Below are 54,966 nucleotides of genomic sequence, written 5' to 3' on the forward strand. Positions count from 1 at the left end.
GGCCTGCTGCGGCTCCTGCTGCTGGGCCTGCTGCGGCTCCGGCTGCTCGGCCGGGGCCGCCTGGGCCTGCGGCTCGGGCGCCTCCTGCTGATCCTGCGCGGCCGGGGCGCCGCCGCCGGACGGCGCCTCGCCCTCGTCCCCGATGACGGCGAGTTCGGCACCGACCTCGACGGTCTCGTCCTCGGCGACGGTGATGCTGGTCAGAACGCCCGAGGCGGGCGAGGGGATCTCGGTGTCGACCTTGTCGGTCGACACCTCCAGGAGCGGCTCGTCGGTCTCGACGCGCTCGCCCTCCTTCTTGAGCCAGCGGGTGACGGTGCCCTCGGTGACGCTCTCGCCGAGCTGGGGCATGGTGACGGAGACCGGCATGTCTCAGCGACTCCTTCGGAATACTCGCACGGCGTTCAGCCGTGCACGTGCAGTGGTTTGCCGGCGAGGGCGAGGTGTGCCTCGCCGACCGCCTCGGACTGGGTCGGGTGGGGGTGGATCAGCTGGGCGACCTCGCCGGGCAGGGCCTCCCAGTTGTAGATGAGCTGGCCCTCCGCGATGAGTTCGCCGACGCGCGGGCCGACCATGTGGATGCCGAGGACGGGACCGTCCACGGCCGCGATCACCTTGACCTCGCCCTGCGCCCCCAGGATCTTGCTCTTGGGGTTGCCCGCGAGGTCGTAGGCGACCTCCTTGATCTCGTACCCGCGTTCACGGGCCACGGCGGACGTGATGCCGACCGAGGCCACCTCGGGTTCGGAGTAGGTGATGCGGGGGACGCCGTCGTAGTCGATCGGGGCCGGGGCCAGGCCGCCGAGCCGCTCGGCGACGAGGATGCCCTCGGCGAAGCCGGCATGGGCGAGCTGCGGTGTCTGGATCAGGTCGCCGACCGCCGAGATCGTGGGGACGTTCGTCCGGCAGTACTCGTCGACCTTGACGAAGCCGCCCTCGGTCTCGACGCCGGCCTCGGCCAGGCCGATGCCCTCGGAGACGGGGGCGCGCCCCACCGCGACCAGCAGCAGCTCCGCGTCGACGTTCTTGCCGCCCTCCAGGGTGACGGAGACGCCGCCTTGCGTCGGCTTGACGCTCTCGAAGCGGGTGCCGACCTCGAACTTGATGCCGCGCTTGCGGAACGCCCGCTCCAGCCGCTTCGAGCCGGACTCCTCCTCCAGCGGCAGCAGGTGCGGGAGGGCCTCGATGATGGTGACCTCCGCGCCGAACGAGCGCCACACGCTGGCGAACTCGACGCCGATCACGCCGCCGCCGAGGACGACGACCGACCCCGGGACGCGGTCGAGCCGCAGCGCGTGGTCGCTGGAGATGATCCGCTCGCCGTCGATCTCCAGGCCGGGCAGCGACTTGGGCACCGCTCCCGTGCCGAGCACGATGTGGCGTCCCTCGATCGTCCGGGCCTCACCGCCGTTGGTGGTCACCTCCACCGTGGTCGGGCCGCTCAACCGCCCGGCGCCGTGCACGACCTCGATGCCCCGCGTCTTGATCAGACCGGTGAGGCCCTTGACGGTCGTCGAGACGACCTTGTCCTTGTAGGCGTTCACGCCGACGATGTCGATGCCCTCGAACGTGGCCTTCACGCCGAACTTGGCGGCTTCGCGGGACTGGTCCGCCACCTCGGCCGCGTGCAGCAGCGCCTTGGTGGGAATGCATCCGCGGTTGAGGCACGTCCCGCCGAGGGACTCGTCCCGCTCGATGAGCGCGACGGACTTGCCGAGCTCGGCGGCGCGCAGCGCACACGCGTATCCGCCGCTGCCGGCACCTAGGACGACGATGTCGAAGGGGCCGCTGTCAGCCACTGGTCCGCTCCCTTTCCCCGGTTGTGGCACCGCGTGGATCGAGGCGCCCTGGGCGGGACGGGGCGCACCGGTACCCGGGCCCCCACCGCCACGAGAAATCTATTCTGTTCTCCACCCGATGACAGCGGGCGGGCCCCCTACAGAATTCCGGCCGCGACGTCCTCCGCGATCTGGATGAGCGTCCGGGCCGCGGCGCCGGTGCCGCCCTTCGGGGTGTAGCCGTAGGGCTCGCCCTTGTTGAACGCCGGCCCCGCGATGTCGAGGTGCGCCCACCTGACGCCGTCCGGCACGAACTCCTTGAGGAACGTCCCGGCGACGAGCATTCCGCCCCACCGCTCGCCGCTGATGTTGGCGATGTCGGCGACCGCCGAGTCGAGGCCCTTGCGCAGCTCCGCCGGGAGCGGCATGCCCCACGACGGCTCCCCGGCGCGATCGGCCGCCGCGACCACCTTCTCACGGACGTCGTCGTCGTTGGCCATGACCCCGGTGGTCCGGGTTCCGAGCGCGACGAGCTGCGCGCCGGTCAGCGTGGCCACGTCGACGATCAGGTCGGGGGAGTCCTCGCCCGAGCGGACGAGGGCGTCGGCCAGGACCAGGCGCCCCTCGGCGTCGGTGTTGAGGACCTCGACGGTCTTGCCGCCGTAGATGCGCAGCACGTCGGACGGGCGCTGGGCGGTGCCGCTCGGCATGTTCTCGGCGATGGCCAGGTAGCCGACCACGTTGACCTTGGGGGCGAGCCCGGCGATGCCGGCCAGCGCGCCGAGCACCGCCGCCGCGCCGCCCATGTCGGACTTCATCCAGTCCATGGCCTCCGCGGGCTTGAGGGACAGGCCGCCGGAGTCGAACGTGATGCCCTTGCCGACGAGGGCGAGGGTCTTGGACGCCTCGGGGTGGGTGTAGGAGAGGCGGACGAGCCGCGGCGGGTTGACCGAGCCCTGCCCGACGCCCGCGATGCCGCCGTAGCCGCCTTCCACCAGGCCCTTCTCGTCGAGCACCTCGATGGACAGGCCGGTCTCCCCGGCGACCCGCTCGGCCTCGTCGGCGAGGTCCTCGGGGGACAGGTGCGACGGCGGCGTGTTGACCAGGTCGCGGACGAGCCGGACCGAGGCGGCGAGGGTCCGCGCGCGTTCGACGGCGGCCTCTCCGGAGGCGGAGGTGACCAGCCGGATCTCCTCGACCGGGCTCTTGTGCTCGTCGCCGGTGCGGTAGGAGTCGAAGGAGTAGGCGCCGAGCAGCGCGCCCAGCGCGACGGCCTCGATGCCCTCGGCGGAGCCGTCGCCCGACGCGGCGGGCAGCGCGACGGCGACCCTGGCGGTGCCGGCGAGGGAGCGGATCGCGGCGCCGGCGGCGCGGCGCACGTCCTCGGCGGCGGGGCTGTCGCCGAGCCCCACGGCGACGACGACCTTGGCGGTGACGGCGCCGAGCGCGGGCAGCTTGGTGATCTCCCCGGCCTTGCCGGTGGCGCCCAGCGCGCCCAGCGCCTCCGCGAGCCTCCCGTCCAGCGCGCGGTCGAGGTCCTCGGAGCCGGCGGCCGGGGCGGGGCCCGCCTCGGCTGGGGCGACGCCGATCACGATCGCGTCGACGTCGATGCCGGCCAGGTTTCCGCTGTCAAGGCTGATGGTCGTCACGTAGCACGATGTTAGTCCTCCCGGTGACCGGTTTCGTCCTTTTGGATCAAGCATTGCGCGTCCCGGGGGCTCAGCGGCCCGGCGGGACGGCGGCGAGAACGATCAGTGCGGCCGTGGTCGCGACCTCCACCAGAGCGCCCAGGACGTCGCCGGTCACGCCGCCGAGGCGGCGGACCGCGTGGCGGAGCAGCAGGAGCGCGGCGGCCGTGGCGGCGGCCACCGCGGCCACGGCGTGCACGGCGCCGCCGAGACCTCCGGCCGCCGCCCCGGCCGCCGTGGCGGCGACCACGACCGCCGCGGTGACGGCGGCCGCGGCGCGGGCGGGAACGGTGCCGGCCACCGTGGCGCCGAGGCCGCCGGGACGCGCGGACGGGACTCCGGTGCGGCAGGCCCAGGGGAGCGCGAGGCGTCCGGCGGCCGCCGCGATCAGCACCGCCACGGCGGGATCGGGGGCCGCGGCCAGGGCGGCGACCTGGATCAGCAGCGTCAGCAGGAGGGTGACGACGCCGAACGGGCCGATGTCGGACCGCTTCATGATCGTCAACGCCTCGCCGGCGGGCCGCCCGCTGCCCAGGCCGTCGGCGAGGTCGGCCAGGCCGTCCAGGTGCAGGGCGCGCGTGACCGCCGCCATCACGGCCACGGCGAGTGCGGCCGCCGGCAGACCCGGCATGCCGAGCAGGCCGCCCGCGAGCAGGACCAGGGCGGCCGCGCCGCCGGCGATCAGGCCGACCGCCGGGGCGAGCAGCATGGCCGCGCGTGCGGTGCCCCGGTCGATCCGCTCCGTCCCGGCCGGGACGACGGTGAGCAGCGTGACCGCCAGCCGCAGACCGGCGATCATCCGAGCTCCATGACGCGCCCCGCCATGACCAGCGCCGCGTCCTCGGACTCGGCCGCGAGCATCCGGTTGATCCCGCCGAGCATGTCGCGGAACGCGCGTCCGGACGGTGTCGCGGGCACCAGCGACAGGCCGACCTCGTCGCTCACGGCGACCACGCGCGCCCGCGTCCCGCGCCATGCCGCGACCAGATCGTCCAGAAGCGGCTGGACGAGCCGCGGGTCGTCCCATGCGGCGGCCTCGTCCATCGCGGCGGCGAGCCATGTGCCGATGCCGTCCACCAGTACCGCCCCCGTCGCGGACTCCAGGACACCCGTCAGGTCGGTCGTCTCGGCGGTGCGCCACCATGCCGGACGGCGGAGCCGATGGGCGGCGACACGTTCGTTCCATTCCGCGTCGTCGTCGCTGACCGGGCCGGTCGCGACGTAGAGGACCTCGGGGCAGGCGGCCAGACGGAGTTCCGCCTCGGCGGACTTGCCTGACCGCGTCCCGCCCAGGAGGAGGGTCCGGTGCGGGCCCTCCTGGGGGGCGTTCCAGAAGGCCATGCGGCGTGTCAGTTCGGCGGAAGACGGGACGCGGTGGTTCACGTGAATGGCCACCACGTCCGTCTTGGACGTGGCCGCTCCCATGTGCCGCAAATAGCCCAGGTGTTCTGGGGAACCCGCGAGGTCCAGCAGGACGGCGTCGTACCGGACATCCGCCGCAGGCTCCGGTCTGGCGCCTGGGGAGCCCGCCACCAGAACCCGTTCGCCGTGCGGGCCGCGGAACTCGTATCCGCCGGGTACGTCCGTGCGGTGGCAGTCTTCGAGCGGCACACCGTCGATGACGGCTCCGAACGGCTCATGCCGGACGCCGGCGGCGCGCAGGCGGTTGCACGACGCGCAGCGGCACCCCTGCTCGGGCCAGCCTTCCGGAGCGGCGACGCCGCGAAGTTCGATGTTCATCTTGTCCCGAACCCTACGATTACGCTCACCTGGAAGGATCACGACGTCCCCGTCAGGAGGACTCCGGTGGGCAACCCCCCGAACGCACCATGGCCGGGCGCGCAGCCGCCCTACGGCCCACCGCCCGGCGCCCCGGGCGGCCCACCCGGAGGTCCCCCGCCGGGCGGGCCCGGCTGGCAGCCCGGCCCTCCCGGGCCACAGCCCCCGCCACGGGGCAAGGGCGGCGGCGCCGGCCTGGCGATCGCGCTGGGCGCCGGCGGCCTGGTCCTGGTGCTGGCCGCGGCCACGGTCCTCTTCTTCGCCTTCCAGGGCGACAGCGGCGACGGGGGAGGCGGAGGCGATCTCCAGCTGAAGGCGGGGAAGATCGCTGGGGGCGCCGAGGCCACGCCGCTGCCCGACGGGAGCCTGGCGATGGCCCGCCCAGGCGTCACGTCCCCCGTCGTGGACGTCTACGAGGACTTCGCCTGCCCGCACTGCGGCGACTTCGACCGCAAGCACGACCCCATGCTCAAGGAGCTGGCGGTCTCCGGGGACGCCAAGGTGGTCTTCCGCCCGATGCTGGTCTTCAACGAGAGCAACCAGCCGGCGCACGACAACTCGCTCCGCGCGGCGGCCGCGCTGCGCTGCGTCGGAGACGGCGCGCGATGGCTCTCCTACCAGGACGCCCTCTACGCCAACCAGCCGTCCTCCCTCACCTCGGCCGGCTACCCGAAGGAGGACCTGATCTCCTTCGCCGCCGAACTCGGGATCACCGGTGACGACTTCACATCATGCGTCGAGTCCCAGCGCTACGCCGAGAGCGTGAAGAAGGTCAGCCAGGGCTACATATCCTCCGGCGTCCAGGGAACCCCCAGCGTGCAGGTGAACGGCCGCACCCTGAGCTCATCCGAGATCGACACCCCGGACGCGATGCGCCGGGCCATCCAGGCCGCGTCCTAGGAAAGCGCTAGTCTCACCGCTACTAGGGAGGTGGGCGCGATGGCGTGGAGCTGGCGTTTGGAGAGGGCCGACGGACGCACGGTCGGCGTGTCGGAGGAGACCTTCTCCACTCAGGCCGACGCGGAGAGCTGGCTGGGAGAGAACTGGCGGGGGCTGCGCGCCGAGGAGGTCGACAAGGTGACCTTGCTGGACGGCGAGTCGCTCGTCTACGAGATGAGCCTGCACGACCCGGAGTGACCGGACGCGGAGGGCCGCGGGGCGATCGGCTCCGCGGCCCTCGCGGGGGGCCGTCAGGGGCGGCGGTCCGGGCTGACGGTCTTGCCGGGGTCGCGGATGACGACCGGGTCGAGGATGGCGTCGATCCGCTTCAGCACGTCGGCGTCGAGCTTGACGCCGGCCGCCTTCACGTTGTCGGCGACCTGTTCCGGACGGGTCGCGCCCACGATCGCCGACGACACGTTCGGGTTCTGGAGCGTCCAGGCGATGGCGAGCTGAGCCATCGACAGCCCGAGGTCGTCCGCGATCGGCCGCAGTTCCTGCACGCGTGCCAGCAGGTCGTCGTTCAGGTAGCGCTTGATCATGTCGGCGCCGCCCTTGTCGTCGGTGGCGCGCGACCCCTCGGGCAGCGGCCGCCCCGGCTCGTACTTGCCGGTCAGGACGCCCTGCGCGATCGGAGACCAGACGATCTGGCCGATGCCCTCCCGCTCGCACAGCGGGACGACCTCGCCCTCGATGACCCGCCACAGCATCGAGTACTGCGGCTGGCTCGAGACGATCCGGTCGAACCCCATCTCGTCGGCGATCCTGAGGGCGCGTTCGATCTCCTCGGCCCGCCACTCCGAGACGCCGACGTAGAGGACCTTGCCCTGCCGGACGAGGTCGTCGAACGCCCGCAGCGTCTCTTCCAGGGGCGTCTCGTAGTCGAACCGGTGGGCCTGGTAGAGGTCCACGTAGTCGGTCCCGAGGCGGCGCAGGGAGCCGTGGGCGGACTCCATGATGTGCTTGCGCGACAGGCCCCGGTCGTTCACGCCGGGACCGGTGGGCCAGTAGACCTTGGTGAAGATCTCCAGCCCCTCGCGGCGCTGCCCCTTGAGCGCGCGCCCGAGGACGTCCTCGGCGCGCGTGCCGGCGTAGGCGTCGGCGGTGTCGAAGGTGGTGATCCCCTCGTCGAGGGCCGCCCGCACGCACGCGCGTGCCGCGTCCTCCTCGACCTGGGAGCCGTGGGTGAGCCAGTTGCCGTACGCGATCTCGCTGATCTTCAGACCGCTCCGGCCCAGTTTTCGGAACTCCATGGCCCGACCCTAGCCCGCCGGTGATCCGATGGATCCGGCCGCGGGCCGCCCGGTCAGACCTTGTCCTTCTCCCCGATCTTCACTTGCGGGTTGGGGATCCGCAGCCGCCGGATCTGCATGGCGCGCATCGCGGCGTACATGCCGACGCCCTTGGCGCTCTCCTCGGGATAGCGCTCGGCGGCCAGCCTCTTGATGCCGCGGCTCAGCAGGATGCCCTCGGCGAACACGACGAAGAGCAGCAGCGGCGGCGCGAACAGCACGAGCAGCCGGGCGACCGGGATCGGCATCACGCTCAGCAGCACGATCGCGAACATGGCGTACATGAGGTAGGAGCCGACGGTCCGCCGCGAGTCGACGTAGTCGCGGGCGAGCCTGCGCACCGGGCCCTTGTCCCGCTTGAGCAGGTGCGCCTCGTCGCCCTTGGCCATGCCGGCGCGGACCTTGGTGCGGTCGGCCGCCTGCTTCTCCCGCATCTTCTTGTAGGCCTCTTTGCGGGTGGCCGGTGCGGTGATCGGCTGCCTGCGGAGTTTCTCGGCATCCCTGCGCTTGGGCGTGGGGCGGCCCTTGCCTCCCGGCTTTACTACCTGAGGAGGATTCGCCGGGGCCTCAGGGGTACGACGCTTGAACACGGGATCAGCCTACCGGGCTGCGAACATCGTGGCTGCCTCGCGCGTTAACGCGTAGGGTGATAAGAACCCCAGCAGTGGTCATTGAGCCCAGTTCACGACTGAGGCGACAGCACGAAGGGACCGGCGCCGCGCGATGAGCGTGATGAAAAGAATGTCGATGATCTTCAAGGCCAAGGCCAACAAGGCGTTGGACCGGGCGGAGGATCCTCGTGAGACCCTCGATTACTCCTACCAGCGACAGCTGGAGATGCTGCAGAAGGTCCGTCGCGGGGTCGCCGACGTCGCCACCTCGCGCAAGCGTCTCGAGCTGCAGATCAACCAACTTGAACAGCAGCAGGAGAAACTGACCGACCAGGGTAAGAAGGCGCTGCAGGTCGGTCGTGAGGACCTCGCCCGCGAGGCGCTCACCCGCCGGTCCGGCCTGGAGAGCCAGCTGAACGACCTGCGCGTCCAGTATCAGCAGCTGCAGGGCGAGGAGGAGAAGCTCACGCTCGCCTCCCAGCGGCTCCAGGCCAAGGTCGACTCCTTCCGGACCCGCAAGGAGACGATCAAGGCGACCTACACGGCCGCCGAGGCGCAGACCAAGGTCAACGAGGCGTTCTCCGGCATCTCCGAGGAGATGGGCGACGTCGGCCTGGCGATCCAGCGCGCCGAGGAGAAGACCGACACCATGAAGGCCCGCGCCGGCGCGATCGACGAGCTGCTGGCCTCGGGCGCCCTTGAGGACTTCTCCGGTCCGAAGGACGACATCCAGGCCGAGCTGGACCAGATGGCCTCCGGCCCCGGCGTCGACATGGAGCTGGAGCGGCTCAAGGCCGAACTCGGCCAGGGCCCGGCGCCCAAGGAGCTGAACGAGGGCACGCCGACCGCGCAGCCGCAGCAGCAGGACACCCCGCAGCAGGCCCAGTGGCCGCAGAAGCCGGGGGGTGCCCAGTGATCGTCCGCCTGATGGGTGAGGGCCAGCTGGACGTGGCCGATGAGGACCTCTCCGCCCTCAACACGCTCGACGACGAGCTCGAGTCGGCGATCGAGTCGGGCGACGAGACGACCTTCCGCGCCGCGCTGCACGCGCTGCTGGAGAACGTCCGCAAGGTGGGCAAGCCGCTTCCGGCGGACAGCCTGGCGCCGTCCGAGCTGATCCTTCCGCCGTCGGACGCGCACATCGACGAGGTGCGCTCGATGCTGGGGGACGAGGGCCTGATTCCCGACTGACACGCACCGGACCCGGCGGTCCCCCCCGGTCGAACTGGACAGTCAGGCACAAAACCCGGGTCTCGTGCGTTGTGACAACTGAATAACGAAATCGGGGAACCATCAGGGGGTGGCCGCATGGCCAGTACGCGCTACGCCTCCGACAGGGGGCTGACGTCGCGCATGCTCGTGACGATGTTCCTGCTGGGGCTGGTCTACGTCGTCTTCGTGGGGGCGTTCTTCGTCTTCGTGCCCGAGTGGGCGTTCGTCGCGCTGGCCGTGGCGGGGCTTTTCCTGCTCGCTCAGTACTTCTTCTCGGACAAGATGACGCTGTTCGCCATGCACGGCAAGATCGTCTCCCCGGAGGAGGCGCCAGAGCTGCACGGCGTCATCGACCGGATCTGTGCGATGTCGGACGCTCCGAAGCCCGGGGTCGCGATCGCCGACACCGACGTGCCGAACGCGTTCGCCACCGGGCGCAACCAGAAGAAGGCCGTCGTCTGCGTCACCACCGGGCTGCTGCGCCGCCTCGACCCGGTCGAGCTGGAGGGCGTCCTCGCGCACGAGATGGCGCACGTCGCCCACAAGGACGTCGCGGTCATGACGATCGCCTCGTTCCTCGGCATCTGCGCGGGCCTGATCACCCGCTTCGGCCTGTACGCCGGCCTTTGGGGCGGCTTCGGACGCCGGAGCAATGACCAGAACACCGGCCTGATCCTGCTGGTGGTGGTCGCGGCCAGCGCCCTGGCCTACGCGATCAGCTTCATGCTCACCCGGGCACTGTCGCGCTACCGGGAGCTGTCGGCCGACCGGGCGGCCGCGCTGCTGACCGGCCGCCCCTCCGCGCTGGCCAGCGCGCTGACGAAGGTCAACGGGGAGATCGCGCGGATCCCGACCAAGGACCTGCGCTCTTCGCAGGCGTTCAACGCGTTCTTCTTCACCCCGGCGCTCGGCAAGGGTGTCAGCGTCTCGGCGCTGTTCTCCACCCACCCGCCGCTGGACAAGCGGCTCGCCCAGCTCTCGAAGATCTCCGACCAGCTCAGCAGGGGAGTCTGACCCGTGGGTTTCCTGGACACGCTGCTCGGCCGCTCCAAGCCGGTCAAGCCCGACCTCGACCGGATCTTCGGGCTGTCGACGGCCGCCATCACGCTGGAGGCCGCGACGGGCTTCACCCCGACCGGGCTGGGCTCGGTGTGCTTCCGCGCCGCGGAGGGCGGGGCGTTCGCGCGGCTGCAGCGCGACGTCCAGGAGCTGCTGGACGCCGACGAGGGCCCCAAGGTCGAGATCAGCACCGACTCCTACGGCTACACCTGGCTGCTCGCCAAGCACCGGACCGACGAGCTGCCCGACCTCGTCACCGACCTGCACGCGGTGAACGCGACGCTGGAGTCCGGCGGGTTCGGCCCGCACCTGCTGTGCTCCCTGGCCGGCTTCCGCGGCCCCGACGGCCAGCGTCTCGCCCTCGTCTACCTCTACAAGCGGGGCACGTTCTACCCCTTCGCCCCGCTGCCCGGAGACAAGCGGGACAACGCGCTGGAGCTGCAGGTGCGCGGTGCCGTCGGCGCCGACCTGCCGTTCGAGGACGACCTCGGCCGCTGGTTCCCCCTTTGGGGCGCCCCCGGCCTGTGATCCCGGCTCCCGGGGTCGTAACCCCGTAACCATCTTGTATCCGGGATTTGTGTCATAAGACGCTGAACGCCGTGCCCGGCCGTTCTAGCGTCAGGCCATGGCGCCCTCCCGTGACGCACCCGACTCCGGGCTGGCCTGGCGGATGCTCGCCACGACGGTCCTGGTCGCGCTCGTGTACGCGGCCGCCGTGCTGCCCGCGTTCCTCGCCGGTCCGGTGTGGGGCGCGGCCGCGGCGGCCGCGGCGGTGGCCCTCGCGGTCGTCTCGACCCGGGCGGCGGACCGGCTGGCGCTGTACGCGATGGACGCGCGCCCGGTCGGCAGCGATGAGGAGCCGGAGCTGCACGCCGTCCTTGACCGGCTGTGCATGTCGTCCGGCCTCCCCAAGCCCCGCCTCGCCGTCTCCCCGCTGAAGATGCCCAACGCGTTCGCCGCCGGGTCGGGCACCGGCTCGGCGGTGGTGTGCGTCACCGACGGGCTGCGCTCGCGCCTCGAACCGGCCGAGCTCGCCGCCGTCCTCGCCCATGAGACGGCGCACGTCGCCAACCGGGACGTGCTCGTCGGGGCGATCGCCGCGTTCCCCGGCCTGTGCGCCGGACTGGTCCTCGGCTGGTGGACGGGCCTCGTCACCGGCCGGGACAGGCACGGCGCCGGACGCGCCGCGGCGGTGGCGGGCGGGGTCCTGCTGCTGCCGCTCGGGGTGGCGGCGGCGGTGCTGCACGGCGTCGGGACGCTGGTCGGGCTCGCTCTGTCGCGGTACCGGGAGCTGTGCGCCGACTCCACGGGCGCGCTGCTGACCGGGCGTCCCGCGGACCTCGCGTCCGCCCTCGGCAAGGTCGACGAGGGTCTGCGGGACGCGTCCCGGAACGACCTGCGGGCGCTGCGCCCGGTGAGCGCCCTGTGCGTGGTCGGGGTGCGCGGCGGGAGCGTGGACGGCCTGCTGTCCAGCCACCCGACGCTGCGGGCGCGCACGGAACGGCTGTCGGCCCTCTCCTGGCGGCTCGCGAGCGGCGGCTGACGTGCGGATCCTGGACGGGCTGCTCGGGCGCCGCGAGCCCGGCTTGCCCGACCTCGACCGGCTGTTCGAGCTGCCCGCCGCCGCGCCGGCGCTGGAGGCCGCGACGGGCTTCGCCCCGGACGGCACGGGCGCCGTCTGCCATCGCCTCGTGGAGGGCGGGCCGTTCGGCGCGTTCGACCGCGCCCAGCGGGACGTGGTCCGGCTGCTGCACGGCGACGGGACCCGCGAGACGGGCCTGAGCGCGGGCCCCCACGGCTGGGGATGGGCGCACGTCACCCGCCCCCCGGACGCGTTCGAGCGGCTGATCTCCGACCTGCAAATGGTCAACGCCACGCTGACCGCAGCCGGATACGGGCCGTACCTGCTGTGCACGGTCGCCGGCTTCCGCAGGAGGGACGAGCCGCAGCGGCTCCTCCTGGTCCATTCACCGGGCCGCGGGACGTTCTACCCGTTCGCCCCCGGCGTCCCCGGCGAGGCAGGCGAGCCGGGGACGCGCCGCCGCAACAACCTGGTCGAGACGCACGCCCGCGACGCCCTCGCCCACGACCTGACCATGGAGCCGGACACCGCCCGCTGGTTCCCAGTATGGGACGCCCCCGGCGTGTCCTGAGATGCGTTCCTGCAAACTAAAGCGCGAGCATTTGGTTCAGGGCCGTGCGGGCGTGGTAGGTGGTCTCCTCGTCCACCTCGATGACGTTCTGCACGTCGCCGCGGGCCAGCGACTCCAGCGACAGCACCAGGTGCGGCAGGTCGATCCGGTTCATCGTCGAGCAGTAGCAGACGGTCTTGTCGAGGAACGTGACGTGCTTGTCCGGGTGCGCGTTCGCCAGCCGCCGGACGAGGTTCAGCTCGGTCCCGATGGCCCAGGACGATCCCGGCTCGGCCCCCTCGATCGCCTTGATGATGTACTCGGTCGAGCCGACCTGGTCCGCGGCGGTGACGACCTCGTGGCGGCACTCGGGGTGCACCAGGACGTTCACGCCGGGGACGCGCTCCCTGACCTCGTTCACGGACTCCGTGGTGAACCGGCCGTGCACCGAGCAGTGGCCGCGCCAGAGGATCATCTTGGCGTCCTGCAGCTGCCGTGGTGTCAGGCCGCCCTCGCGGCGGTGCGGGCTGTAGACCACGCAGTCGTCCAGGGAGAAGCCCATCTGCAGGACCGCGGTGTTGCGTCCGAGGTGCTGGTCGGGCAGGAACAGGACCTTCTTGCCCTTCCCGTAGGCCCAGTCCAGGGCGCGCTTGGCGTTGGACGAGGTGCACACCACGCCGCCGTGCCGTCCGACGAACGCCTTGATGTCGGCCGAGGAGTTCATGTACGTGACCGGGACCACGTCGTCGGCGACGCCCGCGTCCTCCAGGACGTCCCAGCAGTCCTCGACCTGGTCGAAAGTGGCCATGTCGGCCATCGAGCAGCCCGCGCCGAGGTCGGGCAGGATCACCCGCTGGTGCGGCGCGGTCAGGATGTCGGCCGACTCGGCCATGAAGTGGACGCCGCAGAACACGATGTAGGGCGCCTCGGGCCGGGCCGCCGCCTTCTGGGCCAGCTTGAACGAGTCGCCGGTGACGTCCGCGAACTGGATCACCTCGTCCCGCTGGTAGTGGTGGCCGAGCACGAACACCTTCTCGCCGAGGGCGGCCTTGGCGGCGCGGGCCCGCTCGACCAGCGCGGGGTCGGAGGCCGGGGGCAGTTCGCCGGGGCAGTCCACGCCTCGTTCGCTGGCGGGATCGGCGCCGCCGCCGAGCAGCAGCAGTTGGGTGGTCACGGCGGTCTCCCTTCACGACGGGGCTTATCGTCGTTTTGACGACTAATGATGGCACATCCCCGGCCCGCCCGGGGTGTGACGTAGACCGCACCATCGCCTAGCGTTAGAGGAGGCAGATAAGCGGAATGGCCATGTAGCGAGGTACGTTGTCCTACGGGAAGGGGCGTACGCGTCCTCGGACAAGCGACAGCCTGCCGCCCCGCGCGGCGTAGCGAGACCCGGGAGCTGAACACATGACGGTTTCAGGTGAGACCACGCAGGAGACCACGCAGGGCGTCGTCCTCACCGACGTCGCCGCCGAGAAGGCCAGGGGCCTGCTCGAGCAGGAGGGCCGCGACGACCTCGCGCTGCGCGTCGCGGTGCAGCCGGGCGGCTGCTCCGGCCTGGTCTACCAGCTCTTCTTCGATGAGCGGCAGCAGGACGGCGACCAGATCCAGGACTTCAACGGCCTGGCCGTGCGCGTCGACCGGATGAGCGCGCCCTACCTCACCGGCGCCACCATCGACTTCGTCGACTCGATCGAGAAGCAGGGCTTCACGATCGACAACCCGAACGCCGGCGGTTCCTGCGCCTGCGGCGACTCCTTCAACTGAGCGGGGAACCGGAAAGAGGCGGCCGGAAACCTTTCCCGGCCGCCTCTTTCCGGTTGCCGGAGGTACTCCGGTCGTGAACCCCGGTGTGGTGGGGGGTTACGCTTTCCGAGTTCGAAACAGCCGGTGAACAGCCGGACGACCACGACGAGGAGAGCGACTCAGTGCGCATCGCCGTGACAGGCTCCATTGCGACCGACCATCTGATGACCTTCCCCGGAAGGTTCACCGACCAGCTACTGCCCGACCAGCTCGACCGGGTGTCGCTGTCCTTTCTGGTGGACGAGCTGGAGATACGCCGCGGCGGCATCGCCGCCAACATCTGCTTCGGAATGGGAAGCCTCGGCAAGGAGTCGATCCTTGTCGGTTCCGTCGGCGCCGACTTCGACGACTACCGCTCCTGGCTCGAACGGCACGCCGTCGACACGGCGTCCGTGCACGTGTCCGAGATCCACCACACTGCCCGGTTCCTGTGCACCACGGACCAGGAGCAGAACCAGATCGCGACGTTCTACGCCGGCGCGATGAGCGAGGCCCGCTCCATCGAGCTCAAGCCGGTCGCCGACCGGGTCGGGGGCCTCGACCTCGTCGTCGTCAGCCCCAACGACCCCGACGCGATGCTCCGGCACACCGAGGAGTGCCGCACCCGCGGCATCCCGTTCGCCGCCGACCCCTCCCAGCAGCTTGCCCGGATGGACGGCGCCGACGTCCGCCGCCTCATCGACGGCGCCGCCTACCTGTTCACCAACGACTACGAGCGGGCCCTCGCCGAGGAGAAGACCGGATGGAGCGGCGAGGAGATCCTCGACCGCGTCGGCGTCCGCGTCACCACCCTCGGCGCCAAGGGCGTCGCCATCGACCGCAAGGGCGAGGAGGGCGTGCACGTTCCCTGCCTCACCGTCGAGAACATCGTCGACCCGACCGGCGTCGGCGACGCCTTCCGCGCCGGCTTCCTGACGGCCACCGCCTGGGGCGTCCCGCTCGAACGCGCCGCCCAGGTCGGCAACGCCGTCGCGGCGCACGCCCTCGAATCCGCCGGCCCGCAGGAGTACGGCCTGGCCCGCCAGGCGTTCCTCGACCGCTTCGCCGCCGCCTATGGCTCCGGCGCCGCCGACGAGGTCGCCCCCCACCTCGCCAGCCCCACCCCGTAAGCCGCACGCACCTCGAAGGGCCGCGCCCCCCCGGCGCGGCCCTTGTTGCGTCTGGTACGCGAAGTGCTAGTAGGTCCTGCGGATGTGGAAGCCCCAGCCGCCCTGCTGGAGCGTCTCCTCCCGGACGAAGTCCTGGGACTTCATGCGGCACCAGGCCGGGACGTCGGTGCGGGCGGCGGCGTCGTCGGCGAGGACGGCGACGATCTGCCCGACCGGGACCTCGCGGATCCGCTCGGCCAGCATGATGATCGGGATGGGGCACTTGCGTCCGAGCGCGTCGATGACGAGGACGGGCGGCGGGCCGGCGGGCGGCTCGGCGGGGGACGGCGCGGCGTCGCCGGTGGACGTCCCGCCCTTGGCGCGGCCTCGGAACCTCATGGGCGCGACCGCCTCCCCGTCTCGAAGGTGCTCATGGCCGGCTCCCGGTGTTCATCGTCGCCTCGCGGAGGCGGGCGACGGCGCCGGGAAGCTCGGCGAGGAACCGGTCGACGTCCGCCGAGCCGACGCCACGCGGCAGCGATACCCGTACGTTCCCATGGGTAATCACTCCCATCGCCTCCAGCACGTGACTGGGACGCAGCGTATCCGCCGTGCACGAGCTACCGGAGGAAACCGCGAAACCCAGCCGGTCGAGTTCGGTCAGCAGCGCCTCGCCCTCCACGTAGAGGCACGAGAACGTCACCAGGTGCGGCAGGCGCCGGACCGGGTCGCCGGCCACCTCGACGTCGGGGACGCTGTCGGCGACCCGCGTGCGGATCCGGTCCACGAGCGCGGAGACGCGCGGCGCGTCGGCCGCCATGTCCGCCCGGTACGCCTCCAGCGCCGCGGCCGCCGCCACGATCGCCGGGACGTTCTCGAACCCGGGGACGCGGCCCCGCTCCCGCTCGTCGTCCGGCAGCGGGGAGCGCCACCGGGTGCCCTTGCGGACGGCGAGCACGCCGACGCCGGCGGGGCCGCCCCACTTGTGCGCGCTGCCGGCGAGGAACGACCAGCCGCCCGGGACGTCCGCGCGGCCGAGGGACTGCGCGGCGTCGACGAACAGCGGCACCCGGGCGGCGCGGCAGGCCTCGGCGGCCTCGGCGACGGGCTGGACGGTGCCGACCTCGTGGTTGGCCGACTGCAGGCACGCGAGCGCGGTGCCGGGCCGCAGCGCCGCGGCGAACTCCTCCGGGTCCACGCGGCCCGCCCGGTCGACGCCGACGGCCGTCACCTCGCCGCCGTCGCGCTCGTGCGCCTCCGCGGCGTGCAGCACGCTGGAGTGCTCGACGGCGCTGACCACCAGATGCCGGCCGACCCGGCGGCGCGCCTGGAGCCCCCCGAGGACCGCCAGGTGCACCGCCTGCGTACCCGAGGACGTGAACGAAACTTCGTCGGGACGGGCCCCCAGGACGGCGGCCACACGCGCGCGGGCCCGGTCGAGCGTCATGCGGGTGGCGCGGGCCGTCCCGTACAGCCGGGCGGGGTCCGCCCAGCCCGCGTCCAGGGCTTCCAGCAGCGCCGACCGGGCCGCGGGGTGCGGCGGCTCGGTGGACGCGGCGTCGAAGTAGGCGTGCGGCGTGCTGGGATCGGCCACGCGGAAACACTAACCGGGCACCCGATCGGGGGTTCGCGCGACCCTAGCGCTAGTGTGTCCACCACACGTGTAACAACTGTTCTCTCCGCCCGGCCGACCGGGCTTCATCCGTGGGGAAGGCATTCCGTGAGTCCGACCCGCTCTAGGGAGCGGCGTACGCCTGTGCGCAGTCGCCGTGCATTGAAAAGCGCCGGTGCGCTAGGGGTGCTGGCGCTTTCCGCCACCGCGTGCAGTGGCAGCCGCCTTGGCCTGCCCGAGCCGATCAGCATCCAGGGCGAACGCATGCTGCACCTGTGGCAGGGCTCCTGGATCGCGGCGTTCGCGGTCGGGGTCCTCGTCTGGGGCCTGATCCTCTGGGCGGTGGTGTTCCACCGCAAGCGCTCTGACGATCTGCCGCCGCAGGTCCGCTACAACCTGCCGATCGAGATCCTCTATACGGCGGTCCCGTTCGTCATCATCGCGGTCCTGTTCTACTTCACCGCCCGCGACGAGAACTTCGTCGAGAAGACCACCGCCGATCCCGCGGTGGTCGTCGACGTGACCGGGTTCCAGTGGAGCTGGCAGTTCGACTACAAGGAGGAGGACGCCTCCGGGAAGGAGCAGACCGTCGCCTCCGTCGTCGGTGTGCCCGTCGCGCCGAACGGTCCCGCCCCGGGCAAGCCGGTGATGACGATCCCCTCGGGCGAGACGGTCCGCGTGCGGCTGCACTCCAATGACGTCATCCACTCGTTCTGGGTTCCGGCGCTGATCTACAAGAAGGACGTCATGCCGGGCTTCACCAATGAGTTCGAGTTCACGGCGACCAAGACCGGTACCTATGAGGGCCGCTGCGCCGAGCTCTGCGGTGTCGACCACAGCCGGATGCTGTTCCAGCTGAAGGTCGTGACGCCCGAGCAGTACGACAAGTTCATCGCCGATTCGAAGGCCGCACTGGCCGCGGGAGGTGCCCAGTGACCACGACCAGTCAGGCACCGACCGCGCCGATCGCCGCGCCGCGGACGAGCAAGGGGCGCATCCTCGCCTCGTGGATGTCGTCCACCGACCACAAGGTGATCGGCTACCTCTACCTGATCACCTCGTTCTTCATGTTCCTGTTCGGGGGCGTGCTCGCGCTGGTCATGCGCGCGGAGCTGTTCGAGCCGGGAATGCAGGTCGTCAGCAACGAGCAGTTCAACCAGATGTTCACCATGCACGGCACGATCATGCTGCTGATGTTCGCGACGCCGCTGTTCGCCGGCTTCGCCAACGTCGTCATGCCGCTGCAGATCGGCGCGCCGGACGTGGCGTTCCCCCGGATGAACATGCTGGCGTACTGGCTGTTCCTGTTCGGCAGCCTCATCGTCATCGCGGGCTTCCTGACGCCGGGCGGCGCGGCCAGCTTCGGCTGGTTCGCCTACGCCCCGCTGTCGGACGAGGTGCGCTCGCCGGGCGTCGGCGGCGACATGTGGGTGATGGGCCTGGCGATGTCGGGCTTCGGCACGATCATGGGCGCGGTCAACTTCATCACCACGATCCTGTGCATGCGCGCGCCGGGCATGACGATGTTCCGGATGCCGATCTTCACCTGGAACATCCTGCTGACCTCGATCCTGGTCCTGCTGGCGTTCCCGGTCCTGGCCGCGGCGCTGCTGGCGCTGGAGGCCGACCGCAAGCTCGGCGCGCACATCTTCGACGCGGCGCACGGAGGCGCGTTGCTCTGGCAACACCTCTTCTGGTTCTTCGGGCATCCGGAGGTCTATATCATCGCCTTGCCCTTCTTCGGCATCGTGACCGAGATCCTCCCGGTGTTCAGCCGCAAGCCGGTCTTCGGGTACATCGGCCTGGTCTTCGCGACCATCAGCATCACCGGCCTGTCCATCACCGTGTGGGCGCACCACATGTTCGTGACCGGCCAGGTGCTGCTGCCGTTCTTCTCCTTCATGTCGTTCCTCATCGCCGTACCCACGGGGGTGAAGTTCTTCAACTGGGTGGGAACCATCTGGCGAGGACAACTGACGTTCGAGTCGCCGATGCTGTGGTCGCTGGGCTTCTTGGTGACGTTCCTGTTCGGCGGTCTCACCGGCGTGATCCTGGCGTCGCCGCCGATGGACTTCCAGCTGTCGGACTCCTACTTCGTGGTGGCGCACTTCCACTACGTCGTCTTCGGAACCGTGGTGTTCGCGATGTTCGCGGGCTTCTACTTCTGGTGGCCGAAGTGGACCGGCAAGATGCTGAACGACCGGCTCGGCCACGTGCATTTCTGGATGCTGTTCATCGGCTTCCACGGCACGTTCCTCGTCCAGCACTGGCTGGGTGCCGCGGGCATGCCGCGGCGCTACGCCGACTACGCCGCCGAGTTCCACGCGCTGAACGAGGTCTCCACCATCTTCTCGTTCGTCCTGGGCGCCTCGATGCTGCCGTTCTTCTACAACGTCTACATCACGTGGAAGCGGGGCAAGAAGGTCGAGGTGGACGACCCCTGGGGTTACGCCGGCTCGCTGGAGTGGGCGACGTCGTGCCCGCCGCCGCGGCACAACTTCAACTCGATTCCGAAGATCCGCTCCGAGCGGCCGGCGTTCGACCTGCACCACCCGCACGTGGGTGCCAAGGGCGAACTGGCCGGGACGAAGGGGGAGTAGCCGATGCGCGTCCAGGCGTTCATGTTCTACGGAAGCGCCCTCTTCTTCCTCGTCACCACCGTCGTGTACTGGCTCTGGTCCAATGACTGGACGGGGACGACGGCGCTGGGGCTGTCCGTCGGCCTCGCCGGGCTCATCGGGTTCTACGTCCACTTCACGATCCGCCGCCTCGAGCGGGCCAACAGCGGGCCGCTGTACGAGGACGACCCGCAGGGCGAGATCGCGGACGCGGCGGGCGAGCTGGGCTTCTTCAGCCCGCACAGCTGGTGGCCGCTGTACCTCGGGCTGTCGGCCGCGACCGTGGCGCTCGGCATCGTGTTCGGCTGGTGGCTGTTCATGCTCGGCGTCGCGGCGGCGCTGCTGTCGACGATCGGGCTGGTCTTCGAGTACTACCGGGGTCATTTCGCCCATTGATCGGTAAAAGAACCCCATAAAGGGCCGGTGTCCGCTTTTTCGCGGGTACCGGCCCTTTCACATACTGGGCGCCGTTCCAGCGAACGGGCTGGGCAGGCGGACCGATCGCCCAGTGGGACGACCGGGGGGACCACATGCGGGTGGGTGGCTCAGGACCGGGAGGCCGGGGCCGGCGCGCGGCCGCCGTGCTCGTCGGCGCGAGCATGGTGGCGGGCGCCGCGGCATGCTCGGGGAGCGAGGAGCAGGACGGCGACGGCGTGCGGCTCTCGGTGTCGCCCGGAGGCGGCGGAGCCGCGCTCAGGCCGGACAGCCCGATCGCCGTCCAGGCGCAGGGCGGCACCATCGAGAACGTGACGGTGTCGGCGGAGGACGACCGGGTCGAGGGGGAACTGAACGAGGACAGGACCGGATGGCGCTCACGGTGGACGCTGAAGCCGGGGGAGACCTACACGGTCGACGCGACGGCTCTCGGTGCGGACGGCAGGACCCGGACGGTCAAGAGCCGCTTCACCACGGCCGAGGTCGAGAAGACCAACGAGGTGACGTTCGAGGGGCCCCGCGACAAGGAGACCGTCGGCGTCGGCATGCCCATCGTCATGCAGTTCGAGCGTCCGGTGAAGGACAGGGCGGCGGTCGAGCGGGCGCTGGAGGTGCGCGCGGACAAGAGCGTCCAGGGCGCCTGGCACTGGTTCGGCGACCAGGAGGTCGCCTTCCGGCCGAAGAAGTACTGGCCCGCCCACACCAACGTGGCGTTCAAGGCCCACCTCAGCGGAGTGCGCACCGGCGGCGACGTGTACGGCGGGAAGGACTACGCCCTCGCCTTCAAGGTCGGCGACTCGCAGATCTCCACGGCGGACGAGGACTCCCACAAGATGGTCGTGAAGGTCAACGGCGAGAAGGTCCGCACCGTCCCGCTCAGCATGGGCAAGGGCGGGGTCCGTAAGTACACCACCACCAGCGGTGTCCACGTGGCGATGTCGAAGGAGGACCCGACGGTCATGACGTCCTCCTGGATGGGGATCGCCCCCGGCAGCCCCGGGGGCTACAGCCTGACCGTGTACAAGTCCGTGCGGATCTCCGACAGCGGCGAGTACATCCACAGCGCGCCCTGGTCGGTCGGCAGCCAGGGCAGCTCGAACGTCAGCCACGGATGCATCAACCTCAGCCCGTCCGACGCGAAGTGGTTCTTCGACCGCACCCAGCGGGGCGACCCGGTCGTGGTGACCGGGACGGACCGCGAGCTGGAGGTCGACAACGGCTGGAGCTACTGGCAGGCCGGCTGGAAGGACTGGGTGAAGGGCAGCGCCCTGAAGCGGCCCGTCACGACCGCCCCGCTCGCGGACTCGGCGACGGTGACCGCGCAGGGCGGCGGCGCCGGGGCCGGCCAGGGCGGGCAGCACGCGGAGGGCGACTGACGCCGGCTAGCGCAGCGGCGGCGGCTCCTGGACGTTATTGACGCGCGCCCACTCCCGGGCCATGGCGATCCTGCCGGGGCCCGGCGGGTGGGTCATCCACAGCAGGGACTCAAGGACGTCCGGGTCCAGGTCGGAGATGTTGCGCACCGAGAGCTCGTGCTGCATCGACACGAACGTCGACGGATCGCGGGTGATGTCCAGCGCGTGCACGTCGGCGCGGGCCTCGATCTTCCGGCTGACGAGGTTCTGGACGGGTGCGCTGATCTGCGTCCCGGCCGCCACGAGCGCGAGGACGAGCGCGATGGACCGCGGATCGGCGGCGCCGCGGGCGCCGTCGCGGTCCCCTTCCGCGGCGCCGCCGCCGGAATCGACGCCCGCGCGGCGCAGGAGGCGCGGCGAGGTCATCAGGAGGTACAGCAGGCACATCGCTCCGGCGACGCCCAGCGCGCCCACCAGCGTGCCCCACAGGACGTCGTTGCGCTTGGCGTGGCCGAGTTCGTGCCCGACGATCGACTCGACCCGCTCGGGCGGCGACTCCAGCAGCGTGTCGTACAGGACGATGCGGCGCGTCGAGCCGAAGCCGGACACGTAGGCGTTCAGCGACGTCGTCCTGCGGGAGGCGTCCGCGACGAGAACGTCCCCGACGGGCACGCCGTCCCGTTCGGCCATCGCCAGGAGGTCGCTGCGCAGCTGGCCCTGCCGGAGCGAGTGGAACTTGTTGAACACCGGCTCGACGGCGATGGGATAGATGAACGACACCAGGACGACGAGCAGGAACCCGCCGGTGGCGGCGCCCGTCCACCAGTAGCGCGGGAAGCGGCGCACGACCGCGTACAGGAGCAGCAGGGCGACCGTGTAGATGACCCAGGTGAGGCCGAGGGACTTGAGCTGGTCCGTGAGCCAGGCGGGCCAGCTCTGCGTCGACAGCCCGTACCTGCGCAGCACCGATTCGCCCCAGACGTCGAACGGGAGGCCGGCGAGGCGGAGCAGCGCCGTCAGCGCCGCGGTTCCGGCGATGACGCGCATGGGCCGGCGCCGGGTGCGGGCGGTGACCCAGCCGATGAACCGGGCGCCCAGTGGGGTGAGGCCCAGCACGAGGACCAGCGCGAGGCCGGCGACGAGGCCCGTGTAGGCGGGCGGGTTGATGGCCGAGTCGAACGCCTCGGAACGCGCGATCTCGGCGGGGGAGAAGTCCAGCGCCGGGTCGGGCTCCACGTGCCCGCCCGGAACCGGACCGGGCATCGGGTTCCACGGAGTGGTGAGGGCGATGACGGTCCCGAGCGCGGCGAACAGCACGGCGGCCGCGACGGCGGCGGCGATCCGGGGCCGCCGCATCCGGTCGGCGCCGTCACGGGGAGCGGCGTCCTCGTCCTGCCGGCCGGAGCCGGCGGTTTCGGCGCGCCCCTCGTCCGCCTCCGCCTCGCTCATGTGAGCTCCCTCGTCAGGTAGTCGCGCCAAAGGGCGGTGAAGCGGCCCCGGGTGAGCCCCAGCACGTCGCGCAGCGCGGTGGCCTCCGGGACGCGCCCGGCGGTCCGGTAGAGCCGCACGAGCGTCGCCTCACCGTACCGGTCGGCGACCATCCGGCAGGCGAGCCAGGCCTCCTGGTAGGCCTGGGAGAGGCGCTCGGAGCCGCCGGAGAACGCGGCCGCGGCGGGCAGCGCCGGAGGGATCCGTCCCGCGGCGACCTCGCGCCGCAGCTCACCGGCCGCCGACCCGGAGTCGACGCCGGTCCCGAGGTAGCCGACGTAGTCGGCGAAGCCCTCGATCAGCCACATCGGCGTCTTGCGGTCGCGGGCGCCGCCGGTCGCGACATGGGTCAGCTCGTGGGTCAGCACGACGTCGCGCCCGAGTTCGTTGAGGTGGCCGAAGGTGCCCGGGGAGACGATGACGCGGTCTTCGCCGCGGCGACCGCCGGCGGACGGTGTCACGGTGGCCAGGGCGGCGATGTCGCCGAGGCTCTGGCCCGGACCGGCGAGGGCGGAGGCGAGGCCCGCGTCGGCGGGGACGAGCGCGACGACCCGCCGTGCCCACTCCCGGCCGACGACGGCGGTGACCGCGGGGACGGCCGCGTCCAGGCGTCCGGCGATCTCGTCGAGTCCGGTGGCGTCGCCGATGACGAGGCTCGCCTTGCCCTTGACCACGGTCAGGGGGCCGCCGTCCCAGATGGCGGCGTCGTCCTCGAACCCGTGGGACGCCCCGTCGCCGACGATCGTCCACGTGCCTGAGCGAGGGGCCAGCGTCAGGTAGCGGGTGCGGGCCACACCGCCTCGGTCGAAACCTCGCAGCCTGTAGCGCACTTCCACGCGGACGACTGCGACGCCCTTCTTCTCGTCCGCGGACTGGGTGGAGACGAAGCGTTCCTCCCAGCCGTCCAGTGGAAGCTCGCGGAGATTGCCGTACACGCGGGACTGGGCGTCCTGGAACGCGGGAGGCGCCGAGCTCACCGTCGCGAGGAAGGCCGTCCGGTCTCCGCTCCGCACTGCCCGCGCGCGGTTGGCGAGGACGGTCACGGCGTCACGGGGGGCGAAACTCCCCGCGGCCTGGGAGGCGGGGGCATGGGGCGCCGCGTCGCCGCCGGAACGCGCGCCGAGCAGGGCCGCGCCGCCGCCCAGGAGCACGGCGGCCCCGCCGGCGCCCAGGGCGAGTGCCCTGCGGCGCGTGACGGGGCCGCCGCGGCCGGGACCCTCCTCCATGTGCGCGATCCTATGCAGCGCACGGGTGAGGCGGGGCCGTCAGGACTTGTACTCGGGATAGCCGTAGCCGACGATGTCGCCGGCCGAACGCTCCCTGATCTTGACGGCGCTGTCGGTGTTGCCCTCGACGGCCTTGATCGTGTCGTCGTCGACCTTCTCGGTCACCATGCCGACGTGGACGATGTCGCTGATGTCCTTGCCGCCGTCCCAGGCGTAGAAGACGATGGCGCCGGGCTTGGGCTCGGTGCCCCACCGGCCCTGGTCCCGGAACCATTCGGCGTGGGCGACGGTCCAGGCGTCGCTGCCGAACTGGTCGGCGACCCCGAGCCGGTCGCCCAGCCACGAGATGAACATCGAGCACCACGCGGCGTCGTCGTAGGCCTGGGTGGAGCCGCCGTCGCGCGCGACGGTCTCCTTGGCACGGGGGCTTTCCACGTACCACCGGTTGAACTTGGTCTCGCCGCTGCCGTCCTCGGTGATGCCGACCTGCGCCTTGGCGAGCTCGATGGCGTCGTCGGCGGTCGGCCGCGAATCCTCGGACGGCTCCTTCGGGGCGCCCGGCTCCGGTTCCTCCTTCCCGGTTCGTCCGCCGTCCTCGCCGTCGCCCTTGCCGCCGTCGTTCTTGCCGCCGGCCTCGGACCCGCCGCCGTTCCCGTCTTTCGACCGGGAGCCGGACCCGTCCTCGCCCTCGGGGGAGGACTTGCCCGCGGCCTTGCCTTCGGACAGGTCGGCGGCCGTGATGTGGGTGGTGGGCAGGGAGTCGAACGGCAGGACCGACGCCTGCGCGGTGGCCGCGGCGGTGCCGAGGACGGCCGCGCCGACGATCACGCCGCCGGTCGTCCGCCAGGTGAGGGCGAGAGGGCTCGGCTTGCGGTGCCTGCCCGTTGGCTTTCTGCGATGTGCGCCTGGCACAGGGGGATCTCCTGACTTCCATGCCGCCTACCGGGTTAGCTGACGGGTTCGGGCGTGGAAGCCGCCCTACGGCCCGCTGGGCAGGCCGATTCACCCCGAGACGCAGTGGGTCCCCGGCTCCGCGTCCATCGCGCCTCTGGGCACGGCGGACCGCGGACTCGGCGGTGGCGGCCCGGGGTCGGGCGCGCCGGTTCGGAATGGGGGCTCCGCCGGGCGGGGGCGCCCGTGCGGAGAGAAGTGAAAGGAAAGGGCGGGCGTGGCCGCGCGGGGCGGCCACGCCCAGGTAACGCTGCGGGTCTCTCCTTCTCTCTTCCAGACGCCTACCGGGTTAGCTGACGGGTTCGGGCGTGGAAGTGGCCCTACGGCGGCTCTCACCGGTCTTTCGGAGAGAGACGCGCCGATTCACCCCGGGTGCCGGAATGCCCGTCCAGGGACGGTCCCTGGACTCCGGCGGATATGGGTCCCCGGTTCCGCTCGTCGGCGGATTCGGCGCTGCCGCTGCGATCCTGGGGGCGCGATGGGGCCCGGGCGCGGGACCTGTCTCCCGCGTGCGAAAGAGCGGCGCCTGATGTTGTGCGGACGGCGGCCCGTCACGGGGCCGTCCGGGGGGCCTGACCGCGGATCCCGCCGTGGCAGCGCTCAGCGCCATGCACGCTGGGGCGTGCGCACGGGTGGGGCCGAAGCCCGGCCGGTGGTCTGCTTGGAGACCGCCTGCGGCACCTTCGGGCGCCGCGGGAAGGCGACGCGTGGAGCGTGCCGCCAGGGGGGAGCGGCACGTGGCTCGCGCCGCCGTCACGCGGCGGCTGGATGCGCCGCGTGGGATCGTGGCGCCTGGTGGGCGCCGCGGGGTCACGGCGCTGGAGTGCGCCGTGAGTGGTGACAAGGTACCAAAGCCCCAAGAGAAGGCAAACCCCCCCAAAATCAACAACGGACCAGGTCAACCCTGGTCCGTTGTCGGGAGAGCTCCGTCGCGCCCTTCACGGGCGCCCCGGGGGGCGGGGACGTCAGGGACGTCCGGCGCCGTAGTAGTTGTTCAGGTAGTAGCCGGAGGTGTAGCTCACGACCTCGACGTTCTTCCCGGTGCGCGGGGCGTGGATCATCTTGCCGCCGCCCACCACCATGCCGACGTGGCCGAGGCCGCTGAAGAAGATCAGGTCGCCGGGCTGCAGGTTGCTCTTGTCCACCCGCTTGGTGGCCGCGTACTGGGAGTTGGTGGTGCGGGTGATGCCGACGCCCGCCGCCGCCCACGCCTTCATGGTCAGGCCGGAGCAGTCGTAGGACCCCGGGCCTTCGGCGCCGTAGGAGTACGGCTTGCCGAGCTGGGCGTAGGCGAAGTCGAGCGCCTTGCGGGCCGGGCCGCTGGCCGGGCCGTTGTAGGAGCCGCCGGTGCTGCCCGAGCCGCCGCCGGACGACGGCGAGGTCCCGCCGCCGAGCCGCCGCAGCAGGGCCTTCTGCTTGGCGACCTCCTTGTCCAGCTTGGTCTTCTGGTCCCGCAGCTCCTTGGTCTTGCCCTTCACGTCCTCGTAGGCGGCCTTGGCCTGCGCCTCTTCGCGGCGGAGCCGCTGCGCGGTCGCGAGGAACTGGGTGAGCTGGGAGCTGCGCGCCTCCGACAGGTGCGACATGACGGCCGACTGGTCCAGGATCGCCTGCGGGTCCCCGGTGCCGACGAAGCCCGCGACGCCGCCCGTGTCACCGTTCTTGTACGCGGCCGCCGCCATCTGGGCGATCTTGGTCCGCTGCTCCTCGAAGGCCGCCTGCTCCTGCTTGCTCGACTTGCTCGCCGTCTGGTACTTCTTCTTGGCGATCTTGAGCTTCTCGTTGAGCTGGTTGAACTTCTCAACCTTGTGGCTCATCTGCTCGCCGAGCTTGTCCAGCTTCTTCTGGACCTGCGCCCTGGTCGGCTGAGGGTCGGCGTGCGCCGCCACCGGAGACGCGAGCGAGACCGTCAAGGTCACACACGCGACGGCCGCCAGGCGACGGGAGACGCCTCTGCTCGCCGAGCCGCCTCCCCGGCCGCGCTCGTGCGCCGCTTCCCCGATGAGATCATTGGCCACGGTCGGTTTCGCCCCTCTCGTCCACGACGGTCAGCGGATGACATTAGCGATACGCAACAACCGTCACAACCGGTTCATCACTCTTGGGCCGTCTTCAAGGAAAATAATCCGCTTTCCGTGTCGAAATGATCACGGAGTGCAATAATGGAAATTGCAGCCCTTTATGACCTGCCGAGGCGGCGCAGCAGGAGCGTCGACGGGCAGGGGCGGGCATTGGCGCGACGCGCCGCGTCGGCCACCTCCCGGTCCGAGGACACCACGACCACCGCGCGGCCCTGCGGCTCGGCCCGCACGAGGTCGCCGATCAGCTCGTCGGCGGTCTGCCCGGGACGGCTGAACAGCACCCGGACGCCGCGCGGCGCCGCGATGGCCACCGGCACGTCCAGCTCCGCGCCGTCGAACACGCACGTCACCTCGGCGCGCGTCTGCGCGGCCAGCCCGCCGAGCCCCGACAGCAGCCGGCTGCGCTGGTCGGCGAGCGGCAGCTCCCCGTACCCGGTCTTGGTGACGTTGTAGCCGTCCACGACGAGGTGCACGCGCGGCAGCGTCAGCAGCCGGTCGAGCAGCTGCGGGTCGCTGTCGGACAGGGCGCGGCCCGGAAGCGCGCGGTGCGCCTCCCGGCCGGGCTCCAGGCCGCCGACCGTGTCCGCGGGCCGCCCGATGGTGGACGGGAGCGCCAGCTCCCGGCGGACGCCCTGCGCGGCGTCCAGGAGCGCGTCGAGCAGCATCCGCAGCCGGACGTCGTCGACGTTGCGTCCTTCGCGCGCGGCCCGCTTGGCGGCCTCCGCGGCGGCCTCGGCCTGGGCCGCGCGGGCGCGCAGCCTGCGCAGCTCCTTCTCGGACGCGGCGGTCGACTCGCGCGCGGCCGCCAGTTCCCGCTCGGCCTCCCGCGCGACCGCGCCGGCCCGCTCCTCCGCCGACCGGTACCTGGTGCGCGCCTCGTGCAGCTTGCGGCGCAGCTCCGCCACCTCGCCCTTGGTGTCGCGCAGGTCCGCGCGCAGCCGGTCCACCTCGGCGCCGCGGGCGGTGCGGGCGGCGGCCAGCTCCTCTTTCAGCGCGGCCACCCGGCGCTCGGCGGCCTCCTCCTCCGAGGCGGTCGCGGAGCGTTCCAGCTCCTCCCGGGCGGCCTCGACGAGAGCCGTCCACCCCTCGGGACGCAGCAGGTAGGCCAGCACCGCGACCCGCACCGGGTCGGCGGCGGGCGGCACGTCCCGGGCCTCGACCGCCTCCACCAGGTCGGCCTGCGACTCGCGGAGCGCCTCGGTGACGCGGCCCCGGAAGCCGGAGTCCTTCTCCAGGACCGCCGCGATGTGCTGCCCGGCCAGCTTGGCGCGCTTGCGCCGCTCGAACCGCGCGAACCGGCGCAGCGGTGCGGGGACCTCGTCGGGGGGCAGCGCCCCGATCAGCTCGGCGGCGACCTCGACGACGCTCTGGCGCACGGCCTCGGGTAACGGCCGCCCCAGACGCTCTTCCCGGGCATCCTGAGGGGTCGCGCCCTCAGAATGACGCGGCCTCTCCGCGGATTCCTCGCCACCGGGGGTCGCTTCGGGGCCGCTGTCGATGATCCCGCTCCTTCCGGGCTTCGCCGCCGGTGGGCTGTGTCTTCCCGAGCCGCCAGCCCCCTAACCAGGGCGGACGCGTTGCCCGGACGGATCGCGCGCCGGGTCACCCCGAGCCACCCGTGCCCCCGCCCGGCGGGACGTGCCGACGCCCCCCAACCCTAGCGGGCCGGGCTTCTGTCGGTGGCGTCCTCTACGGTCGCGCACATGACGGCTGCGCACGGTGTCCAGGGGGCCGGTGTCCAGGAGACTCTGGACGACCTCGGCACGCCATTGTCCGAGGTCACCTTCGTGGTGGTCGACCTGGAGACCACGGGCGGCTCGGCCGCCGACTCGGCCATCACCGAGATCGGCGCCGTGAAGGTCCGCGGTGGAGAGGACCTCGGCGAGCTCGGCACGCTGGTCGACCCGGGCGGGCCCGTCCCCCCGTTCATCACCGCGCTGACCGGCATCACCACGGCGATGGTGACGGCCGCGCCGCGCATCGAGTCGGTGCTGCCCGCGTTCCTGGAGTTCGCGCGCGGCTGCGTCCTCGTCGCGCACAACGCCTCGTTCGACATCGGCTTCCTCAAGGCCGCCTGCGCCGAGCACGGCCACGCCTGGCCCGCGTTCCCCGTCGTCGACACCGTCGACCTCGCCCGCCGCGTCCTGACCAGGGACGAGGTGCCCAACTGCAAGCTCGGCACGCTCGCCCGCTTCTTCCGCACCTCCACCGAGCCGACGCACCGCGCGCTGGCCGACGCCCGCGCCACCGTGGAGGTCCTGCACGGCCTGATCGAGCGGCTCGGCTCCTTCAACGTCACCTCGCTCGAGGAGATGCGCGGGTTCGCCAAGGCGCCCACGCCCGAGCAGCGCCGCAAACGGCACCTCGCCGACGACGTCCCGAGCGCGCCCGGCGTCTACCTGTTCGAGGACGCCTCCGGCGAGGTGCTCTACGTCGGCAAGAGCGGCGACCTGCGCTCGCGGGTGCGCAGCTACTTCACCGGCTCGGAGACGCGGTGGCGCGTCCGCGAGATGGTCGGGCTCGCCGAGAACGTCCGGACGATCGAGTGCGCCACCGGGCTGGAGGCCGAGGTCCGCGAGCTGCGGCTGATCGCCGGGCACAAACCGCGCTACAACCGCCGCTCCAAGTTCCCCGAGCGGGCGATCTGGCTGAAGCTGACCGTGGAGCCGTTCCCGCGCCTGTCCATCGTCCGCGAGTGCCGCACCGACGGCGCCCGCTACCTCGGGCCGATCTCCTCGCGCAGGCAGGCCGAGGAGGCCCGGTCGGCGCTCAACGAGGCCGTCCCGCTGCGCCAGTGCACCCAGCGGCTGACGCTCCGGCTGATCGAGCGCGGCCGGGGCCGCGCGTGCGCGCTCGCCGACATCGGCCGGTGCGGGGCGCCCTGCGACGGCCGGGAGTCCGCCGACGCCTACGCCGTCCACGTTGGGACGGCCCGCTCGGTCATGGAGGGCGACGTGCGGCCCGTCGTCGCCGCCGCGCAGGTGCGCATCGACCGGCTCGCCTCCGAGCTGCGCTACGAGGAGGCCGCCGCCCAGCGCGACCGGCTGGCCGCGTTCGTCCGCGCCGCCGCGCGCGGGCAGCGGCTCGCGGCGCTGTCCCGCCTTCCCGAGCTGGTGGCCGCCCGTCCCGGCTTCGACGGCGGGTGGGAGCTGTCGGTCGTGCGCTACGGGCGGCTCGCCGCCGCCGGGACGGTTCCGCCCCACGCGCACCCCCGCCCCTACGTCGACGCGCTCATCGCCACCGCCGAGACGGTCTTCCCGCCCTCGGGCGAGGCGCCCGGCGGCGTGGCGCTCGGCGAGCCGCCCTCGGCGGGCGCGACGGCCGAGGAGATGGAGTGCGTGCTGCGCTGGCTCGACCTTCCAGGGGTCCGCCTGGTCGAGGTCGGCGGCCCCTGGACGTGCCCGGTGCACGGCGCCGAGGGCCTGCGCGAGTGGATCGACCGCGCCTACGAGGGGACGGCCTTCGACAGGACGCGCGAGCGGCGTGAGGCGTCCCATCCGAGGGGCGGCCGCCGCTAGGGTGACCGGGTAGACCCGCCGCCCGGAGAGGACGACCCCCGCATGGCAATGCCTCTCTACGACAGCCAGCCGGCGAGGCGCGTCCCCTGGGTGACGTACCTGCTGGTCGCGGCCAACGTGGTGGTGTTCCTGCTCACGCCGATGTCGAACTTCGCCGCCTGGTACGGCGAGGACAACGTCCGCGAGTGCAACGCGGCGCATTTCCTCTACGAGTACGCCGCGGTCCCAAAGGAGCTGACAACGGGGGACCAGCAGCCGATGCCGTCGGAGGTCGTGCGGCAGTGCGGGACCGCCGACTTCGACAAGGCTCCCTGGACGTCGGCGTTCACCTCGATGTTCCTGCACGGGGACGCGCTGCACCTGCTGGCCAACGTGGTCTTCCTTTTCGCCATCGGCATGGGCGTCGAGGACCGGTTCGGGCGATTGCGCTACCTGCTCAGCTACCTGCTGTTCGGGCTCGTGGCCGTCTACGGGTACGCCTGGATGTCGCCCGACTCCAGCGGCACGCTCGTCGGCGCGTCGGGCGCCATCGGCGGGGTGCTGGGGGCGTACATCGTGCTCAACCCGAAAGGCCGCATCACCACCCTGGTCGTGCCCATCGTGGTCCGGCTGCCGGCGTGGGCCGTGCTCGGGTACTGGTTCGTCGTGCAGTGGCTGGCGCTGGGCGACGAGCAGAGCAACGTCGCCCGCTCGGCGCACATCTTCGGCTTCCTGGCCGGGCTGGTGTTCGCGGTCCTCGCCCGCAGGGCCGGCCCGGCCGGCCGCATCGCCGCGCTGAGCCGCGGCTGACCGGCTCCCGGTAGGGTCGGACCGTCGGTTTCTCAGGGGCCGTCGGATTCTCAGGGGAGGGTGAAATGGTCACTGCGATCGTGTTCGTCAAGGCCGACGTCGCGCGCATCCACGAGGTGGCCGAGACGATCGCCGCCCTGGACGGCGTCAGCGAGGTCTACTCCATCACCGGGGAGCACGACCTCATGGCCATGGTCCGGGTCGGCGCGCATGAGGAGCTGAACGACATCATCCCCGGCCGCCTGAACAAGGTCCCGGGCATCGTCGGCACCGAGACGCACATCGCGTTCCGCACCTACTCCCAGCACGACCTGGAGCAGGCGTTCGCCCTCGGCCTTCCGGACGCCGACTAGCGCAGGCTCTGGGAGACCTCTACCCAGCGGTCCAGGAGCGTGCTCGCGGCGCCGGAGTCGACGGCGACCGCGGCGCGCTCGTTGGCGTCCCGCAGCGCCCCGGTGAGGCCGTCCGCGGCCGGCGCGCCGTCGTAGGCCGTGATGAGCGCGGCGGCGTTCAGCAGCACCATGTCGCGGACGGGCCCCGGCCGCCCGGCGAACGTCTCGCGGGCCACCCGGCCGTTGAACTCCGCGTCGGCGCCGCGCAGGTCCTCCGGCTTGGCCGGCGGGATGCCGAGGTCGGACGGGTCGAACGTCGTCTCCGCCGTCGTCCCGTCGCGGACCACCCACACCGTGGAGGTGCCGGTGGTCGTCAGCTCGTCCAGGCCGTCGTCGCCGCGGAACACCAGCGACGAGCAGCCGCGCGCGGCGAACACGCCGGCGACGACGCCCGCCATCCGCGGATGGAACACCCCGACCGCCTGGGAGCCGGGCCGCGCCGGATTCGTGAGCGGGCCGAGGAAGTTGAACACCGTCGGCGTGCCGAGCTCGCTGCGCGTCCGTGCCGCGTGCCGCAGCGCCGGGTGGTAGAGCGGCGCGAAGCAGAAGGTGATGCCGAGCTCCGCGGCGACCCGCGCCGTCGCCTCGGGGGAAAGGTCGATGGCGACGCCGAGGTGCTCCAGCAGGTCGGCGGCGCCGCACGACGACGACGCCGCCCGGTTGCCGTGCTTGACGACCCGGACGCCCGACGCGGCGGCGACCACGGCCGCCATCGTGGAGACGTTGACCGTGTGGGCGCGGTCGCCGCCCGTCCCGACGAGGTCGGCGATGGGGCCGGGGACGTCCACGGGCGTGGCGTTGTCCATCATGCCGTCGGCGAGGCCGGTGACCTCCTCGACCGTCTCGCCCTTGGCGCGCAGCGCGACCGCGAAGCCCGCGATCTGCACGTCGGTGGCCTCCCCGGCCATGATGCTGTTCATGGCCCACGCGGTCTCGCCGCTGGACAGCGACTCGCCCGAGAGCAGGGCGTTGAGGAGCGTCGCCCAGGTGGGGCGCGCGTCCCGCTGCCCCGAGGTCACAGGACCGGCAGGCGGGTCTCGATGCGCTTGCGCATCAGTCCGGCGAGCGCCTTGGCGACGGCCATGGGGTCGAGCGGCAGGCTCACCACGGCGTCGGCGCGCGACCAGGTCGCCAGCCAGCCGTCGTCGCGGCGGGCGATGACGGCGAGGACGGGCGGGCAGTCGTACACCTCGTCCTTGGCCTGGCGGCACACGCCGAGGCCGCCCGCGGGCTGCGCCTCGCCGTCCACGACCAGGACGTCGATGCCGCCCTCGTCGAGTCGCTCGACGACGGCGGGCTGCGTCGCCCGCTCGATGAACTCGACCTTCGGGAGGCCGGCGGCGGGGCGGCGCCCGATCGCCATCCGGATCTGTGCGCGCGTGTTCGCGTCGTCGCTGTAGACGAGAACCTTCATCGGGCTCTCCGGGGCGGTGCTCATGGACGTGAAGGCTACCGGGTCGCGGGCCTCGCGGACACGCTCGGGAACCCTAGGAGGGGGGTCATGCGTCACTCACGGGGTAGGGGCGCAATAATGTCGCCCGTGACAGCTTCCGCCATAGAGACAACACCTCACACACGGGCGAACCGTCCCAATGTGGTCAGCGTGGGGACGATCGTTTGGCTGTCGTCCGAGCTGATGTTCTTCGCGGCGCTGTTCGCGATGTTCTTCACGATCCGCTCCGTGACGATCGGCCAGTCCGGGACAGACGCATGGCCGGGCGCCCACCTGAACCTGCCGCTTTCGGCGTTCAACACCACGATCCTGGTGCTGTCCTCGGTGACGTGCCAGATCGGGGTGTTCAAGGCCGAGGCCGGGAAGGTGGGACGGGACGGCGGGCTCCTGAACGTCCGGCGCTGGGGCCTGCGCGAGTGGTACGTGCTCACCTTCCTCATGGGCGCCTACTTCGTGGCCGGCCAGGCGTACGAGTACTACGCCCTCGTCGCGCACGAGGGGCTGACCTTCTCCTCGTCGGCCTACGGCTCGATCTTCTACCTGTCGACCGGCTTCCACGGCTTGCACGTCGTCGGCGGCCTCGTCGCCTTCCTGTTCATCCTCGGGCGGACCTACGCCGCCAAGAGATGGACGCACGAGCAGGCGACGGGCGCGATCGTCGTGTCCTACTACTGGCATTTCGTCGACGTGGTGTGGATCGGCCTGTTCTCGGTCGTCTACCTGCTCGACCTTTGACCGCCCGACCCTGACCACCACCAGACATGACCCGAACGGGGATTTCCGTGAAAAGGATCACCGCATGGCGACGGCGCCCGTGGGCGGGCTACGCCGTCGTGCTGGCGGCCCTGGCGGCGATCGGCGTCGTCTACGCCGGCTTCTCGCCGAAGACCGACCGCGCCGAAGCGCAGAGCAGTGCCCAGGCCGCGCAGGACCTGAAGAACGGCCAGGAACTGTTCAACAAGAACTGCGCCAGCTGCCACGGTCCGAACGCCGAGGGCACCAAGGACGCCAAGGGCAACCCGATCGCTCCGAGCCTGATCGGCGTGGGCGCCGCGTCCGTCGACTTCCAGGTCACCACGGGCCGGATGCCCGCGATGAACCCCGGCGCGCAGGTGCCGCGCAAGGACCCGATCCCCGCCTTCGACACCTCGATCAAGACCGACTACGAGGACCCGGAGAGGCGGCGGGCCGCCGAGGAGCAGCTGGCCCAGGCGCGGAAGAACGTCGCCGACCTGAACGCCTTCATCCAGTCGCTGGGCGGCGGCCCGGAGGTCCCGTCGGCCGAGGCGGTCGACCCCGAGAAGGGTGACGCCGCCCTCGGCGGCAAGCTGTTCCGCACCAACTGCGCCCAGTGCCACAACTTCACCGGGCAGGGCGGCGCGCTCACCGGCGGCAAGTACGCCCCGCCGGTCGACCTCCACAGCGTCACGCCCACCCAGATGTACGAGGCGATGCTGACCGGCCCGCAGGCGATGCCGGTGTTCAACGACACCACCCTCACGCCGGAGGACAAGCGGGCGATCATCGCCTACCTGGTCCAGGTGCGCGAGGAGCCGAACCCGGGCGGTCACGGCCTCGGCCGCATCGGCCCGGTGAGCGAGGGCCTGGTCGGCTGGCTGGTCGGGCTGGGCCTGCTGGTGGTGGCCGCCATGTGGATCACCGCGAAGAAGCCGAAGAAGCTGAAGAAGTCATGAGTGAAGAGAACAAGGAGCCCGCGGGCTCGCAGGACCCGCGCGAGGACGACGGCCGTCGCGAACGCGTGATCGGCACGCCGTCCCCTGCGACGGAGAAGGCACTGCTCGCCGAAGACGACATCTCGGCCCCTGCGGGGGTCGGGGAGCAGCTCGACGAGGCGTCGGCCAAGCGGGCCGAGCGGATCGTCGCGGCGTTCTTCCTGCTCGCGTTCGCCGCCAGCGTGACGTTCATCGCCTACTTCATCGGCTGGAGCGGCCGCGACGGCGGGATGCACGGCGTCCTGGACGCCCGCGAGAGCAACTTCTGGCTCGGCGGGTCGATGGCGGTGGCGTTCCTCGCCATGGCGATCGGCGTGACGATCTGGGTGCGCCGGCTGATGACCAGCAAGCCGATCGTCCAGGAGCGGCACGAGCTGGCCAGCGACGAGGAGAGCCGGTCCGCCTTCGCCCAGGACTTCATGGAGGGCGCCGAGGACAGCGGCATCACCAAGCGGCCGCTGCTGCGCCGCACGCTGCTGCTGGCGGCCGCGCCGCTCGGGCTGGCCCCGCTGGTGCTGCTGCGCGACCTCGGCCCGCTGCCGGAGAAGAAGCTCCGCAGCACCTACTGGGCCGACGCCGTCGAGCGGGCGAAGTCGCAGGGCAAGAGGGGCGTCCGCCTGGTGGTGGACGGCACCGACAAGCCGCTGCGGGCCAGCGACTTCGCCACGCCCGGCGCCATGATCACCGTGCTGCCCGAGGGGATGCACGAGCACGTCTCCCACGAGCAGCTCCTGACGGAGGCCGCCAAGGCGGTCACGATCCTCATCAATGTGCCCGAGACCGAGTTCAAGCCGGCCCCGGGCCGCGGCAACTGGCACGTCAACGGGACCGTGGCCTACTCGAAGGTGTGCACGCACGTGGGCTGCCCCGCGGCCCTGTACGAGCAGACCACGCACCACATCCTGTGCCCCTGCCACCAGTCCACCTTCGACGCCACCGACGCGGCGAAGGTCATCTTCGGCCCGGCCGCCCGGGCTCTGCCGCAGCTGCCGCTGTCGGTGGAGGACGGCTACCTCATCGCCACGAGCGACTTCCCTGAGCCCGTCGGACCGAGCTTCTGGGAGCGCGGATGAGCGACACCACTACTCCGAAGGCCGTCGAGGGCACACTCGGCTTCATCGACGAACGCCTCGGATCCACCACCTTCTTCAGGCGCAACGTCAAGAAGGTGTTTCCCGACCACTGGTCGTTCATGCTGGGCGAGATCGCCCTGTACTCCTTCATCATCCTGCTGCTGACCGGGACGTTCCTGACGCTCTGGTTCAAGCCGAGCATGGTCGAGGTCGTGTACGACGGCTCGTACCCGCAGCTGCAGGGCGTGGCGATGTCCGAGGCGTACGCCTCGACGCTGCACATCAGCTTCGACGTCCGCGGCGGCCTGCTGATGCGGCAGATCCACCACTGGTCGGCGATCCTGTTCATGGCGTCCCTCATGGCGCACATGCTGCGGGTGTTCTTCACCGGCGCCTACCGCAAGCCGCGCGAGCTGAACTGGCTCATCGGTCTCGGGATGTTCACGCTGGGCATCCTGGAGGGCCTGTTCGGATACTCGCTGCCGGACGACCTGCTGTCCGGTACCGGGCTGCGGATCACCCAGGGCGTCGCGGAGTCGATCCCGATCGTCGGCAGCTACATCTACATGTTCCTGTTCGGCGGCGAGTTCCCCGGCACGGACATCGTGTCGCGCCTGTACATGCTGCACATCCTGCTGATCCCCGCGCTGCTGCTCGGGCTGATCACCGCGCACATGATGATCATGTGGCATCAGAAGCACACCGCGATGCCGGTCAAGCACCAGACCGAGAAGCAGGTGTACGGCTACCCGTTCTACCCGGTGTTCATGGCCAAGACGGGCGCCTACTTCCTGTTCACCTTCGGCGTCACGGCGCTGCTGGGCGCGTTCGCGCAGATCAACCCGGTCTGGCTGTACGGCCCGTACGATCCCGGCGCCATCTCGTCCGGCTCCCAGCCGGACTTCTACATGGGCTTCCTCGAAGGCTCGCTGCGGATCATGCCGGCCTGGGAGATCAACGCCTGGGGCCACACGCTCAGCCTGAGCGTGCTGATCCCCGCGCTGCTGCCCCTCGGGATCATCATGACGGGCGCGGCCCTGTGGCCGTTCCTCGAGGCGTGGGTGACCGGCGACAAGCGGCAGCACCACGTCAACGACCGCCCGCGCAACGCCCCGGTCCGCACCGCGACCGGCATGGCCGCGGTGACGTTCTACGGGGTGCTGTGGGTGGGCGGCGCGAACGACGTCATCGCCGAGCGGTTCGACGTGTCGCTGTTCGCCACGACGTGGTTCTTCCGTGTGACGTTCTTCCTCGGCCCGATCCTGGCGTTCATCATCACCAAGCGGATCTGCCTGGGGCTGCAGCGCAAGGACGCCGACAGCATCGGGCACGGCGTGGAGAGCGGCGTGATCCTGATGTCGCCGGACGGCAAGTTCTCCGAGCGGCACGAGCCGGCGCGCGACGAGGAGAAGATCGTCCTGCTGTCCAAGGAGAAGGCCCCGCCCGCGCTGCCCGACAAGGACTCCCAGGGCATCCCCGCCGCCAAGGGGCCGATCGGGCACCTGCGCTCGCGGCTGAACCGCGCGTGGAACTTCGACGACATCCCCGTCGAGGAGCACGAGCCCGGACACGGTGAGCACGGGCACGGCGAGCAGGAGGCGATCGAAGGCGGCAAGGGGTCGGAGCAGGTCAAGCGCTGACCCGTGACCCCGGCATCAAGGGGGCCCGGCACCGCACGCGGCGGTGCCGGGCCCTTGCCGTGTCCGCCCGGCCGGGGCCCGCGCCCGGTCCGTATGCTGGCCGGCGATGACCAAGACCCTGTTCGTCACCAATGACTTCCCGCCCCGTCCGGGCGGCATCCAGGCGTTCGTGCACGGCCTCGCCGCCCGGCGCCCGCCCGGCTCGGTGGTCGTCTACGCCCCGGCCTGGAAGGGCGCCGCGGAGTTCGACGCGGCGCAGCCGTTCCCCGTCGTCCGGCATCCGGGTCCGCTGATGCTGCCCGAACCCCGCGTGCTGCGCCGCGCGGCGGACGTGCTGCGCGCGGAGGGCTGCGACTCGGTGGTGTTCGGCGCGGCGGCGCCGCTGGGCCTGTTGGCCCCGGCGCTGCGGCGGCGCGGCGCCGGGCGGCTCGTCGGGATCACCCACGGGCACGAGGCGGGCTGGGCGTCGCTCCCGGTGGCGCGGGGCCTGCTCGGGCGCATCGGGGACGGCGTGGACGTGCTGACCTATCTGGGCGAGTACACGCGGTCCCGGATGGCGCGCGCGGTGTCGCCGGACGCGGCGTCCCGGATGACCCGGCTGGCGCCCGGCGTCGACGACGAGGTCTTCCGGGCGGGCGCCGGCGGCGCGGAGATCCGGGCCCGCCACGGCCTCACGGACCGTCCCGTGGCCGTATGCGTCTCCCGGCTGGTGCCGCGCAAGGGACAGGACGCCCTCATCCACGCCTGGCCGCGCGTCCTGCGGTCGGTGCCGGACGCCGCGCTGCTGCTCGTCGGCGGCGGGCCGTACCGGGCCGACCTGGAACGCCTCGCCGCGTCGCTCGGGGTCGGCGGGTCGGTCGTGTTCACCGGCGGCGTCCCGTGGGAAGAGCTGCCCGCCTGCTACGACGCGGGTGACGTCTTCGCGATGCCGTGCCGCACCCGCCGCCGCGGCCTGGACGTGGAGGGGCTCGGGATCGTCTACCTGGAGGCGTCGGCGACCGGGCTGCCGGTCGTGGCGGGCGACTCCGGCGGCGCGCCCGACGCCGTCCTGCAGGACGAGACGGGGGTCGTCGTTCCGGGCAGGTCGGTCGCCCGTGTCGCCGAGGCGCTCACCGGCCTGCTCGCGGACCCCCGCCGCGCCCGGGCGATGGGGGAGAAGGGGCGCGCCTGGGTGGAGCGTGAATGGCGCTGGGAGGTTCAGGCCGCCCGCCTCGACGGCCTGCTCGCGGCCTGAGATGGCAGGATGCCGCTATGGACATCGAGGACGCATGGGCCCGCGTTCCCGGGGAGGCCGCCCGGTGGCTGCACGATCTGGATCCCGACCACTGCTACTCGGGGTTCGAGCCTCCGCGCCGCCCCGACGCCGTCTGGCTCCTGCACGCGATGTACGCGTGGGAGGAGGGGCTGGTCACCACGACCCACGACGATGTCCACCAGTCCGTGACGGCGGCGGGCCTGACCGACCCGGCCGGTGAGATGCCCGGCGACGTGGGCGACCTGCTGGAGGGTGCGATCGTCACCGGCACCGATCTCGGCCGCAGCGGCGACCCGGGGGCGGGCTGGCGGCGGCTGCGCTGGCGGGAGCTGGCGCGCGGCTTCGGCGAGCCGGCCGTCCCGGAGGGGGAGCTGCCCGGCAACCGCTGCCTGCGGCAGGGGCATCCGGCCGGGAGCTGGTCGGCCGCCATCCAGCCGCCCGCGGAGGGCTGCCTCGACCGGGAGAGCTGGCACCGGCTGATCGGGGTGCTGCTGCGGCACAGCCCGTCGGGCGCCGGTACCCGCTGCCTGGCGTACTACTGCCCCCTCGTCACCGCCGACTGGGACGACGAGACGGTGTTCGCGGGGCGGCTTGGCGACGCGGCCGCGCTGTACGACCATCCGGCCATGTCCAGCTGCCCCTCTGACCTGTGGGCCGAGGACCGCTCCTGGGTCGTCTACTGCGACTGGGACCTGTGGGGGACGAAGATCGTCGGCCCCGCCGCGCTCGTCGACGCCGTCCTGGCCGAGCCGGCCCTGGAGGCCGTGCGCCTCCCCTGGACGCGCTGACGGTCGTGAGACCGGTCCCCGGCCGGGATCCCGCCCCCGCGCCGTAGGCGAGGTCCCGTCCCGGGGACCGGTCGTTCTGGGGGAGCCGAACCCCGCCCTGAAGGCGCGGGGGCCGGCCGCACGTCCGGCAAGGGCACTGCCAATGAACAAACACCCTACGGACCGGTCCGCCGCCTCGGCATGCCCTTAAAGCGCACTTAAGGAATGGATCAGTCGTCACTAAGCCGGTCACCACATGTGGCCAGGTGACACCGCAGGCCGCGCCCTTCCGGCGGCCTTCCTCCGATCACGTAATCAATGGCGGGCGGGCTGAACGCGCCGCGGCGCGCGCACGTATTCCACGGAGATCGGAAGGCCGCGTGATGAGGTCTGTTTCGGATTTTTTGGTGCCAACTCGCTTCTAAGTGGCTCTTGGGGCGTTATGCTCCCGAGTGATCGAGCGGGTTCGTCGAGAATCCGTCCGGGGAACGCGGTGGGAGCGAGCGGGCTCCCGCGCCGCGGTCCCCGTTGTCTCAGCGGGAAGGCCGCCGGGTGATGAGCCGGGCGGTCCGGAGCCAACCGGCGTTCGCCGAGCCCTCCGTCTCCTCCACAGGAGAGGGCATGGCGCGACGCGATATCGGGCATGCGTCCAGGAACGACTCGCATGCTCCACCGTGGGCGGACACGCCCGCGCGTCCCTCGCCGGGACCTGAGCCCCGTCCGGGCTCGAGCTCCGGCGAGGCGAAGCCGCGGCCGCAGTGGCCCGAGGGGTCCTGGTGGTCGGAGCAGCCGGACGGGACCGAGCGGGGACGGCGGTCGTCCCGCGGCCCGAGCCGGCGCGACATCAAGCGGCACGAGGCCCGCGCGAAGCGGTCCCGGCGGCGCGCGGAGGACCAGTTCGGCGCGCGCAACGAGCCCTCCGGGAACCGGGACGACCGGTTCGAGTCGAGGGTGCGCCAGGCGGCCCCGCGGGCGCGGCCCCCGGCGCCCCGGGACGAGCAGCCCGACGCCCGGCTGCGCTTCGGCGCCCGGAACGGCCCGCCGGATGCCCGGACGCGCCAGTCCGGCGCCCGCGACGACGAATCCGGCGCACGGGCGCGGCAGCCCGGTCCCCGCGACGGCCGGCCCGACGCGCGGACCGGGTCCGGTGCCCGCGACGGCCGGTCCGAGGGGCGGGCGCGGCAGTTCGGTCCCCGGGACGGTCAGCCCGGTGCGGGGGCGCGACCGTCCGACCCGGGGGCGGAGCGGTTCGACGCGCGGATGCGGCAGCTCGGCGCCCGCGACGCCGGATCGGGCGGGAGGGCCCGGCAGGGCGGTTCCCGTGATGACCGGTCCGAGGCGCGGACGCGGGGGTTCGGTCCCGGCGACGACGGGTCCGACGCGCGGACCGCGTTCGGTGCGCGGGACGGCCGGCCTGATGCGCGGACCGGCTTCGGTGCGCGGGACGGCCGGCCTGATGCGCGGACCGGCTTCGGTGCGCGGGACGGCCGGCCTGATGCGCGGACCGGCTTCGGAGTGCGGGACGACCGGTCCGAGGCGCGGACGCGGCAGTTCGAGGCGCGGGCGCGGCGGTCCGACCCGGGGGCGGAGCGCTTCGACGCGCGGAGCGAGGGGTTCGGGCCGGGCCGCGACCGGTCGCGGGAGTTCCAGCCGCGTTCCGGGCGGCCGCGGCGCCCGGAACGGCCACGTGCCCAGCGGGTGGAGGACCGGCCCCAGCGGCGGCGGACCCGGTCGCGGCAGCCGGCCGGTCCGCCGGGGCCCAGGCGCCCGGCGCCGCCGCGGCCCGGCCCGAAGGCCAAGCCGCGGCGCGGCCCCGCCGACCGCATGAGCATCGGCGCGATCGTGCTGTCCACCGCCGTCGGCCTGGCCCTGCTGGGCATCGCCGAGCGGGCACTGCTGGACGGCGGGCCGATCGGCGGGGACTCCGGTCCCGCCGGCTCGGAGCGCGCGATCGCGCCGCCGCAGCAGGGCGGCGCCCCCGGGGAGCAGCAGCCGCAGCAGCCGCGGCAGCCCGGCGAGGGCGGCGGGGCGACGCCCAAGTCCCCGCCGAACCTGGGCGTGCTCGCCGGGCAGGTGCGCAAGCTGACGATCGACGAGCGCGGCGCCGCCGCCCGGCAGTCCTACGGCGCGCCGGCGGGCGGCCGCCCGATCGTGGACACCTCCCGGACGAGCGCCGACAACGGCTGGGTGCTCGGCACGACCGCGCTCCCCGTCCCCACCGGCAGCCAGGCCTCGCCCGAGGTGGCGTTCTACGCGGCGCGCTGGACGGGCGAGAGCTGGCAGGTCGCGCTGTCGGGCGGCAAGGAGTTCGGCGCCCTGCTGGACGCCGTCCCGGCGAACGTCATGCCCGCGGCGGAGGTGCGCGCCCTGCGCCGGTACAGCTCCGTGACCGCCGGGCAGGCCACCGCGCTCGTCAACGGCACCCGCGCCGGTGACGGGCTGGTCCTGCCGTGGAAGGTCGGCGAGGTCTGGACGATGACGACCTCGGAGGGCGCCTCGCGCCCGCTGGGCTCGCTGGCGTTCTCGGGCGGCGACGGCCGGGTCGTCGCGGCCGGCGACGGACGCCTCTACCGCTTCTGCGCCGACTCCACCGGCAACGCGCTGATCATGCTGATCCACCCGAGCGGCGTCGCCAGCACCTACTACCACCTGCGGGGCGTGTCGCGGGTGCGGGACGGCGGCGTCGTCGAGCAGGGCGCCGCGCTCGGCCGCACCGGCACCGACCGGCCCTGCGGCGGGGCGGCCTCACCGCGCCCCGAGGTCGGGTTCGGGCTGCGCAGCGGCGGCGGGATCGTCCCGCTCGACGGCGCGCAGATCGGCGGATGGACGTTCCGGGAGCGGGCCGACCCCCTCCTCGGGTTCGCCGAACGAGGCGCCCTCCAGGTGCTTCCCGGGGGCCCGATGGCCAACCTCGGCCGGGCCCCCGTGGCGGACGATCTTCCATCGTCATCGCCGTCCCCCCGTCCGTCGGCGGGTCGCGGCGCCGGATCGCCTCCCGCCCCGGCGGCGGGCGCTACCCAGAACAGGAGTCAGAGCGGTGCGAATTCGCAGCAGTGATGATCCCATGGTCCCCACCTGGGCCCTGCGCCTCGTCCTCGCGGGCGCGGTGCTGGTGCTCGTCGGCGCGGCGACCCCGCAGGGCGCCGTCGCGGTCGCGAACGTGCAGTACTTCCTCAACTTCTTCGCCGGTGTCTTCGCCCTCGTGGCGCTCACCGTCGCGGTGATGAGCGGGCTGCTGGCCACCGACCGCCTGATCCTGAAGATCCGGCACCGGGTCCTCGCGCAGGCCCTGCACCGCGCCTCCGCGATCGTGGCGGTCGCGATGCTGTTCGCGCACGTGCCGGTGAAGGTGATGGCGGGCCTCGCGCTGCCCGCCAACGTCATCATCCCGACGGCCGGGGCGATCGGGCTCGGCACGATCGCGTTCGACCTCATGCTCGTCATCGTCATCACCGGCATGCTGCGGGCGCGGTTCGCGTTCCGCGGCAAGGCGTGGGTGTGGCGGACGATCCATGCCCTGGCCTATGTGGCCTGGCCGTTCGCGATCGTGCACGGCCTGATCGCCGGGCGGGCCGCGGCGAACTGGGTCGTGCTCGCCTACGTGCTGAGCGTCGTGTTCGTCGTGCTCGCCCTCGCCACCCGGCTCATCGTGGTGGTCAAGCCGCGGGAGCTGAACCGGGCCGGCGACGGCATCGACCCGTTCACCCGGCCGGACGGCGCCGGACGCCGGCGCGACCGGCGCGCGATGGCGGCGATGGAGCACGAGGAGGGCCGCGCCGCCGCGGCCGCCCGCGCCAGGGAGGCCGATCCCTTCGACGACTACGCCGGCTACGACGAGTTCGAGGACTTCGACGACCCGCGCGGCACCGTCAAGGACCCCCGCGGCATGCCCGTGTACGGCGGCGGACCTGACACCGAGGTCTACCGATGACCTCGGCCGTCACCGTCTCCGGAATCGGCGGGCCCCGGCTGACGCTCGGGTTCGACCGGTTCGACCGGCTCGACCTCGACCGGCACCTGGCCGTGCACGGCAAGCTCCGCGCACCGGAACTGGACGACCTCGTCCGCATGTGCGAGCAGGTCGATCTGAGGGGACGCGGCGGCGCGGGCTTCCCGTTCGCCCGCAAGCTGATGGCCGTGGCGGCGCGGGTCAACTACCCGACCTCCGACGAGACCGTGCTCCTGCCCGGTGAGACGGGCGGTTCGCGCGGCTCCAGCGAGGACGTCGTCATCGTGGTGAACGGCGCCGAGGGCGAGCCCGGCAGCGCCAAGGACAAGGTCCTGCTCGGCCGGGCGCCGCACCTGGTCCTCGACGGCGCCCAGATCGCCGCGGCCGCCCTCGGCACGCAGCGGATCGTGGTGGCGGTCGAGGACGACGAGGCCGCCCGCTCGGTCCGCGCCGCGATCAGCGAGCGGCGGATGCCGGCGCGGGTCGTCCGGCTGACCGAGCGGTTCATCTCGGGGGAGAGCGGCGCGGTGGTCCGCGCGATCAACGGGGAGACGCCGATCCCGCCGGGCGTCAAGGTCCGCGCGTCCGAGTCCGGCGTGGACGGCGAGCCGACGCTGCTGTCCAACACCGAGACATTCGCGCAGCTCGCCGTGCTCGTCTCCCTCGGCCCCGACCTGTACGCCTCGGCCGGGACGGAGGACGAGCCGGGCACCACGATGCTCACCGTCGGCGGGACCCAGGTCGTGGAGGCGCCGCTCGGTACCCCGCTCGAGACCGTCCTCGACCTCTGCCAGGTGCCGCCGTCGCCGGGCGTGCTCGTCGGCGGCTACCACGGGATGTGGCTCGGCCCCGCCGGGACGTCGCGGGCCGTGCTGTCGCGCGCCGGGATGCGCCGGGTCGGCGGGACGGTGGGCGCCGGGATCATCCTGCCGCTCACCCGGGGCACCTGCCCCCTCGGCGAGGTCACCCGGATCGCCTCCTATCTGGCCGCGCAGTCGGCCGGGCAGTGCGGGCCGTGCCGGCTCGGTCTCCCCGACGTCGTGCGGTCGCTCAACTCCCTGACCGAGGGGGCGGGGACGGTGGAGGACGTCCGCCGCTCCGCCGGCATCGGCCGCGGCCGGGGCGCCTGCACCCATCCGGACGGGACCGCCAGGTTCGTGCTCTCGGCGATGGAGGCGTTCGCCGCCGACATCGACGAGCACCGGTGGGGCGGCGGCTGCGGCCAGTCGACCTACGGGGTGCTGCCGCTGCCGGTGCCCGACGGCTCGGAGGGCCGGGTGGCGATCGACTGGAGCCGCTGCGACGGGCACGGCCTGTGCGCGTACATCGTCCCGGAGCTGATCCAGCTCGACCGTTACGGCTTCCCGGTGGTGCTCGGAACCGACATTCCGCCGTGGATGGAGAAGGACGTGCAGAAGGCGGTCGCGATGTGCCCCGCATTGGCACTGCGCGTCGTCGACGGCGTCCCGGGCATGCCGTCGCGGCGCTGACCCGCGGGCCCGCCGGGCCGATTCCGGGCCGCGATAAAAGAGGAAAAAGATGAGTGCCTTTGAACCCCGGCCCCGGCGCGGTGCGTACCACTCCCAGAACCCGCGCCGGGCCCATCGAGAGATCCTCGAAAGGAGGAAGAAGTTCCCTTGAGGAAATCTTACGGAATCGCCGGAATGGAGAGGCCTTCGCGCTTTCGCTTCGGCCGTGCCCTGCTGATTCTGGCGGCCGTCGCGGCCGTAGGGGCCGCCTTCGTGGTCGTCATGAACCCGGTCGGCGTCCCCACCAGCGGAGCGGCGAACCTCGGTGGCACCGTGAACACTCGCTGGGGACGGCTGAGCACTTTGGACAGAAAGCTGCTTGTCGCGGTGCGACAAGCCGGCCTGTGGGAGATCCCTGCAGGCCAGCAGGCACAGCAGCGTGCCTCCAGCCCCCGGGTGAGGGAGGTCGCCGAGATCATCTGGCAGCAGCACGTGCAGCTGGACGCGGATGCTCGCGCGACCGCGGAACGCCTCGGCGTGATTCTTCCCAATGAGCCCAACGGGAGCCAGAAGGCCTGGCTGAGAGAGATGTCGGGCAAATTCGGCGCCGATTACGACAAGATCTGGGTGCACCGGCTGCGCGCCGCGCACGGCGCGGTGTTCACCGTGATCGCCAAGGTGCGCTCGCAGTCCGAGAACAGCGAGGTCCGTGCGTTCGCAGAACGCTCCATGAAGTTCGTGAACACGCACATGTCGCTGCTGGAGAGCACGGGCCTGGTACCCAGGCGTGCCCTGAAATGACGTACATCCCACCCCGCAAAAGGGAGTACCTTTCCATGGGAAGCAGGAAGAAAGCCTTCGCCGTGATGATCCCGGCGCTCGCCCTTGTCGCGTCGGCGTGCCAGGTGGAGCCCGGCGGGAACGCGGCTCCGCAACCCGGCGCGAGCTCGCCGGCCGCCGGTGGCGGCGATCTCGACGGCGGCGGAATCAACGACGTCGACAACCCCGGCGACCCGGGTGGCGGCGGCCAGCAGCCCAGCGAGCAGCCGCCGGAGGGCGGCGGCCAGCAGCCGGGCGAGCAGCCTCCCGGCGACGGTCAGCAGCCCGGCGAGCAGCCGCCCGGAGACGGCGAGCAGCCCCCCGGCGACGGTGAGCAGCCGCCCGGGCAGGGCCAGCCCAGCGAGCAGCCTCCCGGCGATGGTGAGCAGCCCCCCGGTGACGGCGAGCAGCCGCCCGGTGAGGGCGAGCAACCTCCTGGAGACGGCGAGCAGCCCCCCGGTGACGGCGAAGAGGTCGAGATCCCGGAGCTGCGGCCGGACCAGTACGTCCCGATCGAGCAGGCGCCGCGCGTGCGGCAGCCGCGCGCCGGCGGGCAGGGCTCGACCGGCGTGTTCGACGTGGGCGACTGCGGCACGAACGAGGGACAGGCGCACAGCAACCCCGACAACGTGGTCGCCGCGCCCGGCGTCGTGAACGGTGCGCACCACATCCACGACTACGTCGGCAACCTCGACACGGACGCCTTCTCGACCGACGAGACCCTGGCCGCCGCCGGGACGACCTGCGAGAGCGGCGACAAGTCGACGTACTACTGGCCGGTGCTGCGGCTCCGCGCGGGCGAGGACACCTCGGACCGCGCGGAGCAGAACCAGACCGACGGCAACATCGGCAGCATCGTCGAGCCGACCGAGGCGCGCCTGCAGTTCCTCGGCAACCCCCGCAGCCAGGTGACCGCGATGCCGCCGTTCCTCCGGATGGCGACCGGTGACGCCAAGGCCGTGACGAACGGCCTGCAGAACGCGAAGGCGCAGTGGACGTGCACCGGCTTCGAGGAGCGCGCGTTCACCGACAAGTACCCGCTCTGCCCCGAGGGCAGCCTCGTCACGCGCGTGCTGAACTTCGCGAGCTGCTGGGACGGGCAGAACACCGACAGCGCCAACCACCGCGACCACATCGCCTTCCCCGACGAGCGGACCGGAGCCTGCCCCGAGGGCACGCAGGCCGTGCCGCAGCTCCGGATGACGCTGACCTACGACCTGCCTGCCGAGCCGCTGGCGTTCGCGCTGGACAGCTTCCCCGAGTCCGGTCATGACCCGGTGACCGATCACGGCGACTTCATCAACGTGATGGGCGAGGAGCTGATGCAGCAGGCGGTCACCACCATCAACGGCGACGGCCAGGGCCAGGGCAACGGCCAGGGCGACGGCCAAGGCCAGGGCCAGCCTGCTCCCACGGCCAGTCCCACCCAGGCGCCGGCGGACCCCACCCAGGCGCCGGCGGACCCCACCGAGGAGCCGGCCGCTCCGACCGAGGAGCCGGCCACTCCCTCCCAGGAGCCCGCCACCAGGAACGGGCACGGTCACTGATCCATCCGACGTCCGGGTGACCCGGACCGCCCTGGGGTGACCCGGACGCGCGGCCGGTGAGGATGCCGTCTTCGACCTTCGGCGGCGCCTCACCGGCCGCGCCCGCGACCGTCCGCCGGCCCCGCCGTCCAACGGACGAACGGTGTCCGGCGTTACGATCGCGGCATGGACATCGTGATCGCGGGCGGCCACGGGAAGATCGCGCTGCGGCTGTCGCGGCTGCTGGCCGCGCGGGGGGACACCGTGCTGAGCATCATCCGCAATCCCGGCCACGCGGACGGCGTGCGCGCCGCCGGCGCCGAGCCGGTCGTGGCCGACCTGGAGTCGGCCGACGCCGGCGAGGTCGCCGGCCACCTGTCCGGGGCGGACGCGGTCGTGTTCGCCGCCGGGGCCGGCCCCGGCAGTGGCGCGACCCGCAAGGACACCGTCGACCGGGCCGCCTCGGTGCTGATGGCGGACGCCGCCGAACGCGCCGGCGTCCGCGGCTTCGTGCAGATCTCCGCGATGGGCGCGGGCGAGCCCCCCGCCGCGGGCCGCGGCGAGGTCTGGGAGGCCTACATCAGGGCCAAGGGCGAGGCGGAGGACGACCTGCGCCGCCGCGACGCCCTCGACTGGCTGATCCTGCGGCCGGGCCGCCTCACCGACGACCCGGCCACCGGCAGGGTGAGGCTCGCCGAGCCGCCCCTCGGGCACGACGCGGTGACCCGCGAGGACGTGGCGGCGGTCATCGCGGCGCTGCTCGACGCCGGCGACGTCCGCCGCCGCACCCTCGACCTGCTCAACGGCGACACCCCGGTGGAGGAGGCGGTCGCCGCCCTGCGCTGACCGGGATCGGCCGGAGTGGCGGGATCAGCCGGTGTAGAGGGACTCGATCTCGTCGGCGAAGTCCTTGATCACGACGTTGCGCTTCACCTTCAGGCTCGGCGTCATGTGGCCGGCCTCCTCGGTGAAGTCGACGCCGAGGATGACGTGCTTCTTGATCGACTCCGCCTGGCTGACCGACTTGTTGGCCTCGGCGACCGCGGCCTCGATCTCGGCGACCACGTCGGGGTCGCGGCGCAGCTCGTCCACCGTCATCGTCTCGGCCTTGCCGTGCTGGGCCTTCCACGGGCCGAGCGCCTCCTCGTCCAGCGTGACGAGCGCGCTGATGAACTTGCGGCCGTCGCCGACGACGAGGCACTGGCTGATCAGCGGGTGCGCGCGGAGCCTGTCCTCCAGCGGCGCGGGCGCGACGTTCTTGCCCGCCGCGGTGACGAGGATCTCCTTCTTGCGCCCGGTGATCCGCAGGAACCCGTCCTCGTCGAGGGAGCCGAGGTCGCCGGTGTGGAACCAGCCGTCCTCCAGGGCCTCCTTGGTGGCGGCCTCGTTGTTCCAGTAGCCGCGCATGATGTTGATGCCGCGGACGAGGACCTCGCCGTCCTCGGCGATGCGGACGTCCACGCCCGGGATCGGCTGTCCCACCGTGCCGACCTTGAGGGCCGTCGGGCGGTTGACGCTGGCGGGCGCGGTCGTCTCGGTGAGGCCGTAGCCCTCCAGGATCGTGATGCCGACGCCGCGGAAGAAGTGCCCGAGGCGCTCGCCGAGCGCCGCACCGCCCGACACCGCGTAGGTCACCTTGCCGCCGACGGCGGCGCGCAGCTTGCCGTACACCAGCACGTCGAAGGCCTTGTGCTTCGCCTTGAGGCCGAGGCCCGGCCGGCCGCCGTCCAGCGCCCGGCTGTAGGCGATCGCGGTCTCCGCCGCCGCCTTGAAGATCTTGCCCTTGCCGTCGGCCGACGCCTTCTGCTCGGCGCCGTTGTAGACCTTCTCGAACACGCGCGGGACGGCCAGCAGGAACGTCGGCTGGAAGGAGGCGAGGTCGGGCAGCAGGTTCTTGATGTCGCTGTGCCCGAGGACGATGCCGCCCTCGATCGTGGCGACCTGGATCATGCGGGCGAACACGTGCGCCAGGGGCAGGAACAGCAGCGTGGAGCTGCCCTCGACGGCGACCTCGGCGATCGCGCCCTGGACGGCGTTGCGGGAGGTCGACACGAGGTTCCCGTGGGTGATCTCGCAGCCCTTGGGGCGTCCGGTGGTGCCGGAGGTGTAGACGAGCGTGGCGAGGTCCGCGGCGTCGCGGGAGCCGCGGCGCTCCTCCACCACGTCGTCGCCGATCTCGGCGCCCAGTCCCTTGACCTCGTCGACGCCGCCCGCGTCGATGACCCACACGTGCGCGAGGTCGGGGAGGTTCCCCCGGACCCCCTCGACCAGGGCGACGTGCGCCTCGGTCTCGGCGAAGACGGCCTTCGCGCCGGAGTCGCCGACGATCCACTCGATCTGCTCCGCGGACGACGTCTCGTAGATGGGGACGGAGACCGCGCCCGCCGTCCATACCGCGTAGTCGAGGACGGTCCACTCGTAGCGGGTCCGCGACAGCAGGCACACCCGGTCGCCGGACTCGATCCCCGCGGCCGCGAGGCCCTTGGCGACGGCCGTGATCTCGGCCGCGAACTCGGCCGCGGTGACGGCGCTCCAGGCGTCGCCGCTCCTGCGGCGCGCCACGATGGCGCCCGGCTCCTCACCGGCCCGGGTGAAGGGCGCGTCGGTCAGTGTGGCGGAGTCGGGGACCTCCACCATCGCGGGGACGCTGAACTCGCGCACGGCGTGCTCCTATGGTCGGTCTTCGAGGTGGCGGGGAAGGCCGCGGAGGCTTCTCCGTGCACGAATGATACCTGCGAGTAGGGGTTTTTCCCGGACGTACGGTCCATCGGCATCGGCTGACAGCGCGGGTTAACGGACCGGCAAAGACCGGCCGCCGTCCCCGGGCCGCCGCCCGCGGTCGCCTACGCTTGGGCCGTCGCACACGAACGGTTCCGGGGGATCGCCATGTCACTGCTCGAAGTGATCGCGCTGACGGCCGAGGACGCGCGGGCGGCGCAGGACGGCGGCGCCGACCGGATCGAGGTCGTCGCCGACATGGCCGCCGACGGCCTGACTCCCGATCCTGACGTCGTCGAGGCCGTCCGGGAGGCCACGTCCCTGCCGATGCGGGTGATGCTGCGGGCCAACGCGGGGTTCCGCACGACCGGGTTCGAGCTGGACCGGCTGCGGCGCGCCGCCGCGGGCCTCGCCCAGGCGGGCGCGGACGGATTCGTCCTCGGGTTCCTCGACCCGTTCGGCCACGTCGACACGGCCGCCACCGGCAAGCTCGCCGCCGACGCCGCCCCGCTGCCCTGGACGTTCCACCGCGCGATCGACCACGCCGCCGACCCCGGCTCCGCCTGGGACGCCGTCCGCGGCCTCGGCGGCGGGCTCGACACGGTGCTCACGGCCGGCTCCGCGCGGGGCGTGGACGCCGGGGTCGGCGTCCTGGTACGGCGCGCCGCCGAGGACCCGGCCTCCGCCGAGATGATCATGGCCGGGGGCGGGCTGCGCCGCAAGCACGTCGCGATCCTCGCCGCCGCGGGCGTCACCGCGTTCCACGTCGGTACCGCCGTCCGCCCGGACGGCGCCTGGGACGCCCCGGTGGACCCCGTCCTCGTGAGCGAGTGGCGTTCGCTGGTGTCCGCCGCGGCCGGCTGACCACCGCTCGCGCGCGCCCGGGGTTTGGCCGGGCGGGCGCGGAACCCGGCCGTTCTCGCGAGCAGTGTGTCCTATTAGAGTCGGTTCATGCGGATCCATGTGGTGAGCGACGTCCATGGACGCGCGGACGCGCTGCCCGGCGCGGCGGACGGCGCGGACGTGCTCATCTGCCTGGGCGACCTGATCCTGTTCATCGACTACGACGACCACGCGCAGGGGATCTTCGCCGACCTGTTCGGCCAGGAGAACGCCGACCGGTTCATCGCGCTGCGCACCGAGAAGCGCTTCGACGACGCCCGCGAGTTCTCCCGGGGGCTGTGGTCGTCCCTGGACGGCGACGCGTGGGCGCACATCGAGCGCGCCGTCGACCGGCAGTACGCCGAACTGTTCGCGGCCATGCCGTCCCCCGCGTACCTGACGTACGGCAACGTGGACGTCCCGCGCATGTGGGGCGCGCATCTGCGCGAAGGCCACCGGGTCCTGGACGGCGAGACCGCGGAGATCGGCGGGCTGCGGTTCGGGTTCGTCGGCGGCGGCCTGCGCACCGAGTACCGCACCCCCTACGAGCTCGACGACGACGCCTTCGCCGCCAAGGTCGAGGCCGTCGGCGAGGTGGACGTGCTGTGCTGCCACATCCCGCCCGACGTGCCGGAACTGCTGTACGACACGGTGGCGCGCCGGTTCGAGCGGGGGAGCAGGGCGATCCTGGACGCGATCCACCGGACGCAGCCCAGGTACGTGCTCTTCGGGCACGTCCACCAGCCGCTCGCGAGCCGGATGCGCATCGGCCGCACCGAATGCGTGAACGTGGGCCATTTCCGGGCCCGTGGCGTGCCGTACGTCCTGACGGTGTGAAAGATACTTTCTCTAGGACAGCGGGCCCGCGCGGGCCCATGGCGAGCCGGAGGGAGACGCAGATGGCGGACCGCACGAGTTCCACCATCACGGTCAAGGCGGGGAAGGCCGGGATCATGGCGGTGATCGCCGACCTCGAGGCGTACCCGAAGTGGGCGAGCGGCATCCGGGAGATCACCGTCGAGGAGACGGGGCCGGACGGCCGGCCTTCGCGCGCCAGGCTCACGTTCGACGGCGGCCCCTTCAGCGACACCGTCGGGCTCCGCTACACCTGGGAGGACGACGACCGGGCGGCGTGGGAACTGGTGGAGGGGGGCTCCGTCGTCACCGGCCTGCACGGCTCGTACACGCTGGACGAGCGGGACGGCGCCACCGAGGTGACCTACGAACTCGCCGTGGACGTCCGGATACCGCTCATCGGCATGGTGAAGCGCAAGGGCGAGAAACGGATCATCGACACGGCCCTCAAGGGCCTCAAGCGCCACATGGAGAACTGAGCAGCCCCGAGGCGATACCGTGCACGCCGACGACCGATGGAAGATGGACTCATGAGCGAGCAGCCGGGCGGAGCCCTGGACGAGGCGGCCAAGCTCTTCGACGCCCTGATCAGGCGCGTGAGCGGCGGAGGCGAACGAGACCCGGGCCGGGACGCCGGCGCGGACCCGGGCCGGGACGTGTGGGGCACGGCCACCGCCGAGGAGCCGCGCATCGCCACCGGCGCCCCGGAGTGCCGCGACTGCCCGGTCTGCCGGGCGATCGCGGTCAGGCGCGAGGCGGGCGGCGACGTGGGCCGGCATCTGCACGAGGCCGGGCAGTCGCTGATGGCCGCCGCCCTGGACGTGGTCGCCGCGTTCGACCGGACGCGTTCCGACCGGACGCGTGGCGACCGGACGCGCCGGAACCGGCCGCCCGAGCCGCCGGAGGCGTCGAAGAGCGCGCGGGCGGGTAGGTCCGATCGGTCGGAACGTCCGGAGAGGGGCGATGCGTGGTCGGCCGCCACGGACGGCGGCCCCGCGGGCATCGGATAGTGCGGTACGGGCTCCAGCCGGGGCGCGCGAGGAGGAGGAAGGGTACATGGCCCTGACCATCGGCGTGGATGTGGGCGGCACGAAGGTCGCCGCAGGGGTCGTCGACGACCGGGGAACGATTCTGGAGAAGGTGCGCAGGCCGACTCCGTCGACCAACCCGAAGGAGACCGCCGAGACCATCGCCGAGGTCGTCGACCTGCTGGCGGGCAAGTTCGAGGAGGTCTCGGCGGTCGGCCTGGGCACCGCGGGCTTCGTCGACGAGGACCGCGCCACCGTGCTGTTCGCGCCGAACCTGGCCTGGCGCGAGGAGCCGATCAAGGAGAAGGTGGAGAGCCTGGTCGGGCTGCCGGTCGTGGTGGAGAACGACGGCAACGCCACCGCGTGGGGCGAGGCGAGGTTCGGCGCCGGACGCGGCGAGAACATCCTCGTCCTGGTGGCCCTCGGCACCGGCATCGGCGGCGGCATCATCATCAACGGCGAGCTGTACCGGGGGCGCTTCGGCATCGGCGCCGAGATGGGCCACTTCCGCGCCGTCCCGGACGGCCGGCGCTGCGGCTGCGGCAACCGCGGCTGCTGGGAGCAGTACGCCAGCGGCAACGCGCTCGTCCACGAGGCCCGCGACCTGGCCAGGGTGGCGCCCGCGATGGCCGGGCGCCTGCTGGAACTCGGCGGCGGCCGCCCCGAGGGCATCAGCGGCCCTGAGGTGTCGCAGGCGGCGCGCGAGGGCGACAAGGCCGCCCTGGAGTGCTTCCGGACCATCGCGCACTGGGCGGGCCAGGGCCTGGCCGACCTCAGCGCGATCCTCGACCCGGGCGCGTTCATCATCGGCGGCGGACTGTCGGACGCCGGCGACCTGCTGCTCGACCCGATACGCGCGTCGTTCGAGGACGCGCTGACCGGCCGCGGCCACCGCCCCCTGCCCGACATCCGCATCGCCGAACTCGGCTCCGCCGCGGGCATCGTCGGCGCCGCGGACCTGGCCCGTGTCCGGCCTCTCCAGGACGTCATCGTCTAGCGGCGTCAGCGGATATGACCTCCGTCCGGCTGCTGAGCTACAACGTCCGGTCGCTGCGGGACGACCCGGCCGCCGTGGCCCGGGTCGTCCGCGCCATCGCCCCGGACGTCGTCTGCGTGCAGGAGGTCCCGCGCTTCGGGGCCTGGCGCGTCCGGCGCCGCCGCCTGGCGCGGGCGTGCGGCCTGCGGATCGCGGCGGGACGGCGGGCGTGCGGGCTCGCCGTCCTCACGGCGCCGCACGTCCGCCGGGAGGGCCGCGAGTTCCACCTGCTCACCCCCGATCCCGGCCTGCACCGCCGCGCCCTGGCGATCGCCGTCCTGGAGACCGGCGGGACGCGCTTCATCGCCGCGTGCACCCACCTGGACCTGGCGGACGGCCCGCGCCTGCGCCACGCCCACGAGATCCTCACCCACCTGGACCGCGCCCGCGCCCGCTACCAGGCCCCGGTCGTCCTCGCCGGCGACATCAACGAGGAACCGGGCGGCCCGTCCTGGACCCTCCTGACCGAACACTTCCAGGACGCCTACGCGGTCGAACCCGCAGGAGGCGAACCGACTTTCTCCGCCCGCAACCCCACCAGACGCATAGACGCGGTCTTCACCGACCCCACGATCCAGATCACGAGCTGCGGAGTACCGGTCGAGAACACCGCCCTCACAGCCGACTACCCCAAAGCCACAGACCACCGCCCCCTGGCAGCGGACGTGGAGGTCCCCTGAGCCGACCTCGGCCACGCACGCGAGCGCAGTGGGCCGTTACTGCAAAGAATTCAGACGACGGCGCCGTCGTCGGGGTCGCGGGGTTCGTCGCCCATGCGCAGGACGAGGGTGACGAAACCGCCGATGAAGGCGGCGACGGCCAGGAAGGCGGCCCAGCCGGGGACCTCCCAGTCGAGGATCACGGTGACCAGCAGGTAGACGGGACCGCCGATCAGGGCGGCCCAAGCGCCCTTGGTG

The 54,966-nt window shown here is 72.3% G+C and carries 53 protein-coding genes, 1 pseudogene and 2 riboswitches; of the genes and pseudogenes, 35 read left to right on the forward strand and 19 right to left on the reverse strand.

What is annotated here, in order from left to right; all coding sequences use genetic code 11:
• The 5 genes from E1285_RS07925 to E1285_RS07945 all read right to left on the reverse strand — a co-directional run.
• Positions 1-369: biotin/lipoyl-containing protein (locus E1285_RS07925; RefSeq protein ID WP_347814064.1), on the reverse strand; the 369-nt coding region annotated here is incomplete at its 3' end.
• A gap of 35 nt (positions 370-404) precedes the next feature.
• Complete coding sequence (gene lpdA, locus E1285_RS07930; RefSeq protein WP_132149642.1) at positions 405-1,799, reverse strand: dihydrolipoyl dehydrogenase; 1,395 nt, start codon at positions 1,797-1,799, stop codon at positions 405-407.
• Positions 1,800-1,936: 137 nt separating this feature from the next.
• Entirely contained in the window at positions 1,937-3,427 is a 1,491-nt protein-coding gene (locus E1285_RS07935; protein WP_243722631.1) for a leucyl aminopeptidase, read from the reverse strand.
• 70 nt (positions 3,428-3,497) lie between these two features.
• The gene (locus E1285_RS07940; protein WP_132149646.1) at positions 3,498-4,265 is read right to left on the reverse strand and encodes an adenosylcobinamide-GDP ribazoletransferase; all 768 of its coding nucleotides are present in this window, start codon (positions 4,263-4,265) and stop codon (positions 3,498-3,500) included.
• The gene (locus tag E1285_RS07945; RefSeq protein WP_132149648.1) at positions 4,262-5,206 is read right to left on the reverse strand and encodes a bifunctional adenosylcobinamide kinase/adenosylcobinamide-phosphate guanylyltransferase; all 945 of its coding nucleotides are present in this window, start codon (positions 5,204-5,206) and stop codon (positions 4,262-4,264) included. The genes E1285_RS07940 and E1285_RS07945 overlap by 4 nt, the downstream gene beginning before the upstream one ends.
• A gap of 66 nt (positions 5,207-5,272) precedes the next feature.
• Between E1285_RS07945 and E1285_RS07955 the strand changes: the two genes are divergently transcribed.
• Together E1285_RS07955 and E1285_RS07960 are read left to right on the forward strand one after the other, a co-directional pair.
• Positions 5,273-6,145: a thioredoxin domain-containing protein gene (locus E1285_RS07955; protein WP_165966505.1), complete on the forward strand. Its 873-nt coding sequence runs from the start codon at positions 5,273-5,275 to the stop codon at positions 6,143-6,145.
• 57 nt (positions 6,146-6,202) lie between these two features.
• Positions 6,203-6,382: a hypothetical protein gene (locus E1285_RS07960; RefSeq protein WP_347814065.1), complete on the forward strand. Its 180-nt coding sequence runs from the start codon at positions 6,203-6,205 to the stop codon at positions 6,380-6,382.
• A 53-nt stretch (positions 6,383-6,435) separates the two neighbouring features.
• Here E1285_RS07960 and E1285_RS07965 read toward each other — a convergent pair whose 3' ends face one another.
• Both E1285_RS07965 and E1285_RS07970 read right to left on the reverse strand, forming a co-directional pair.
• Complete coding sequence (locus E1285_RS07965) at positions 6,436-7,437, reverse strand: aldo/keto reductase family protein (RefSeq protein ID WP_132149654.1); 1,002 nt, start codon at positions 7,435-7,437, stop codon at positions 6,436-6,438.
• Between the two features lie 53 nt (positions 7,438-7,490).
• Positions 7,491-8,066, reverse strand: coding sequence for a DUF3043 domain-containing protein (locus E1285_RS07970; protein WP_132149656.1), 576 nt, complete (start codon positions 8,064-8,066; stop codon positions 7,491-7,493).
• A 133-nt stretch (positions 8,067-8,199) separates the two neighbouring features.
• On the opposite strand from E1285_RS07970, the gene E1285_RS07975 reads away from it, so the two are divergent.
• The 6 genes from E1285_RS07975 to E1285_RS08000 all read left to right on the forward strand — a co-directional run bounded on the left by E1285_RS07975 (position 8,200) and on the right by E1285_RS08000 (position 12,511).
• Positions 8,200-9,003 (forward strand): PspA/IM30 family protein, encoded by an 804-nt coding sequence (locus E1285_RS07975; RefSeq protein ID WP_132149658.1) that lies wholly within the window; start codon positions 8,200-8,202, stop codon positions 9,001-9,003.
• Positions 9,000-9,278 (forward strand): hypothetical protein, encoded by a 279-nt coding sequence (locus E1285_RS07980; RefSeq protein ID WP_132149660.1) that lies wholly within the window; start codon positions 9,000-9,002, stop codon positions 9,276-9,278. The genes E1285_RS07975 and E1285_RS07980 overlap by 4 nt, the downstream gene beginning before the upstream one ends.
• Positions 9,279-9,395: 117 nt before the next feature.
• The gene (htpX, locus tag E1285_RS07985; protein ID WP_132149662.1) at positions 9,396-10,313 is read left to right on the forward strand and encodes a zinc metalloprotease HtpX; all 918 of its coding nucleotides are present in this window, start codon (positions 9,396-9,398) and stop codon (positions 10,311-10,313) included.
• Positions 10,314-10,316: 3 nt separating this feature from the next.
• Positions 10,317-10,886, forward strand: a complete 570-nt coding sequence (locus tag E1285_RS07990) for a hypothetical protein (protein WP_132149664.1) — start codon at positions 10,317-10,319, stop codon at positions 10,884-10,886.
• 97 nt (positions 10,887-10,983) lie between these two features.
• Positions 10,984-11,901, forward strand: coding sequence for a M48 family metalloprotease (locus E1285_RS07995; protein ID WP_132149666.1), 918 nt, complete (start codon positions 10,984-10,986; stop codon positions 11,899-11,901).
• 1 nt (position 11,902) lies between these two features.
• On the forward strand, positions 11,903-12,511 hold the full coding sequence (locus tag E1285_RS08000) for a hypothetical protein (RefSeq protein ID WP_132149668.1): 609 nt from the start codon (positions 11,903-11,905) through the stop codon (positions 12,509-12,511).
• 16 nt (positions 12,512-12,527) lie between these two features.
• Here E1285_RS08000 and nadA read toward each other — a convergent pair whose 3' ends face one another.
• The gene (gene nadA, locus E1285_RS08005) at positions 12,528-13,664 is read right to left on the reverse strand and encodes a quinolinate synthase NadA (protein ID WP_132149670.1); all 1,137 of its coding nucleotides are present in this window, start codon (positions 13,662-13,664) and stop codon (positions 12,528-12,530) included.
• Between the two features lie 233 nt (positions 13,665-13,897).
• Here nadA and E1285_RS08010 point away from each other — a divergent pair, with 233 nt between their 5' ends.
• Both E1285_RS08010 and E1285_RS08015 read left to right on the forward strand, forming a co-directional pair.
• A complete protein-coding gene (locus E1285_RS08010) occupies positions 13,898-14,257 on the forward strand; it encodes an iron-sulfur cluster assembly accessory protein (protein WP_132149672.1) in 360 nt (119 codons plus the stop codon).
• Positions 14,258-14,418: 161 nt separating this feature from the next.
• Positions 14,419-15,405 carry a carbohydrate kinase family protein gene (locus E1285_RS08015; protein ID WP_132149674.1) on the forward strand — a complete coding sequence of 329 codons (987 nt, stop codon included), beginning with the start codon at positions 14,419-14,421 and terminating at the stop codon, positions 15,403-15,405.
• 66 nt (positions 15,406-15,471) lie between these two features.
• Here the strand turns inward: E1285_RS08015 and E1285_RS08020 are convergent, their stop codons facing one another.
• Both E1285_RS08020 and E1285_RS08025 read right to left on the reverse strand, forming a co-directional pair.
• Positions 15,472-15,783, reverse strand: a complete 312-nt coding sequence (locus tag E1285_RS08020; protein ID WP_132149676.1) for a sulfurtransferase TusA family protein — start codon at positions 15,781-15,783, stop codon at positions 15,472-15,474.
• 31 nt (positions 15,784-15,814) lie between these two features.
• Entirely contained in the window at positions 15,815-16,978 is a 1,164-nt protein-coding gene (locus E1285_RS08025; RefSeq protein ID WP_132149678.1) for a cysteine desulfurase family protein, read from the reverse strand.
• A 204-nt stretch (positions 16,979-17,182) separates the two neighbouring features.
• On the opposite strand from E1285_RS08025, the gene coxB reads away from it, so the two are divergent.
• The 4 genes from coxB (at position 17,183) to E1285_RS08045 (ending at position 21,425) form a co-directional block, all read left to right on the forward strand.
• Entirely contained in the window at positions 17,183-17,932 is a 750-nt protein-coding gene (coxB, locus tag E1285_RS08030; RefSeq protein ID WP_243722632.1) for a cytochrome c oxidase subunit II, read from the forward strand.
• 74 nt (positions 17,933-18,006) lie between these two features.
• Complete coding sequence (gene ctaD, locus E1285_RS08035) at positions 18,007-19,596, forward strand: cytochrome c oxidase subunit I (protein WP_207946473.1); 1,590 nt, start codon at positions 18,007-18,009, stop codon at positions 19,594-19,596.
• Positions 19,597-19,599: 3 nt separating this feature from the next.
• Entirely contained in the window at positions 19,600-20,010 is a 411-nt protein-coding gene (locus E1285_RS08040) for a cytochrome c oxidase subunit 4 (RefSeq protein WP_132149684.1), read from the forward strand.
• A gap of 134 nt (positions 20,011-20,144) precedes the next feature.
• Positions 20,145-21,425 (forward strand): Ig-like domain-containing protein, encoded by a 1,281-nt coding sequence (locus E1285_RS08045; protein ID WP_132149686.1) that lies wholly within the window; start codon positions 20,145-20,147, stop codon positions 21,423-21,425.
• Positions 21,426-21,431: 6 nt separating this feature from the next.
• On the opposite strand, the gene E1285_RS08050 is transcribed toward E1285_RS08045, so the two are convergent.
• The 5 genes from E1285_RS08050 to E1285_RS08070 form a co-directional block, all read right to left on the reverse strand.
• Entirely contained in the window at positions 21,432-22,853 is a 1,422-nt protein-coding gene (locus tag E1285_RS08050) for a M48 family metallopeptidase (RefSeq protein ID WP_243722633.1), read from the reverse strand.
• Positions 22,850-24,118 carry a hypothetical protein gene (locus E1285_RS45410; RefSeq protein ID WP_165966506.1) on the reverse strand — a complete coding sequence of 423 codons (1,269 nt, stop codon included), beginning with the start codon at positions 24,116-24,118 and terminating at the stop codon, positions 22,850-22,852. The genes E1285_RS08050 and E1285_RS45410 overlap by 4 nt, the downstream gene beginning before the upstream one ends.
• Positions 24,119-24,157: 39 nt before the next feature.
• Positions 24,158-25,030 (reverse strand): CHAP domain-containing protein, encoded by an 873-nt coding sequence (locus E1285_RS08060; RefSeq protein ID WP_132149688.1) that lies wholly within the window; start codon positions 25,028-25,030, stop codon positions 24,158-24,160.
• Positions 25,031-25,039: 9 nt separating this feature from the next.
• Positions 25,040-25,188, reverse strand: a riboswitch (cyclic di-AMP (ydaO/yuaA leader).
• A gap of 144 nt (positions 25,189-25,332) precedes the next feature.
• Positions 25,333-25,532: riboswitch (cyclic di-AMP (ydaO/yuaA leader) on the reverse strand.
• 502 nt (positions 25,533-26,034) lie between these two features.
• Positions 26,035-26,985, reverse strand: coding sequence for a C40 family peptidase (locus tag E1285_RS08065; protein ID WP_243722634.1), 951 nt, complete (start codon positions 26,983-26,985; stop codon positions 26,035-26,037).
• Positions 26,986-27,245: 260 nt separating this feature from the next.
• Entirely contained in the window at positions 27,246-28,523 is a 1,278-nt protein-coding gene (locus E1285_RS08070) for an NYN domain-containing protein (RefSeq protein ID WP_243722636.1), read from the reverse strand.
• A 327-nt stretch (positions 28,524-28,850) separates the two neighbouring features.
• On the opposite strand from E1285_RS08070, the gene E1285_RS08075 reads away from it, so the two are divergent.
• The 3 genes from E1285_RS08075 (at position 28,851) to E1285_RS08085 (ending at position 31,807) form a co-directional block, all read left to right on the forward strand.
• Complete coding sequence (locus E1285_RS08075; protein ID WP_132149692.1) at positions 28,851-30,665, forward strand: DEDD exonuclease domain-containing protein; 1,815 nt, start codon at positions 28,851-28,853, stop codon at positions 30,663-30,665.
• A 42-nt stretch (positions 30,666-30,707) separates the two neighbouring features.
• Positions 30,708-31,454, forward strand: coding sequence for a rhomboid family intramembrane serine protease (locus E1285_RS08080; RefSeq protein ID WP_132149694.1), 747 nt, complete (start codon positions 30,708-30,710; stop codon positions 31,452-31,454).
• Positions 31,455-31,519: 65 nt separating this feature from the next.
• Positions 31,520-31,807 carry an Lrp/AsnC ligand binding domain-containing protein gene (locus tag E1285_RS08085; protein WP_132149696.1) on the forward strand — a complete coding sequence of 96 codons (288 nt, stop codon included), beginning with the start codon at positions 31,520-31,522 and terminating at the stop codon, positions 31,805-31,807.
• Here E1285_RS08085 and trpD read toward each other — a convergent pair.
• Together trpD and E1285_RS08095 are read right to left on the reverse strand one after the other, a co-directional pair.
• Positions 31,804-32,865: an anthranilate phosphoribosyltransferase gene (gene trpD / locus E1285_RS08090; RefSeq protein ID WP_132149698.1), complete on the reverse strand. Its 1,062-nt coding sequence runs from the start codon at positions 32,863-32,865 to the stop codon at positions 31,804-31,806. The genes E1285_RS08085 and trpD overlap by 4 nt on opposite strands.
• Positions 32,862-33,284, reverse strand: a complete 423-nt coding sequence (locus E1285_RS08095) for a response regulator transcription factor (protein ID WP_132149700.1) — start codon at positions 33,282-33,284, stop codon at positions 32,862-32,864. The genes trpD and E1285_RS08095 overlap by 4 nt, the downstream gene beginning before the upstream one ends.
• A gap of 93 nt (positions 33,285-33,377) precedes the next feature.
• On the opposite strand from E1285_RS08095, the gene E1285_RS08100 reads away from it, so the two are divergent.
• The 12 genes from E1285_RS08100 (at position 33,378) to E1285_RS08155 (ending at position 48,376) form a co-directional block, all read left to right on the forward strand.
• The gene (locus E1285_RS08100) at positions 33,378-34,034 is read left to right on the forward strand and encodes a heme-copper oxidase subunit III (RefSeq protein ID WP_132149702.1); all 657 of its coding nucleotides are present in this window, start codon (positions 33,378-33,380) and stop codon (positions 34,032-34,034) included.
• A gap of 47 nt (positions 34,035-34,081) precedes the next feature.
• Positions 34,082-34,993 carry a c-type cytochrome gene (locus E1285_RS08105; protein ID WP_132149704.1) on the forward strand — a complete coding sequence of 304 codons (912 nt, stop codon included), beginning with the start codon at positions 34,082-34,084 and terminating at the stop codon, positions 34,991-34,993.
• Complete coding sequence (locus E1285_RS08110; protein ID WP_132149705.1) at positions 34,990-36,105, forward strand: Rieske 2Fe-2S domain-containing protein; 1,116 nt, start codon at positions 34,990-34,992, stop codon at positions 36,103-36,105. Before E1285_RS08105 ends, E1285_RS08110 begins: the two co-directional genes overlap by 4 nt.
• Complete coding sequence (locus tag E1285_RS08115; RefSeq protein WP_132149707.1) at positions 36,102-37,745, forward strand: ubiquinol-cytochrome c reductase cytochrome b subunit; 1,644 nt, start codon at positions 36,102-36,104, stop codon at positions 37,743-37,745. Before E1285_RS08110 ends, E1285_RS08115 begins: the two co-directional genes overlap by 4 nt.
• Before the next feature lie 106 nt (positions 37,746-37,851).
• On the forward strand, positions 37,852-38,979 hold the full coding sequence (locus tag E1285_RS08120) for a glycosyltransferase family 4 protein (RefSeq protein ID WP_132149709.1): 1,128 nt from the start codon (positions 37,852-37,854) through the stop codon (positions 38,977-38,979).
• 17 nt (positions 38,980-38,996) lie between these two features.
• Positions 38,997-39,788 carry a hypothetical protein gene (locus tag E1285_RS08125; RefSeq protein WP_132149711.1) on the forward strand — a complete coding sequence of 264 codons (792 nt, stop codon included), beginning with the start codon at positions 38,997-38,999 and terminating at the stop codon, positions 39,786-39,788.
• Positions 39,789-40,388: 600 nt separating this feature from the next.
• Entirely contained in the window at positions 40,389-42,824 is a 2,436-nt protein-coding gene (locus E1285_RS08130) for a peptidoglycan DD-metalloendopeptidase family protein (protein WP_132149713.1), read from the forward strand.
• 7 nt (positions 42,825-42,831) lie between these two features.
• Complete coding sequence (locus E1285_RS08135; protein ID WP_132149715.1) at positions 42,832-43,698, forward strand: hypothetical protein; 867 nt, start codon at positions 42,832-42,834, stop codon at positions 43,696-43,698.
• Positions 43,695-45,206, forward strand: a complete 1,512-nt coding sequence (locus tag E1285_RS08140) for an NADH-quinone oxidoreductase subunit NuoF family protein (protein ID WP_132149717.1) — start codon at positions 43,695-43,697, stop codon at positions 45,204-45,206. The genes E1285_RS08135 and E1285_RS08140 overlap by 4 nt, the downstream gene beginning before the upstream one ends.
• Before the next feature lie 174 nt (positions 45,207-45,380).
• Positions 45,381-45,986, forward strand: coding sequence for a DUF4142 domain-containing protein (locus E1285_RS08145; RefSeq protein WP_132149719.1), 606 nt, complete (start codon positions 45,381-45,383; stop codon positions 45,984-45,986).
• 35 nt (positions 45,987-46,021) lie between these two features.
• Positions 46,022-47,551, forward strand: a complete 1,530-nt coding sequence (locus E1285_RS08150; protein ID WP_207946472.1) for a DUF1996 domain-containing protein — start codon at positions 46,022-46,024, stop codon at positions 47,549-47,551.
• 165 nt (positions 47,552-47,716) lie between these two features.
• Positions 47,717-48,376 carry an NAD(P)H-binding protein gene (locus E1285_RS08155; protein WP_132149721.1) on the forward strand — a complete coding sequence of 220 codons (660 nt, stop codon included), beginning with the start codon at positions 47,717-47,719 and terminating at the stop codon, positions 48,374-48,376.
• Positions 48,377-48,400: 24 nt separating this feature from the next.
• Here E1285_RS08155 and E1285_RS08160 read toward each other — a convergent pair whose 3' ends face one another.
• Entirely contained in the window at positions 48,401-50,191 is a 1,791-nt protein-coding gene (locus E1285_RS08160) for a long-chain fatty acid--CoA ligase (RefSeq protein WP_132149723.1), read from the reverse strand.
• Between the two features lie 225 nt (positions 50,192-50,416).
• Here E1285_RS08160 and E1285_RS08165 point away from each other — a divergent pair, with 225 nt between their 5' ends.
• The 6 genes from E1285_RS08165 (at position 50,417) to E1285_RS08190 (ending at position 54,729) form a co-directional block, all read left to right on the forward strand.
• Entirely contained in the window at positions 50,417-51,112 is a 696-nt protein-coding gene (locus E1285_RS08165) for a copper homeostasis protein CutC (protein ID WP_132149725.1), read from the forward strand.
• A gap of 87 nt (positions 51,113-51,199) precedes the next feature.
• The gene (locus tag E1285_RS08170) at positions 51,200-51,967 is read left to right on the forward strand and encodes a metallophosphoesterase (protein ID WP_132149727.1); all 768 of its coding nucleotides are present in this window, start codon (positions 51,200-51,202) and stop codon (positions 51,965-51,967) included.
• A 62-nt stretch (positions 51,968-52,029) separates the two neighbouring features.
• On the forward strand, positions 52,030-52,464 hold the full coding sequence (locus tag E1285_RS08175) for an SRPBCC family protein (protein WP_132149729.1): 435 nt from the start codon (positions 52,030-52,032) through the stop codon (positions 52,462-52,464).
• A 51-nt stretch (positions 52,465-52,515) separates the two neighbouring features.
• The gene (locus E1285_RS08180; protein ID WP_132149731.1) at positions 52,516-52,995 is read left to right on the forward strand and encodes a hypothetical protein; all 480 of its coding nucleotides are present in this window, start codon (positions 52,516-52,518) and stop codon (positions 52,993-52,995) included.
• A gap of 46 nt (positions 52,996-53,041) precedes the next feature.
• Positions 53,042-54,010: an ROK family glucokinase gene (locus E1285_RS08185; protein WP_132149733.1), complete on the forward strand. Its 969-nt coding sequence runs from the start codon at positions 53,042-53,044 to the stop codon at positions 54,008-54,010.
• Between the two features lie 14 nt (positions 54,011-54,024).
• Positions 54,025-54,729, forward strand: a complete 705-nt coding sequence (locus E1285_RS08190) for an endonuclease/exonuclease/phosphatase family protein (protein ID WP_132149735.1) — start codon at positions 54,025-54,027, stop codon at positions 54,727-54,729.
• Between the two features lie 50 nt (positions 54,730-54,779).
• Here the strand turns inward: E1285_RS08190 and E1285_RS08195 are convergent.
• A pseudogene (locus E1285_RS08195) lies at positions 54,780-54,966 on the reverse strand (hypothetical protein); the annotation flags it as partial.

The sequence above is a fragment of the Actinomadura sp. 7K507 genome (genome assembly GCF_004348425.1).
Taxonomy (GTDB): domain Bacteria; phylum Actinomycetota; class Actinomycetes; order Streptosporangiales; family Streptosporangiaceae; genus Spirillospora.

Coding starts and splice junctions, on each gene's coding strand:
- E1285_RS07940 (WP_132149646.1), bottom strand. CDS start 4,265: ATGATCGCCGGTCTGCGGCTGGCGGTCACGCTGCTCACCGTCGTCCCG.
- E1285_RS07945 (WP_132149648.1), bottom strand. CDS start 5,206: ATGAACATCGAACTTCGCGGCGTCGCCGCTCCGGAAGGCTGGCCCGAG.
- E1285_RS07965 (WP_132149654.1), bottom strand. CDS start 7,437: ATGGAGTTCCGAAAACTGGGCCGGAGCGGTCTGAAGATCAGCGAGATC.
- E1285_RS07975 (WP_132149658.1), top strand. CDS start 8,200: ATGAGCGTGATGAAAAGAATGTCGATGATCTTCAAGGCCAAGGCCAAC.
- htpX (WP_132149662.1), top strand. CDS start 9,396: ATGGCCAGTACGCGCTACGCCTCCGACAGGGGGCTGACGTCGCGCATG.
- E1285_RS07995 (WP_132149666.1), top strand. CDS start 10,984: ATGGCGCCCTCCCGTGACGCACCCGACTCCGGGCTGGCCTGGCGGATG.
- E1285_RS08010 (WP_132149672.1), top strand. CDS start 13,898: ATGACGGTTTCAGGTGAGACCACGCAGGAGACCACGCAGGGCGTCGTC.
- E1285_RS08020 (WP_132149676.1), bottom strand. CDS start 15,783: ATGAGGTTCCGAGGCCGCGCCAAGGGCGGGACGTCCACCGGCGACGCC.
- ctaD (WP_207946473.1), top strand. CDS start 18,007: ATGTCGTCCACCGACCACAAGGTGATCGGCTACCTCTACCTGATCACC.
- E1285_RS08040 (WP_132149684.1), top strand. CDS start 19,600: ATGCGCGTCCAGGCGTTCATGTTCTACGGAAGCGCCCTCTTCTTCCTC.
- E1285_RS08045 (WP_132149686.1), top strand. CDS start 20,145: ATGCGGGTGGGTGGCTCAGGACCGGGAGGCCGGGGCCGGCGCGCGGCC.
- E1285_RS08050 (WP_243722633.1), bottom strand. CDS start 22,853: ATGAGCGAGGCGGAGGCGGACGAGGGGCGCGCCGAAACCGCCGGCTCC.
- E1285_RS45410 (WP_165966506.1), bottom strand. CDS start 24,118: ATGGAGGAGGGTCCCGGCCGCGGCGGCCCCGTCACGCGCCGCAGGGCA.
- E1285_RS08075 (WP_132149692.1), top strand. CDS start 28,851: ATGACGGCTGCGCACGGTGTCCAGGGGGCCGGTGTCCAGGAGACTCTG.
- E1285_RS08080 (WP_132149694.1), top strand. CDS start 30,708: ATGGCAATGCCTCTCTACGACAGCCAGCCGGCGAGGCGCGTCCCCTGG.
- E1285_RS08085 (WP_132149696.1), top strand. CDS start 31,520: ATGGTCACTGCGATCGTGTTCGTCAAGGCCGACGTCGCGCGCATCCAC.
- E1285_RS08095 (WP_132149700.1), bottom strand. CDS start 33,284: ATGAGCACCGCCCCGGAGAGCCCGATGAAGGTTCTCGTCTACAGCGAC.
- E1285_RS08100 (WP_132149702.1), top strand. CDS start 33,378: ATGTCGCCCGTGACAGCTTCCGCCATAGAGACAACACCTCACACACGG.
- E1285_RS08110 (WP_132149705.1), top strand. CDS start 34,990: ATGAGTGAAGAGAACAAGGAGCCCGCGGGCTCGCAGGACCCGCGCGAG.
- E1285_RS08115 (WP_132149707.1), top strand. CDS start 36,102: ATGAGCGACACCACTACTCCGAAGGCCGTCGAGGGCACACTCGGCTTC.
- E1285_RS08120 (WP_132149709.1), top strand. CDS start 37,852: ATGACCAAGACCCTGTTCGTCACCAATGACTTCCCGCCCCGTCCGGGC.
- E1285_RS08125 (WP_132149711.1), top strand. CDS start 38,997: ATGGACATCGAGGACGCATGGGCCCGCGTTCCCGGGGAGGCCGCCCGG.
- E1285_RS08130 (WP_132149713.1), top strand. CDS start 40,389: ATGGCGCGACGCGATATCGGGCATGCGTCCAGGAACGACTCGCATGCT.
- E1285_RS08135 (WP_132149715.1), top strand. CDS start 42,832: ATGGTCCCCACCTGGGCCCTGCGCCTCGTCCTCGCGGGCGCGGTGCTG.
- E1285_RS08140 (WP_132149717.1), top strand. CDS start 43,695: ATGACCTCGGCCGTCACCGTCTCCGGAATCGGCGGGCCCCGGCTGACG.
- E1285_RS08145 (WP_132149719.1), top strand. CDS start 45,381: ATGGAGAGGCCTTCGCGCTTTCGCTTCGGCCGTGCCCTGCTGATTCTG.
- E1285_RS08150 (WP_207946472.1), top strand. CDS start 46,022: ATGGGAAGCAGGAAGAAAGCCTTCGCCGTGATGATCCCGGCGCTCGCC.
- E1285_RS08155 (WP_132149721.1), top strand. CDS start 47,717: ATGGACATCGTGATCGCGGGCGGCCACGGGAAGATCGCGCTGCGGCTG.
- E1285_RS08165 (WP_132149725.1), top strand. CDS start 50,417: ATGTCACTGCTCGAAGTGATCGCGCTGACGGCCGAGGACGCGCGGGCG.
- E1285_RS08170 (WP_132149727.1), top strand. CDS start 51,200: ATGCGGATCCATGTGGTGAGCGACGTCCATGGACGCGCGGACGCGCTG.
- E1285_RS08175 (WP_132149729.1), top strand. CDS start 52,030: ATGGCGGACCGCACGAGTTCCACCATCACGGTCAAGGCGGGGAAGGCC.
- E1285_RS08180 (WP_132149731.1), top strand. CDS start 52,516: ATGAGCGAGCAGCCGGGCGGAGCCCTGGACGAGGCGGCCAAGCTCTTC.
- E1285_RS08185 (WP_132149733.1), top strand. CDS start 53,042: ATGGCCCTGACCATCGGCGTGGATGTGGGCGGCACGAAGGTCGCCGCA.
- E1285_RS08190 (WP_132149735.1), top strand. CDS start 54,025: ATGACCTCCGTCCGGCTGCTGAGCTACAACGTCCGGTCGCTGCGGGAC.